This window comes from Candidatus Cloacimonadota bacterium (assembly GCA_019429305.1).
Classification (GTDB): Bacteria; Cloacimonadota; Cloacimonadia; order Cloacimonadales; family JAJBBL01; genus JAHYIR01.
Window position 1 is genome coordinate 1 of sequence record JAHYIR010000017.1, and the last position, 41,549, is coordinate 41,549.

Annotated in this window: 34 protein-coding genes and 1 tRNA gene; 20 read left to right on the plus strand and 15 right to left on the minus strand. The window is 37.5% G+C overall.

Annotation, left to right across the window (positions count from 1 at the left end):
• The 9 genes from K0B81_07065 to K0B81_07105 form a co-directional block, all read right to left on the minus strand.
• Positions 1–1,191: hypothetical protein (locus K0B81_07065; GenBank protein MBW6516356.1), on the minus strand; the 1,191-nt coding region annotated here is incomplete at its 3' end.
• 115 nt (positions 1,192–1,306) lie between these two features.
• Positions 1,307–2,017 (minus strand): hypothetical protein, encoded by a 711-nt coding sequence (locus K0B81_07070; GenBank protein MBW6516357.1) that lies wholly within the window; start codon positions 2,015–2,017, stop codon positions 1,307–1,309.
• Between the two features lie 48 nt (positions 2,018–2,065).
• Positions 2,066–2,917: a glycine--tRNA ligase subunit alpha gene (locus tag K0B81_07075; GenBank protein ID MBW6516358.1), complete on the minus strand. Its 852-nt coding sequence runs from the start codon at positions 2,915–2,917 to the stop codon at positions 2,066–2,068.
• Between the two features lie 13 nt (positions 2,918–2,930).
• Complete coding sequence (locus tag K0B81_07080; protein ID MBW6516359.1) at positions 2,931–3,593, minus strand: CoA transferase subunit B; 663 nt, start codon at positions 3,591–3,593, stop codon at positions 2,931–2,933.
• Between the two features lie 70 nt (positions 3,594–3,663).
• On the minus strand, positions 3,664–4,320 hold the full coding sequence (locus K0B81_07085; protein MBW6516360.1) for a 3-oxoacid CoA-transferase subunit A: 657 nt from the start codon (positions 4,318–4,320) through the stop codon (positions 3,664–3,666).
• A gap of 231 nt (positions 4,321–4,551) precedes the next feature.
• Positions 4,552–5,400, minus strand: a complete 849-nt coding sequence (locus tag K0B81_07090; protein ID MBW6516361.1) for an IS3 family transposase — start codon at positions 5,398–5,400, stop codon at positions 4,552–4,554.
• Positions 5,375–5,767: a transposase gene (locus K0B81_07095; GenBank protein ID MBW6516362.1), complete on the minus strand. Its 393-nt coding sequence runs from the start codon at positions 5,765–5,767 to the stop codon at positions 5,375–5,377. Before K0B81_07095 ends, K0B81_07090 begins: the two co-directional genes overlap by 26 nt.
• 84 nt (positions 5,768–5,851) lie before the next feature.
• Positions 5,852–6,625 (minus strand): cobalamin-dependent protein, encoded by a 774-nt coding sequence (locus tag K0B81_07100; GenBank protein ID MBW6516363.1) that lies wholly within the window; start codon positions 6,623–6,625, stop codon positions 5,852–5,854.
• 56 nt (positions 6,626–6,681) lie between these two features.
• Positions 6,682–8,259 carry a lysine 5,6-aminomutase subunit alpha gene (locus K0B81_07105; protein MBW6516364.1) on the minus strand — a complete coding sequence of 526 codons (1,578 nt, stop codon included), beginning with the start codon at positions 8,257–8,259 and terminating at the stop codon, positions 6,682–6,684.
• 280 nt (positions 8,260–8,539) lie between these two features.
• Between K0B81_07105 and K0B81_07110 the strand changes: the two genes are divergently transcribed.
• The 6 genes from K0B81_07110 (at position 8,540) to K0B81_07135 (ending at position 17,549) form a co-directional block, all read left to right on the plus strand.
• Positions 8,540–10,258, plus strand: a complete 1,719-nt coding sequence (locus tag K0B81_07110) for a hypothetical protein (protein MBW6516365.1) — start codon at positions 8,540–8,542, stop codon at positions 10,256–10,258.
• A gap of 84 nt (positions 10,259–10,342) precedes the next feature.
• Positions 10,343–11,707 carry a glycosyltransferase gene (locus K0B81_07115; protein ID MBW6516366.1) on the plus strand — a complete coding sequence of 455 codons (1,365 nt, stop codon included), beginning with the start codon at positions 10,343–10,345 and terminating at the stop codon, positions 11,705–11,707.
• Between the two features lie 27 nt (positions 11,708–11,734).
• Complete coding sequence (locus K0B81_07120; GenBank protein MBW6516367.1) at positions 11,735–12,913, plus strand: glycosyltransferase family 4 protein; 1,179 nt, start codon at positions 11,735–11,737, stop codon at positions 12,911–12,913.
• A 27-nt stretch (positions 12,914–12,940) separates the two neighbouring features.
• Positions 12,941–14,017: an undecaprenyl/decaprenyl-phosphate alpha-N-acetylglucosaminyl 1-phosphate transferase gene (locus K0B81_07125; protein MBW6516368.1), complete on the plus strand. Its 1,077-nt coding sequence runs from the start codon at positions 12,941–12,943 to the stop codon at positions 14,015–14,017.
• Entirely contained in the window at positions 14,014–16,449 is a 2,436-nt protein-coding gene (locus K0B81_07130) for a hypothetical protein (protein ID MBW6516369.1), read from the plus strand. The genes K0B81_07125 and K0B81_07130 overlap by 4 nt, the downstream gene beginning before the upstream one ends.
• A 53-nt stretch (positions 16,450–16,502) precedes the next feature.
• Positions 16,503–17,549: a 3-dehydroquinate synthase gene (locus K0B81_07135; protein ID MBW6516370.1), complete on the plus strand. Its 1,047-nt coding sequence runs from the start codon at positions 16,503–16,505 to the stop codon at positions 17,547–17,549.
• 16 nt (positions 17,550–17,565) lie between these two features.
• On the opposite strand, the gene K0B81_07140 is transcribed toward K0B81_07135, so the two are convergent.
• The 3 genes from K0B81_07140 to K0B81_07150 form a co-directional block, all read right to left on the minus strand.
• Positions 17,566–19,563, minus strand: a complete 1,998-nt coding sequence (locus K0B81_07140) for a response regulator (protein ID MBW6516371.1) — start codon at positions 19,561–19,563, stop codon at positions 17,566–17,568.
• 94 nt (positions 19,564–19,657) lie between these two features.
• Positions 19,658–20,464, minus strand: coding sequence for a methyltransferase domain-containing protein (locus K0B81_07145; GenBank protein MBW6516372.1), 807 nt, complete (start codon positions 20,462–20,464; stop codon positions 19,658–19,660).
• A gap of 212 nt (positions 20,465–20,676) precedes the next feature.
• Positions 20,677–20,754, minus strand: a tRNA-Pro gene (locus tag K0B81_07150).
• Between the two features lie 108 nt (positions 20,755–20,862).
• On the opposite strand from K0B81_07150, the gene K0B81_07155 reads away from it, so the two are divergent.
• The 14 genes from K0B81_07155 (at position 20,863) to K0B81_07220 (ending at position 37,906) form a co-directional block, all read left to right on the plus strand.
• Complete coding sequence (locus K0B81_07155) at positions 20,863–22,746, plus strand: ATP-binding cassette domain-containing protein (protein MBW6516373.1); 1,884 nt, start codon at positions 20,863–20,865, stop codon at positions 22,744–22,746.
• Between the two features lie 2 nt (positions 22,747–22,748).
• Entirely contained in the window at positions 22,749–23,762 is a 1,014-nt protein-coding gene (locus K0B81_07160) for a 2-hydroxyacyl-CoA dehydratase (protein ID MBW6516374.1), read from the plus strand.
• A 513-nt stretch (positions 23,763–24,275) separates the two neighbouring features.
• Positions 24,276–26,063 (plus strand): aspartate--tRNA ligase, encoded by a 1,788-nt coding sequence (aspS, locus tag K0B81_07165; GenBank protein ID MBW6516375.1) that lies wholly within the window; start codon positions 24,276–24,278, stop codon positions 26,061–26,063.
• Positions 26,064–26,088: 25 nt separating this feature from the next.
• A complete protein-coding gene (locus tag K0B81_07170) occupies positions 26,089–26,694 on the plus strand; it encodes a phosphoribosylglycinamide formyltransferase (protein ID MBW6516376.1) in 606 nt (201 codons plus the stop codon).
• A 13-nt stretch (positions 26,695–26,707) separates the two neighbouring features.
• Positions 26,708–28,063, plus strand: coding sequence for a tRNA (N(6)-L-threonylcarbamoyladenosine(37)-C(2))-methylthiotransferase MtaB (mtaB, locus tag K0B81_07175; GenBank protein MBW6516377.1), 1,356 nt, complete (start codon positions 26,708–26,710; stop codon positions 28,061–28,063).
• A complete protein-coding gene (locus K0B81_07180; GenBank protein ID MBW6516378.1) occupies positions 28,050–28,775 on the plus strand; it encodes an ATP-binding cassette domain-containing protein in 726 nt (241 codons plus the stop codon). Before mtaB ends, K0B81_07180 begins: the two co-directional genes overlap by 14 nt.
• 36 nt (positions 28,776–28,811) lie before the next feature.
• Positions 28,812–29,537: an NAD-dependent deacylase gene (locus tag K0B81_07185; GenBank protein ID MBW6516379.1), complete on the plus strand. Its 726-nt coding sequence runs from the start codon at positions 28,812–28,814 to the stop codon at positions 29,535–29,537.
• A gap of 4 nt (positions 29,538–29,541) precedes the next feature.
• Positions 29,542–30,195, plus strand: a complete 654-nt coding sequence (locus K0B81_07190; GenBank protein ID MBW6516380.1) for an endonuclease III — start codon at positions 29,542–29,544, stop codon at positions 30,193–30,195.
• Positions 30,196–30,316: 121 nt separating this feature from the next.
• Positions 30,317–31,495, plus strand: coding sequence for a hypothetical protein (locus tag K0B81_07195; protein ID MBW6516381.1), 1,179 nt, complete (start codon positions 30,317–30,319; stop codon positions 31,493–31,495).
• 36 nt (positions 31,496–31,531) lie between these two features.
• Positions 31,532–33,067 carry an oligosaccharide flippase family protein gene (locus K0B81_07200; protein ID MBW6516382.1) on the plus strand — a complete coding sequence of 512 codons (1,536 nt, stop codon included), beginning with the start codon at positions 31,532–31,534 and terminating at the stop codon, positions 33,065–33,067.
• Positions 33,068–33,102: 35 nt separating this feature from the next.
• Positions 33,103–34,479 (plus strand): O-antigen ligase family protein, encoded by a 1,377-nt coding sequence (locus K0B81_07205; protein MBW6516383.1) that lies wholly within the window; start codon positions 33,103–33,105, stop codon positions 34,477–34,479.
• A 62-nt stretch (positions 34,480–34,541) separates the two neighbouring features.
• Positions 34,542–35,648: a glycosyltransferase family 4 protein gene (locus K0B81_07210; protein MBW6516384.1), complete on the plus strand. Its 1,107-nt coding sequence runs from the start codon at positions 34,542–34,544 to the stop codon at positions 35,646–35,648.
• Positions 35,649–35,779: 131 nt separating this feature from the next.
• The gene (locus K0B81_07215) at positions 35,780–36,973 is read left to right on the plus strand and encodes a glycosyltransferase family 4 protein (GenBank protein ID MBW6516385.1); all 1,194 of its coding nucleotides are present in this window, start codon (positions 35,780–35,782) and stop codon (positions 36,971–36,973) included.
• Positions 36,974–36,979: 6 nt separating this feature from the next.
• Positions 36,980–37,906, plus strand: coding sequence for a glycosyltransferase family 2 protein (locus K0B81_07220; protein MBW6516386.1), 927 nt, complete (start codon positions 36,980–36,982; stop codon positions 37,904–37,906).
• A gap of 74 nt (positions 37,907–37,980) precedes the next feature.
• On the opposite strand, the gene truA is transcribed toward K0B81_07220, so the two are convergent.
• The 3 genes from truA to K0B81_07235 all read right to left on the minus strand — a co-directional run.
• On the minus strand, positions 37,981–38,739 hold the full coding sequence (gene truA, locus K0B81_07225; protein ID MBW6516387.1) for a tRNA pseudouridine(38-40) synthase TruA: 759 nt from the start codon (positions 38,737–38,739) through the stop codon (positions 37,981–37,983).
• Positions 38,740–38,764: 25 nt separating this feature from the next.
• On the minus strand, positions 38,765–39,433 hold the full coding sequence (locus K0B81_07230) for a hypothetical protein (protein ID MBW6516388.1): 669 nt from the start codon (positions 39,431–39,433) through the stop codon (positions 38,765–38,767).
• Positions 39,411–41,549 (minus strand): tetratricopeptide repeat protein (locus tag K0B81_07235; protein ID MBW6516389.1); only part of this gene is annotated, 2,139 nt, incomplete at its 5' end. The genes K0B81_07230 and K0B81_07235, both read right to left, overlap by 23 nt.

The window sequence follows — 41,549 nt, forward strand, 5'->3', positions numbered from 1 at the left end:
ACTCAATCCCTCGCTCCCTCGCCCCTCAGCCCTTTGCTCTTCGCTCTCAGCCCTATGCTCTTCGCTCTCAGCTCTTTGCTCTTCACTCTTCGCCCTCTGCTCTCCGCCCTCAGCTCTCTGCTCAACCCCATATCCAAATCTCAGGTTTCTGATCTCAATATTACCTTTCAATTCAGTAATGTTAGTATCTACATCTCCATCAACTATCTCTTCCGGAGTATCTAATATTTTGTTAATTCTTTTCAGGGAAGCAGTTCCTCTTTGATATAGTTCCACGATCCAACCGATAGCTATCATAGGCCAAACGAGCATACTCAAATAAGCATGAAAAGCGATAAATTCTCCGATCGAGATCTCATTTCTGATAGCTGCTCTACCGCCAAAAACCAGCACAATGATCATACTGATACTAATAACAAAGCCCAGAAATGGGTGAAAAAGACCGGATAATTTAGCCATTTTGACATTGTTTTGCTGATATTCATAGGAGAACTCATTCATTTTATTAAGTTCGGTTCTCTCCTGCCCAAAAACCTTCACTACCCTGATCCCTGAGATGCTTTCCTGAACCATCCCTGAAAGAGCAGAAAATGAACTCTGGACTTTTGTGAATTGCCGGTGCATTTTTCTTCCGAAATAGGAGATTGCCAAAGATAAGATCGGGAGTGGTAAAATAGCATAGATAGTTAATCTCAGATTTATGGTTACCATAAAAACGATCGATGCCAGAGTTAGAATGATAATATCTGCAGCAGCCACAAAACCGATACCAAATAACATTCTGATGGCATTCATATCATTTGTGGAATGAGCCATCAGATCACCTATTTTTGCTTTGTTGAAGAAATTTTGGGCTAACTTTATCAAGTGTTCATAAAAATTTTGTCTCAATCCCCGTTCTATGATCCAGGAAGTTCCGATTATCAAGATCCGCCAATAATAACGCATCAGTGCGATCACACCGGACATCAGAAATATCAGCAACATATAGCCGGCTAAATGTCTTTGTGTGAATCCCTCCTTCCCTAAACTGTCAATAGCAACCTGCATCACTTTAGGGATGAGCAGTTGTACCGCATCCACAATAATAAGAACAATAACACCCAGTATGAGAAACTTAAGATTCTGTTTTAAATAGGGAACTATTCTGGAAAATAACTTTTTTTGTTCACCCTTGTTTGTCTCTTTCAATTCAATTTATCCTTTTCTTTTAGTTATCGCCCTTTTTCACAATCTCTCCCAATGGACTTGCTAATCCTTCCACTGGCTTTTCCCGTAACACGTAACCCATAACACGTAACACCTTTTATCCTTTTATCTTCAACTGCTCAATAAAATCTGATAACACCTGTAATTGTTTGGTAAATGTATCGAAAAATCCAGTAAAATCTTCCTTCTTAATAGCTGTCCTTCCTAAAGTAAAATCAACTGCCGTCAGCAAGGAATCTATTGGAAAATCTGTTACTTCATCTGCTTTATCGATCAGCTCTTTATGATTAAGGGGTATGGGAACATCAAGTAAAAAAAGTAAGCCCTTCAATATAGGTTCAATAGAGTGAACAGAAACTTTGATCAAATTCCTCATGACTTTGGGTTTACCGTAATTGTCTAAAATTGCCATTTTGATCAGGAGAATCTTGCTTTTCAATTCCCGTTCCATCTCCAAACGAATATAGCTCTTTTCAAACTGTAACCCTTCAAGTACTTCTTTCTTCACGATCACATTTTGGTAATCGGTCTTTATATTGAGAAATTCAAGGGGAAAGCTGTCCAAAGAATTTGCTATATAGTCTTCACTCACCACCAAAGGCGGTTCCATACCCATCTTGGTCAACTCTTTTACCACTGAATGTGCTTTAACGATATTTTTAATTGAATCATCTTTTAAGACAACGATCAGATTACCTCTATCAGATATCTCACTGTTATATGTTGCGATCTGAAGTATCTCTTCACTCCAGCATATTGCTAACTTTGTCGCCATCCTTTCCCAATATGTTTTGCACTTATCTTGCATATTTACTCCTTTTACTTTGCTTTCTCACCTTGTCACCCTGCCACCTTGTCACCTTTCCACCTCATACTTCCCTATATACGATAGTGCACAATCTTTAGCCATTCTCCTGATGCGATTTATATAGGCAGCTCTTTGCATTACACTGATCACACCATGGGCATCAAGGAGATTGAAGATGTGAGAACTTTTCATGATACAATCATAGGCAGGATATGGTAATTTTTTGGAAATTAATTCCTGTGCTTGTCTTTCATAGTCGTCAAAGGCATTGAAATAAGATTTTTCAGGCAGATCTACGAAATTGAATTGAGAAAATTCAACTTCTTTATTGAAGAAGATCTCTCCATAGGTCGTCTTATCGTTCCATTTAATATCTTTTATGTCATCAACATTCTGAAGATACAGGGCTATTCTCTCCAACCCATACGCTAACTCTACATTGGTAGGGAAGACATCCAATCCTCCGATCTGTTGAAAGTAAGTGAACTGAGTTATTTCCATACCATCCAGCCATACTTCCCATCCTAGCCCCCAAGCTCCGAGAGTTGGAGATTCCCAATCATCCTCAATGAAGCGGATATCGTGTTTGATCAACTCAACTCCGATCGCTTCTAAGCTTTCCAGATAGAGTTCTTTGATATTATCCGGAGAAGGTTTAATTAGAGTTTGAAATTGGTAATAATGTTGATAGCGATTAGGATTCTGACCATATCTACCGTCTTTTGGACGACGGCAAGGTTGCACATAAGCAACACTAAGAGGGTTTTTACTCAATGATCCGAAAAAAGTTATCGGATGAAAGGTCGCAGCACCCATCTCCATATCATAAGGTTGTAGAATATTGCATCCCTTTTCAGCCCAATATTTCTGCAAGTTAAAGATCATTTCTTGTAAGATCATATCTCTGTTCCTATCAAAGCCCAAATACACCTACATGATCTGGTATGATCAAATCTGCTTCCGTAACCTTTAATACATCATCAACTGTCATCCCATGAGATATCTCTCTCAGGAGTAACCCTTGAGCAGTAACCTCAATAACCGCTTTATCAGTCACTATTAAATTAACTTTGTTTTTAGCTGTTAGTGGAAGTGTGCATTTTTTAAGTATTTTCGGGTTCCCATTCTTGTCGCAATGCTCCATGGCGATCACGACTTTTCGTGATCCTGTTACCAGATCCATTGCACCACCCATTCCGGGAACAAGTTTACCAGGGATCATCCAATTAGCTAAATTCCCTTCTTGATCTACCTGTAGAGCCCCTAAAACAGTCATATCAATATGACCACCTCTAATGATGGCAAAACTCAGGCAGGTATCGAAATATGACGCACCCTTCATAGCGGTAATATACCCCCCACCGGCATTGATCAGATCTTTGTCTTCTTCTCCTTCATTAGGCGCAGGTCCTACCCCCATGATACCATTTTCACTTTGAAAGAAAACATTAATACCGGGTGGAATATGATTAGCAACTTCAGTTGGTAAACCAATTCCTAAATTAACAAAATCACCATCCTTCAGTTCTTGGGCAATTCTCTTTCCAATAAGTGCTTTTTTCAGATCTTTATCCATATATTTCTTGCATTTATCTTGCATATTTACTCCTGATTTTTTTTCTCACAACTCACAACTCACAACTTTTTCACCCCTCCTTATGTAAAACTAAATAATCCACAAAAACACCCGGAGTTACAACATCTTCAGGAGAAATTTCTCCAACTTCCAATATTTCATCAACTTCAGCTATAGTGATCTTCCCTGCCGTAGCCATTATTGGATTACTGTTCCGGGCTGTTTTACTATAGATGAGATTACCATATCTATCTGCTTTAGCTGCTCTTATAAAAGCAAAATTTGCTGATATTGGTTTTTCTAAGAGGTACTGTTTGTCATCAACAACAATTATTTGTTTACCTTCAGCCACAACAGTTCCCAAACCGGTTGGAGTCAGTACACCACCAAGTCCGGCACCGGCAGCCCTTATCTGCTCTAATAAAGTTCCCTGTGGGATTAGATCTACCTTTATTTCGCCATTGTTCATCTGTGCCTGAGTTGCTTTGTTAGTTCCAATGTGAGAACTCTTGATCTTCGCAACTTGTTTGTTGGCTATCAGAATACCAACTCCCCTGTCTTCATAATCGGTTGCAATAACGATTATCTCCAGATCTTTTGTACCTATTTCTTTCAAGGCATCTATAAGATTTTCTGTACAACCGACAGCAAGAAAACCACCAAATAAAATACTGCTGCCCGGTTTAACCAAAGCTGCCGCTTCCTTAACTGATACTATTTCCGGCATTAATTATTACCTCCTGATATTTTTTTCTCACAACTCACAACTCACAACTTTTTCACCCCCTCGCACCCTCTTCTTGCTACCCTCCCGATGGACTTGCTACTCTTACATTGGCTTTTCCCGTAACACGTAACCCATAACACGTAACACTTTTCCCCTTGCTATCCCTTCCTTAGGTTTTGTGGTGTACTGAAATAGTGGACTGTTTATTTGTACTTTTTTTTCATTAAATTATCAAGCAGCATTATACACCTCTTGTGGAGTTTTATAGTTTAATGCAGCATGGATGCGCCTATTATTATAATCATCTATGGCATTGTCAATCAATTCTCTTGCTCGTGCTTTACTCTGTACAATCCCTTTTAACTTATATTCATGTTTCAATGTGTTAAAGAATCGTTCCATTTTAGCGTTGTCATAACAGTGATCTCTGCCAGTATAACTTAACTGAAAACCATTATTTTCAAGGGTCGATCTATATATGTTAGAGCAATACTGAGAACCACGATCCGAATGATGTATGATACCATTTGTGGAAGAGACAGATTTAATTACCTTGCTAAGGCAGCATAATAAACTTTTAGCAGTAATATCTGTGCTCACTATATGAGAGATAATCTTACGTGAGTAGGCATCCATGATTGTCGATAAATAAACCATGCCATCAAGAGTTAATATATATGTAATGTCACTGAACCAAACCTGATGAACTGAAGTGATTTCAATATCCTTGACCAGATTTCTTGGTTGATATGGTATCCAGCCAGGTATAGTAGTCTTTACTCTCCTATATCGTAGTGGTAGCATCATATTATGTCTCTGTAAAACCCTCCAAAGCTTGTCCCGACTTATCTGGTAGCCGTCTCTCTTCAGTTCTTGGAAGATTTTCCTAACTCCATAAAACGAATGTTCCATACGTATCTTCCGCACACGAGATAGTACGTCATCTTCAAAGGCTAACTGAAGTGATCTCATTTTCAATTTCTTGTAATAACCGGACTTGCTCATACCAAAAAAACTGCAGATAGTGCTCATCGATGCTTTTGTTTTATTCTCTCTAAGACTCGTCTTTGCTCTGGGGATAGATGTGAAAGTGCAGTTTTTTTTCTTCTTCGGTCAGTCTGGACTCTACTGTTTCAATATAACATTTCTGACATATGTTCTGGACAGTAAGTGCTGCCAAAGCCTGCTCAAGTTCACGGATTTTTTCGTCCTTGGCTTTGATAATATCCTTTTCATTCTTCATTTCAACCCTCACGACCTTTCTTATTAAATGGTTCTTACCATATTTCTTGAGCCAGCCATAAATGGTGGCGCCACCATTTATCTCATAGATCTGTGATGCTTGTCGGATTGTCAACTTACCTTTTTCGATCTCATCTACTACCTTTAACTTAAAAGTTTCACTGTAACGAAATAGAGTAGGTCTTTTACTAAACTGAGATTGCATATTATTCCTCCATTTTAGTCCACCTATTTCAGTACAGTACATTTTTCTCTGTTCACTGCTCACTGATTACTGATCACTTTTTTTTTACTTTTCAGAATAATATTTAGCAATAAAAAAGGCCACATCACTGGCATAAGTGCCACTTCCAAAACCAGCATCGTAACCTAACTCTATTGCCAGATCATGATTTATCCTTGGACCACCACAAATAAAGAGCATCTTATTTCTTAGCCCCTCTGCTTCCGTTAACTCAATTAACTTAGTTAGGTTTTTAACATGTATGTTCTTTTGGGTAACCACTTGTGATACTAATACCGCATCGGCATTGACTTCCATTGCTTTTTTTAGCAGATCTTCCACTGATACTTGAGCTCCCAAATTTATTGCCCTAAAATTACGATACCTTTCTAAGCCATAATGACCACTATACCCCTTCATATTCATTATGGCATCGATCCCAACTGTATGGGCATCAGACTCAATACAAGCACCCACTACTCTGAGCTCTCTACCTATATTTTGATCAATATATTCATCTATTTGCTCCATACCCAGAGAAACAATATCTACAGACCTGACCTTGATCTTATTAAGATCTACTACTGCATTACAGGTGGCATAGGCAATAAAATGTGTAAAACCGGTAGTGAGATCTTTGATATGACACACTTCGATCTCATCTAAACCCATTTGCTTAAGGATAAGCTTAGCCGCTTCTTTACCTTTATCATTTGCAGGTGCTGGCAGAACAAATGATATCTGAACACGACCATCGTTAAGTGTATCACCGTAAGGTTTTACAATATTTTTAGAAACTTCACTTGTCTCATGCTTACTATCGTAATTATCACTCACCATATCACCTTTTAATTTTACATTGTACATTCTACATTATACATTCTACATTATATATTCTACATTATATATTCTACATTACTCCCAAAGAGCTCGGATTTCATCTTGTCCATAAAAGGATTAACATATTCTGTATCCTTAAAAAAGACACCCTCTAAGCCTCTTCCGGTATGCTCACTTCTTTTTATCTCGGCAAAAGCACCTTCAGATAATGCCTGCATCAAACCAATCTCCTTAACATGTGACAGAAATTCGCTTGCCTCATCTAAAACCCTGTTAGCTCGTTGATTGATAAAACCATTTTCTTGCAAGATAAATTCATCAGGAAAACTTTTTACGGCTTTAAAAATATACTGGGCATTTTCTATAGCTAAGCCCCTATCCGCCAGATGAGGAGTATGAATTGCTTCTGTCATCATACCTAAAAGTTGAACACCTTGCCCGGTTATTTGGGCAACCATATTAAACATACCATTCATTAAATAGGTTTTAAAAATATTCCCGGAAGCAAATCTGGTGGGTGGCATATACTTAACCGGAGAATCGGGGAAAAGAGTTTTAGTTAAGAATGCATGTGCAATCTCGTAAAGAACTGAATTCTCAATCTCAGGATCTATTTCAAAAGCATGTCCTAATCCCATCTTTTCAGGTCTAAGTCCCGACATTAGAGCAAATTGTTCATTTATCAATTGAGATGCTGTTACAGTATATGCAGATTCAATTGCATCAGATGTAGTCAGATAGTTATCTTCTCCGGTCTGGATCTCTATCCCGGCATAGGCATTGATCATTCTTGAGAAATATTGATCTAAGAATGTGCGTTTCATATTTATATCACGGAAAAGAATTCCATACATTGCGTCATTTAGCATAATATCAAGACGTTCTAAAGCTCCCATTGCGGCAATTTCAGGCATACAGAGACCCGATGCATAATTAGTAAGTGATATATATTTCTCTACTTCTTCACCTACTTCGTCAAGTGCCTGTCTCATGATCCGAAAGTTTTCCTGAGTAGCATAAGTTCCACCAAATCCGGTGGTTGTTGCTCCAAAAGGAACATAATCCAACAAAGACTGAGCTGTTGAACGAATTACAGCAATGATGTCTGCACCCTGCCTTACTGCTGCTTGTGCTTGCACTACATCTTCATAGATATTTCCAGTGGCTACTATCACATAGATCGCCGGTTGGTTTCTTGGTCCATATTTAATATATGCATCTTCCCGTATACATCGTTGATCCCTGATCTTTTTCAATGTTAGGGAACTAACTTTTTCCAATTCTTCCAAGATCTTATCTGTTGGTTGAGCAGGCAAAGATGTCAGATCCAATTCTCCAGCTGCTACTTTTTCGGCAATCGCCTTAGCACTTGTTCCCTCAACTAACATACCGTTAGTAAGCCAGTAAGCAACTCCACGCGATAGAACATCTCTTACTCGTAAATGCTCTACCAGAAGATTAGGTAAAGGTTCTCCAGTTGGTAGAGCACCATCAACTCCCATCAATCTGGCTACAGTGCGTTCAATAGTTACTGAGCTGTTCTTTTCAATAAGCTCCTGGAAGGATATTGCTATATCCCTTGCATATCCTCTTGCTTTATCTACTCTTTTTTTGTCGATACTTAATCTGATCAATAAGTACCCCCATATAACATACTTTTTCTTCTTTTTACCAGTTAAAACTAAATATTTATTTCAAGTTATCAGTCAAGAGTAAATAAAAGTAGCTCGAGTAGTTCAACAGCTTAACTACAACAAGAATAAAAAAGCATATTCACAAAACGAGCCTGACTTTTCTTTTTTTTGTTAAAACAAGTATAGTGCAGGAAAGTAGTTAGCTGCTAAATCAGAACAATTGACAAAGAAAAGGGGGTTTCTTAAACTGACAAAAAAGACTAAGGGATGAATAGATCATATGATCGCAATAATGATAGACCGCAAACTAGAGAGATTTGACGACATTGTTAGATATACATTTTGTTTTATCTTTGATACCCTTGGTATGCAATATAGGTTTATCAACAAGATTGGTGAATTAAAAAGAGACGAGATCATATTTTTTTATGGTCTGTTAGAACCGACAAACGAAGAAAAAATGATTTTCACCTATAATAAAATCGTTTTCTTTATCAAGGCAGAAACAGACCTATTAACAACAGGAAGAATTGACAAAGAGGGATTGTTAGACCGACTACAAGAAATCAAACTACAGAAAGTTATACCGGTGCTGAGTGAAAAAGAATTTCAATATCCTTTAATCACTTATAAAGTGAACGAAATTTATTGGGGTCAGTTCAATTTTGATATCATCGGTAATGTCTTTTTTCATCTCTCAGGTTATGAGGAAACTTTTTCTACACAACGAGATATACATGGAAATATACCTGATACTGAATTACCTTTAATTGGATACAAAAACTTCCCTTATGTTAACGCTCTGCTTTGGATGATCGAAAGTTTTTTACGGGAAGCAATTATAACTCAACCGGTTACCTTTTTAGTGAAAAAAGAATTTTGGCCAAACGGTGAAGAATATGCCTATGCTATTTCGCATAACATTGATTACCTTCAGAAATGGAGCCTGCAGCGGCTATTCACCTCTTTTTTTACCGACATTAAGCTGCTTTTTATATTAAAATGGGGCACTTTCTTCCGTAACTTAAAAGAGAAGTTAAACTACTTGATTACTAACTATGAAGTCTACTGGAATTTCGATGAGATCCGTGAAATATTAAAAGAACAGGCGATAAAAGCGACCTACTTTTTTGGAGTGAGTAATAAAAAACAAAGTCACTATGATATTGACTATTCCTTAAAAGACCCTGATCTCATAACAGAGATAAATCAAATACAACAAGATGGAGGGGAAATTGCACTTTTAGCATCTTACGCCTCACATCAAAGCAAAGAAATTAGTAAACAGATTACCAGACTCTCCAACACAATCGGACATAAGGTTCAAGGTATCAGACATAACCATTTTCAATATGATAATCTGGTTACTCCATTACTCCATAGTGACCTTGAAATTCTCTATGACTCGAGCAAAACATTAAATGAACAGACTGGATATAGAAATGGTATTGCCTTCCCATACAGAACATATCATCCTGATAAACCGATCAATCATTGGGAAATCCCTCTTACTTTCACCGATAACATCCTCCGGCTGAGTAAGTACGCCATTCTATCAAAAGAGAGGGCTCAAACGCTTATCAAGAATTTAGTGACAGGTATCCAAAAGACTAATGGTTTGCTTACTTTAAATTTTTCCATCTCGAAAATCAATGACATCAAATACAGTTCTCAGCTTCTTGATTTCACTTTACGGCTGCTTTCTCAGTCACCTAGCTTCTCAGGTACTTTTAGCGAAATAGCAGAATGGTGGGAAGCCAGAGCAAAGGTAGAGGTTGAAGTTGGAGAAGAAGAGATTCATTTTTTCTGTCCAAAGCAACTTCCTAGTATAACAATAACTCTATGGGGTAACAGAACAATCAAGAAAATCAGCGGTGCAAAGGGGAAGATTAAGGGAAGATCAGTAACGTTGAAAGATGTTAAAGCTGGAGATAGCTTTACCCTAATCGCCCCTAAAGATGATCAGATATATTTGGAGATCGATGAAGAAAGTTGCTGATAACTTTCTTGATTGAAATAGTTTTGTATGCTAAGTATACTTATTCGACCCGTTAGACAAATCTACAATAATTAACCACAAAAGATGAGAATTTTGCTGATTGCCTACTATTATCCACCTTTGGGTGGACCTGCTTCTATCCGGCTTGGCAAAATGGTAAAATATCTAAGACGATTTGGCTGGGAAATTGATGTTATTAGTGTTAAAGACATAATCTATCATTCTCTTGATTATGATTTAGAACAAGAATGTCAATCTGATCAAATTATCAGAACCAAATCCTGGGAAATTCTCTCTCTTCTTTTTCTAATCAATAAATTCTTTTGTTCCTTTAAGAGATTGATACCATTACATAACAGACAAAGAAAAGAGCTTAAACAAAGCTGGTCTCTCTATTTCTCCTTCTCTGACACTATCCGAAATTTCATAAAAAACCTGCTAATCCCTGATGAAAAAATTGGTTGGTTCCCCTTTGCATATAATAAAGCTAAAAACCTACTCCTAACCAAGAGATATGATCTTATAATGACAAGTATTGGACCATTCACAGCTGCTTTGATTGCTAATAAATTGAGTAATAAGTATAAAATACCTCTTGTTATTGACTATCGAGATCATTGGACACTTCATCCCTACAATAGATATATTTCATCTCTTCATCGTCAAATATCACGTAAATGGGAAGAGAAAATTATCAGGCAAGCATCTCTGATAACTACTATTGGTAATGTTATGAAATCAGAACTGTTAAACAGCTTTCCCATTATAGAAGAGAAAAATATTGTTACTGTTCGTAATGGCTTTGATGAAGAGGATTTTAATTTCGGAGACCTCTCATTCAATGATGTGAGAATTGAAAGTTTTTTCACCTCCTCACAAGATGATCTATATTTTACATATACTGGAAGTTTCTACCCTCCAATAACACCAAAGTATTTTCTGGAAGCTATGTCTGCCCTGAAAAAGAGAGGTGCATTACCAAACAATCTTAAAATTCGATTTATCGGTAATTATCATCAAGACATCTATTCTTTGTTATCAAATGAAGAGTTATCATCTCATATTTCAATCATTCCCAGTATACCACATCGTGAGACAATAAAAGCGATGGTAAAGAGCGATGTTTTAATACTGATGCTCTCTAACAAAGAAGGGAAAGGGATATTAACCTCAAAAGTATTTGAATACTTACGAAGTGGAAAACCTATTTTGGCTATGATACCAGAGAATTCTGAAATAGCTAAAATAATTTTGAGAGACTCAAGACACTTCTTATGTCATCCAGAAGATGTTGAGCAGATTTCTCAAGCTATTTTAAAGGTATGTAAAGATGTTTCTCATAAGAGATCAACTTTTAGTAACGATAAGACAATAATTGAGTTTTCCAGAGAGAAACAGTATGAGAAATTAAGTCGAATTTTGTCAGAGCAAATTGCATCTCCAATTTGATTTAATTCTAATTAATTGAGAACTAAAATGAAAATTAGATTACTCCATATCCAGCTATTACCCTTACTCTCAGGAGTACAGAAAATGATGTTAATGCTTCTGGATTCTCTCGATAAGGAAAAGTATGAGATATATGTGATCTGTAAACCGGGAGGACCATTAACTGCTAGATTATTGGACTCAGGGTATCATTATCTGCCAGTTAAATCACTGAGAAGAAATATTTCCCTTTGGGACCCAATAGCTCTTTTTCACATATATCTCCTCTGTCGCAAATATAGTTTTGATGTAGTGCATACCCATTCTTCTAAAACCGGATTTATTGGGAGAATTGCAGCCCGTTCAGCAGGTGTACCAAAGATCATTCATACAGTTCATGGATTCCCCTTTCATACTCATCAGCTTCCGGTAGCAAGATATTTCTATCTTTTGATGGAGATTTTTGTTAGCTTTTTCTGTAATTATCTGGTAATAGTAAACAATTATGAGCGAGTTTGGGCTTTGAAGAGCAAACTTTTCTCCCGCAAGAAAGTTCTGACAATTCACAATGGCATTGATCATTATTCTGAGATTCAACCACGGAAATATGGTATAAAAGGTGTAAAGAAACCATCAAAAACCAATCCCGAATTAGTTGATTACTTTGTTTACGGTACAGTTGCTAGGTTTACTCGAGCCAAGAATATTGTAAATCTTACCAGAGTAGCAATTTCTGTTTGTAGAGACAATCCACAGATCAAATTCGTCTTTATAGGTGATGGTGAACTTTGGGATAAGTGTTTTGATCTTGTAGCTTCTGCGGGTTTACATCGCCAAATACTAATGCCCGGCTGGCAGAATAATATTGATTATTGGTTAAAGAATATAGATGTATTTGTACTCTATTCCAATTGGGAAGGATTATCAATATCCATCTTAGAAGCAATGAGTTTGGGTATTCCTGTTATCGCTTCTGATATCAAGGGTAACAATGAACTCATCGATAATAGTAACGGCATTTTAGTTCAACTTGACGATCATGTGCGTTTACGTAAAACTTTACTAGAAGTACCTCAACGCATAGATGATCTGAATCTATGGAGTCGAAATACTTTGACCAAATGTCAGTCAGAATTTGGATTGGATCGTTTCGTTAACTCATATGAAAAACTATATTTAAGTAAGATAGGATATAATATTCATGATATTTCTGATCTTGTTTCATAAGCAACTCATAGAAGTAGATTGTATCTTGTGGCAGATATTATAGGTAGTCATAATATGGAATTAACTCTCAACTCCTCAATCGGCTATTTTGTCATATTATTCACTATATCTTTATTACTTGTTCCAATAAATATTAAACTAAGCAATAAATATAAGTTGTTAGATCAACCCACAGAACATAGTATTCACAAGACAGTCAGACCCTTGTGCGGTGGTTTTTCAATCGCACTACCTATAATAGCGATATTATTTTATCATCATCTAATCATTCGTCCCGGAACCGATTTTCCTAATCTTCTTATGCTGATCATTGGTTCGATTGCTATTCTTATTGCCGGCTTTTTTGATGACAAATATCATCTTTCTGCTTGGTGGAAACTTCTATTTCAAATTATTATTGCTATCTTCATGTTCTGGAGTGGTTTCAGAATAACACTTTTGACTAACCCCTGGAATGATGCTCTATCTTTAGGGTTACTATCATTCCCTGCAACCGTTTTATGGTTTCTACTCCTGATTAATTCATTTAATCTGATTGATGGCATTGATGGTTTAGCTTCTGGAATTAGCGTGATAGTGTCTGCAGTATTGATCTTGATTGGCTACAATTTCCATAATCCACTTCTCTTTTATCTATCACTTTTTCTGTTTGCGACTAATCTGGCATTTCTCTTTTATAATTTCCCTCCGGCAAAGATATTCTTGGGTGATACAGGAAGTCAATTCATCGGCTTCTATATCGCTGCTATAAGTATTGCCGGTAATGCGCAATATAAAGGAATTACTGCCATGACTTTACTTATTCCGATCCTTATATTATTCATCCCTTTAGCTGATACATTCTTGGCTATCCTGAGAAGAATCAAGTATAAAAAAGGCATTTTTACAAGAGATCAACACCACCTACACCATAAAATGCTTAGATTGGGACTGGCACCGAGAACCATCAACTATATATGTTATTTTGTAACACTTCTTTTTGGATTGATAGCTATCGGGTTCTCTTTCACCGATAAAAATCTGCTCTTTACTATCCTGATTTTTTTAGCAATAGTCTTTTTTGTAGTACTTTATTTAATAGTAAAAAAGGAGCTCTTGAAATGAAAAGAATACTTATACTTTTCATGGCATTTTCTCTGGGTTCAAATATCTGGACTATGAGAAACTGGAAGTTTTACACCAATACTACACATATCTATGATATGGTCGAAATAGATGATAAGTTTTACATAGGTACTTGGGGTGGATTAGAAATCTACGACCCTGTAACTAAAGAGTTCATTAGGGCTTATACAACAGTTGATGGATTACATGATATTGATATCAAATCCATCGTCAAATCGGAAAAAACTGGTACAATTCTCTTAGGAACCATAAAATCAGGTATTAATAGATTGCGGGATGGGAATTTTTTGCTACCATTAAATGATGTTCTTGGTTTACCAGATAACAACATTAACGCAATTATCCATAGTGATTCTCTGATCTATGTAGCTACTAATCAAGGTCTTACGGTATTAAGAGAAGATGATGACTTCCCTTATCCATTACCGATCTATCACGTAGCCACTCATAATGGTTTATCTTCTAATCGAGTAAGCTCAATTGTTTTGACTGATAATGGATATTTTCTTTGTGGAACAGATAATGGTTTAAACTATGTGCATAAATCGAATATAACAGATTTGACCGCATGGCAACATTTTTATACTGGAAATTCACCGTTACCGGATAACATAATAAACTCTATCTCAAATAGCGACAGTGTGTTTGCTATAGCAACCAGAAATGGCTTAATTAGAATCAATGATATAAATGATCAAAATGAATGGACTATATTCGATACTAATACACATCCTGACGACATCGTAAGTGGTGAGATTTTAACTGCATATATTGACAGTGATCATAATATCTGGTTTACTTATGGCATCTGGGATGAAAACATTCTGTATATTGAAAATCCCCCTTTTGATCCGGATTTTCCTCTACTAAATCCGGAGCTATACCCAATTATCAAGATATCTCCAGATGATGAGTTTACCATATGCCAAATCAATCAAGCAGGTATGAGCACTTCTGCTATAAAAGGTTTTAAAGAAATTAGAAATAGATTGTATGCTTTTACTTGGGGTTATGGTTTCTTTTATTTAGAGAACGATACATGGCATCAACAAGAGTCTAATTGCCTTGTTGCCGGTAATGTTACCGACATGGCAGTAGATAATAACAATAAACTATGGGTGACTAATGGCTATATTGGAGGGAACATCAACAGAAAGGGAACTCGTGGTGTTTCTGGCTTTGATGGATACCATTGGACTAACTTTAGAGCTGAAACAAGTCCTTTAACTTTAAATAGAAAGTTTCGAGTGGGTATTGATATGAGAAACCGCAAATGGTTTGGTGGTTGGGGTGGTGGTATCTCTATATATGATGAAAATGATGCTGAATGGCATTACCTAACTCGTTCCAATGGTTTAGAGGTCAATGAGATTGGTGATATTATTAGCGATAAAGCCGGTAATGTATGGGTTTCCAATTATTCTGGTGGTATGTATATCTATGATATTGATGCTATTGAAACTTCTGGGACTATTGCTCCCCTTACTTCATTTCAGCTATATTCACCTGATATACATGTATCAGATGTAATAAAAATTCATCATACCTCTGATAAAACCTTTTTCGGTAGCCGTTATTCTGGTATACGATACTGGGATGATAGCTCTTTCCCACAGAATCATCAACCGGGTGATGCATGGCGAATGCCACCTTTTTCACAATTATCCAATACCTATATCTATGATATAGATTCCCGAGAGACCTTTTTCGGCGAAGAGGTCTGGATAGCAGCCGAGAGTGGTTTATTCATGTATGATACCAACCTAAACCGTTGGTATCGCTATACGACGACAATAAAAAGAGAAGTCTGGGTGGGAACTTGGCAACGTGATATTCTCTATTTCGAAGACGAAGTGCGTCTTTTTGGAGCAGCACCAACATTCCCCACCGCTTTGTTGGTTGATCCCTTTAATAGAGTCTGGATAGGAACAGATGCTAATGGTCTGACTCTCTATGATCTCAATATAAATCGTTTTACTGTTTATAATCAAGATAATGCTCCTCTACTCTCCAACAAAATCACAGCTCTCGCCTATGAACCATACTCAGGAAATCTCTTTATCGGAACAGATGAAGGACTTGTTTCGGTCGAGATTGGTAGAATCTATAAAGATACTGATATTAAGTTATCATCTACAATAGCATATCCTAACCCCTTCAGACCAGATATGGGAGAAACTTTGATCATTGCTAACCAAAACAATGATATCATGCCTGAAGGGAAAAACCAGTGCCGTATTTATGACATGAACGGTGATTTGATCATAATTCTTGAGGAAGATCGCTTTTTTAAGTTTTCGTGGGATGGCAGAAACAGTGCCGGTAAACGCTGCAGTAGCGGGATTTATTTTTATGTCGTATCCTCTTCATCCGGAGATACGTCAAGAGGAACTATTGCCCTTATCAGATAGGGTTATTGTTTCAGGTTATTTGATTATTTATTAACTGATTTTTTTTAGGATCGATGGAAAAATTCGCTATAAATTTTGAGCAACAAACCAGAACTACTGATATCATCTTCCTTACCCCTGATGAGCTAATTACTCTCTATAAAAAAGAAAACTATAACAAGGTCTTTGTTATTGATAAAAATGTTTTTGCATTAAATGAACAATTACTGCAATTGATTACTGTAAATCAGCCATATTATCTCTTTTCTGCGACGGAGAGTAATAAAAGTATCGCTACACTGCAGAAGTTGATCGATTTTTTTATTGAAAAAAAAGTAGCTCGCAATACTGAGATCATTGCCATAGGTGGCGGCATAACCCTCGATACCGTCGGTTTTGCTGTATCTATTTATAAGCGTGGATGTCGCTTAAACTTTGTCCCTACTACATTTGTTGCCATGATTGATGCTGCTATTGGTGGGAAAACCGGTGTCAATTACGCAAAGTACAAAAACTTGATAGGTGGCTTTTATCCTGCTGGGAAAGTGCTGATTAATAAGACTTTCCTGCAAACTCTTTCCCAAACCGATCTAATGAATGGTTGGGCTGAATGCATTAAAACATCATTGTTAACAGAAAGCAATCTCTACAATAAGATTCTTGAAAATGACTTTGATATAACTGATGATCTAATCAAGGAATCTATTGAAATAAAAGCAGATTACTGTCGTCAGGATCTTACAGATTCAGGAGTGAGAAAATTTCTTAATTTAGGTCACACCTATGCGCATATCATAGAATCTGTCTCCGATTATGAAATCCCTCATGGTATAGCTGTAGCACTTGGAATACGGGCTATTGCCTTATATTCAATGCAGAACGGTTACATCGAGCGAGAGATTTATAACAAGATTATTAAACCTTTTGATTTATTAGATTTTCCTCCAAGATTGGATAAAAAATATCATTATAAACTACAAGAAGAGGGGGCAAAACTCTTAGAGATGGACAAGAAATTCAGTCAAAGAGGTGAAATAGTTATCTTCACAGGATTTCAGCAAACAGAAATCATTACTTATCACAATGCTAATGAGTTTTTAAATTATTTAATGAGTCTGTAGACTATAGATAAAAAGTTTACTTATCCAGCAACTCTCTCACTTTCTTAATTATTATATCCATTTTGTAAGGTTTCTGAAGGATAGATAGATTTTCATCTTTCATCTCATCAGTTGTTTTTGATAATTCGATAAAACCGCTCGCCAGTATATATTTCTGTTTGGGTTTGATATCTCTGATTCTTTTCATAACAACCTCGCCATCTAACCCAGGCAAACCCTTATCAGAAAACACCAGAGCAATTTTATCCCTATTTTCCTTGAATAGCTGCAAACCGGATGGTCCATTTACTGCAGTGATTGTTCTATATCCCTCCATTTCGAAGAGTTCTTTCAGACATTCTAAAAGATCTGTCTCATCTTCAATCAAGAGAATGATCTCATCTCCCCTCTTCAGCATTTTATCTTCTTTAATGGCTTCTTCTTCGATCAAAACTTCATCAACTAGTGGTAGATAAATGTGGAATACGGTGCCAATCCCATAACTGCTCTCAGCAAATATGTGTCCTTGATGTGAATCAATAATACCTCGCACCACCGGTAGCCCGAGACCTGTTCCCTTTTCTGTACCTTTGGTAGTGAAAAAGGGCTCAAATATCCTACCCAATGTTTTCTTATCAATACCGGTACCATTATCAGCTATATCAATACCTACATACTGCGAAAATCTTATATCGTCAAACTTGGATTTGAGAGAATTACCTTTCACCATCTTAGCCGATATGGTAATCTTCCCGCCTTCAGGCATAGCATCCCGAGCATTCAAACAGATATTTAGCAATGCCTGATTGATCTGAACTTTATCAGCACTGATTTTAGGTAGGTTCGGTTCCATTTCTAACACTACCGATATCTTGCGGAGGAATATCTCTCGGAGTAAACTAACCAGTTCAATGATTACCTGGGTCACTGTCACTCTTTCAAAGTGAGGTTTGGAGCGTTGAGCAAAGATTTGCATCTGTTTAACAAGATTTTCTGCCCTTGTTATACAATCATCAATTTTGGATACTACACTAACTATTTTCTGTGGATTGTCTTTATTCTTCTTTAAACTACCAGCATGACGAGTAATGATCGACATTATTTTTTCGAAATCGTTTGCTATGCCTCCGGTTAATGATCCTAAGCTCTCCAGTTTCTGATTCTGAATCAACTCGTTAATCAAACGACGACGTTCAGTAATATCCTCAAAAACACATATTCTCCCCAAGTAGCCAAGCTCTTCACTTTTGATACTTTGACAATATCCCCGCAGGATTTTTCCATCCTGTAACTCTATTTCATCTACGACATTAGTTTTAATGTCATCTACGGGAGAAATGAAATTATTAATAAAAACCGACTTATTATTAACTATAGTCATGCAGATTTCCATTAATTCTTTGTATCTAAACATTCCCTGTCTGATTTTATCTTTCAAGCCCTCTATGTTCCAGATCTCACAAAAATAGTCACTTAGATAGATAATATCCTGTGTTCTGTCATCTATAACTATAAAAGCAACCGGAGAGCTTATCGCCAGTTGATTTAACAATAATTCCTGCCACCTAAGTTGTTCTTCTGCTGCGTGCAGACGAGATTCAATTTTGCTCAGCTCATTACTACTACTTTTCTCTTGAGCAGCAATTTCGTTTGGATTGTATTTATCTGATCTCACTCTCTGCTGTTCAGTATTATCATCAATATCGGTAATCGTAATATTGTAAATTTGCTCTTCGTCTGAATCTACATCCAAACTGATAAGCCAACGATTCTTGCGAACTCGTTTATCGAGGAGACGTATCCTATGAATTGTATTTATGGATTGATCACTCTTATCTATTTCAGCAATTCTCTTTAGAACATCTTCCTGATCATCATGGTGGATCAGAGAAAAGAGATTCAATTCATAAGGAAATTCATCATCAAAATCAAGATAATCTACCAAAGTTTTAGTTAGGTAGATTGCTTCACCATTAGATAAACATTTAGCCATCATTACTGGATTATCGGAATCAATCTGAATGTTTTTTCTCATTCTTTCTCCCAATATTTATCAATATAACTCATGGAATCTGACTCAGATATAACCATTATGTCATTGGATTACAAGAGAATATTTGACCGCTATGTTAATCAAGATTTATTTTTTGTGTTTTGCTAGCGATGAATAATGGATAGGTCTCTTCACTGATATTTTCTATATTTCCCAATGCTGATTCCGGTGGTCTATATTCGATTATTTCAACTACAAAGCCGGCTTCATGGAGTAGTTTTCTTACTAATTCAATACTATACAATCCACATAAATGTCTGTCGGTTAAAATCTCCAATTTTCCTTTTTGTCGATAAAGATAGATAAAGGTTGCTTCATATTCAGAATCTGTAACATCCGGATCAAATCTATTCTCAATGACTGTTAAGAATTCATCTTCAGTATGATTGGAATACATTATGGTATCGTTCTGCTTAAATCTCTCCACTATGCTTTCTAAGATAAACATAAAGATCCCACCTTCTCGCAGATGATCAAAAGCGTTATTAAATAGTCTCTTTAAATCAACCTCAGTCACAAGATAATCCACAGAATCAATCGCTACTACAGCATCAAATTTTTTGTCTAACTGAACTGTTCTCATATCTCCTTGAATATATTCAACCTCCGGATTCAGTACCTTTGCCCATTGCAACATGGTTGGACTGATATCTACTCCTGTTACTTCATAATGTTGTTTAAATATGAAGTCGTTATGCCCGCGACCACACCCCAGATGTAAGAGAATGCTGACCGGTATTTCACTCTTCTTTTCCAAAATATCGCAAAAGATCTCGGTCTCTTCTAAATAATCGTCTAAAGGGCTTACGAGATGCCATAGATGAGCGAGATCATTGTACAAACGTCTCACATTTCTGGGATCATTATCTGTTTGCTTTATCATAAATCTAATCAAACTCCTTAGCTAGACCAGATAAATTACAACTTTTTCTTTGTAAACACTTTTGTCATTGTAACTTCATTGTCTTGCTTATCATAGGAACTAGTTTGCCTTATTATTGTGTTGAAGTATCATAAATAGCTGCAGATCATATCTTTGACAAGAGAAATTGTTGATGATAGTAATAACTAATCCTTGAGTTCTAAATAAAAAAATGGTCGGGATGACTGGATTTGAACCAGCGACCACACGACCCCCAGTCGTGTACGCTACCCGGACTGCGCTACATCCCGACGTACTTTCCAGACTTTATTAGCAAAGCAATTTGACAAGTTTTTTTTAATGTTTTTTGTTGTTCTACTGCTTTGATAAAAACTGAAAGTTGTAGAAGAGAGGAAGATTTGAGCGTAGTTACATTAGAAGGTGTTGGTCATTATTATGGTGATCTTTGTATCTTCCGGAATATCTCAGTCACGATAGACCGTGATAAAAGGATTGGTCTGATCGGTAGAAACGGTTCCGGAAAAACGACCCTGCTGGATATTATCAGTGGCAAATTGTCACCCAAGGAGGGAACCGTTAACAGGATGCGTAACTCCTCTATCTCATATCTTAGTCAGTCCATGCAGATCAACAGTGATTCTCCGTTATTAGAGTTTGTCCTCTCATCTTACAAACATCTTAATGTTGTAACTCTGAAGTTAAGAGAATTAGAGGCAGAGATCAGCAAAAATCCCTCAGACAGTAATTTAAAGCTTCTAAACAAGTATCAGGAAGAGTATTTGGCACTTGATGGTTTTAATCTAGAATTTCGTGCCAAAATTATATTACAAAGATTAGCTTTCCCGGAAGATACTTGGCATCGTGGAGTGAATAGTTTCAGTGGTGGTGAGAAGACTCGTATCCAGTTGGCAGCTATCTTGTTACAGCCGTCAGATTTACTATTATTGGATGAGCCAACCAATCACCTTGATTTGAAAATGCGTGAATGGTTGATCAAATATCTGACGAGTTTATCAATTCCTTATATTATAGTATCTCACGATCGTTACTTTCTCGATAAAACTACCACAACAACACTATCCATTGAAAATAAAAGTATAGTCGGTTATGGTGGTTGTTACTCTCTTTATGAAAAAGAATACCTCGAACGTCAGGAACAGCTTTATAAACAGTACCAAGCCCAACAAGACTGGATTTCCAATACAGAGGATTTTATCAAACGTAATATTGCCGGACAGAAAACAAAACAGGCAAAATCTCGGCTAAAAGCTCTGGAAAGAGTAAAAAAAATTGAACTACCAAAGCAGAATAAGAATATCAGGCTCTCATTTGAAACCAAGAACAGATCAGGCAATATTGTTTATGCTTTTGAAGATGTCGCATTTGGTTTTCCTGATAAAACACTCGCTAAGAATATTAATGGTCATATTCTCTATCAAGACCGGATTGCCATACTGGGTGATAATGGTTGTGGCAAAACGACATTCCTACAGCTCTTGTTAGGAGAGAAGAAACCTTTAACTGGTCATCTACAGCGTGGTGCTTCTCTTTCCATAGGGTATTATGACCAGCTGCACCTTTCCCTGAACGATGGTCTGACAGTTAGAGAGACCATAGTGAATGAACATGTAGAATGGACTAACCATCAAACAATATCCTATTTAGCCAAATTCGGTTTTGTTGGTGATGATCTGGAAAAGATGGTGCAACTGCTTAGCGGTGGAGAAAAAGCCAGATTATATCTCTCATTACTAATAGCTCGACATCCGAACGTTTTGATAATGGATGAGCCAACCAACCATCTTGATATCTTTCTTATAGAATCGTTGGAACAGGCACTGGAAGAATATGAAGGAACACTTATTTTCGTCTCTCATGATAGGTTCTTTATTGAAAACATCGCCAACCGCTTCTGGGTATTTCAGAATAAGGAGATAGTCGAAACACTGAACTGGGAAGAACTGCTTTTGACTCAGGAAGATAAACCTGTTAAACAGAAAAAACAACCTACCGTTCAGAAAGAAAAAGACAAAAAGATCAATCCCATCTTATTGGATATCAAGCTGAAAAAAATTGATGAACTCCGCACTTCGATAGAAGATAAGCGCAAAGAATTAAGTGGTCTGGAGATGCTTTACTTAAAAAAGGAAATCCTCAAAAATGCTGAAAAGATCAGAACCATTAATCAGCAGATAGATCATCTGCGAGAAGATATCAAAACACTACAGAATGAAATGTCTGTATTAGAAGATGATTATCTAAACTCGGTTTATCAGGATTAGCCATGCAAGTCGGTTTCACAACTTCATTCCCTGTCGAAATAATTTTCGCAGCTGGTCATACTCCTGTGGACTTGAACAATATATTCATCAACAATGAGCCGCAGAAAAGAGTACAAGAGGCTGAGTTCAAAGGTTTCCCCCGCAACATCTGCTCTTGGATCAAGGGGATATATGATACTGTTCTTGTTAGCGATATTAAAACAGTTATCGGTGTCGTTCAGGGTGATTGTTCCAACACCCATTCTTTGATGTCTCTTTTACAGGATAAAGGAGTCGAGGTAATCCCTTTCTCCTTCCCTTATAATAAGGACAGAAAGATGCTGGAGAGAGAGATCAAGAAATTAGAGGTCAGGTTTCAAGTCACAGATCACCAGGTTCAGGAAGTAAAAGAAAGACTAGATGAAATTAGAAAAGATCTTTTAGAACTCGATAGACTAACTTATCAAGAACGAAAGGTAACCGGTGCAGAGAATCACCTTTGGTTGGTAAGTTCTTCAGATTTTAATGGTGATCCAGTAAAGTTTTCCAAAGGTCTCCGTCTTTTCCTCCAAGAAGCCAATGATAGAGAGCCCCGAAAATTGTCCTCAAACTCCATTGATAAGAGACAGAGAGAGATCAGGTTGGCTTATATTGGTGTACCACCTATCTTTACAGATCTCTATCAATATCTACCGGAACAAAGAGCTGATATCATTTTCAATGAGGTGCAAAGACAGTTCTCCATGCCCTATTTGAAAGAAGATATCGTAGAGCAGTATCTTACCTTTACTTATCCTTACACCGTTTTTGACCGTTTGGAAGATATTAAAAGAGAAATTGATAACCGCCAGATAGATGGCATAATCAGTTATTCTCAAGCGTTCTGTCATAGACAAATAGATAATATTTTATTGAAAAAATATTTGAAGTTACCATTTCTGACCATAGAAGGGGACCAACCTACCTGTTTAGATGAACGAACAAAATTAAGGTTAGAAAGCTTTTTGGATGTAATCCGCTTCAACATGAAGAATTGACTAATACAATATAACACAAGAAGTTAGTAGTCAGAAATATCAGTTGGAACAATAGCTTTAGCCGGTCACAGAGAAAAATATAATATGTAGACTGACGTTTACGCTACAATCTATTGTTTAAATGCCTTAGAAATTCCATAGATAAATTTTCTTGAATCAATAGGGAGCCCACGAGTCGGCTAGGGCCGACTCGTAGGATCACCTAAGGTATCTGATTTCTTAATGTATTCTCTTATTGTATCTAATCAGTAAATATTTTTGACATGAATACACGAAGTGATTATTATTAAATAGTAGTGAACATGCTCACATTTTATTGGCACTTTTTCTTTCTTTCCTAGTGTAGAAGTAATTCAATTTAAACGATTAATGTATGTAACTTCTTATCTCTCCCTCACAATAGATCATTGTTACAGGAACTAAGGATTTTAAACTTAATAGAAATAGTTTGACTGGACAGTTCTCAAATTTTTTCTGAGATGTTATATATCAATCATTTTTAGAGGCGATTAAATGAGTTATATCAGTGAAAAAATGAAAAGAAGTCATTATGCCGGAGATTTATCACCGGAATTAATCGGTCAGGAAGTTATCCTGATGGGTTGGGTACATCGTCGTAGAGATTTAGGAAATCTAATCTTTATCGATCTGCGTGATGTGACCGGATTAATCCAGTTAGTATTCCATCCACAAGAAAAAGAGGCGCATCATAAAGCACATCAGCTACGCAATGAATATGTGATCGGGATCAAAGGGATCATCAGAAAACGATCTGAGGAAAACATCAACCCTAAGATCCCTAATGGGATGCTGGAGATTGAAGTCACAGACCTACTAATCTACAATGAATCGGCTCCTCTACCGTTACAAATCAACGAAAACATTCTACCTGATGAAGATCATCGCCTGGAATTTCGTTATCTTGATTTAAGACGTGAGAAGCTTCGTGATAAAATTCTCATGCGCCATAAGATCATCTTTTTGATGAGAAAGTTCCTTAACGATAGGAAATTCTATGAAATTGAAACTCCGATCTTAATGAGAAGTACTCCGGAAGGTGCTCGTGACTATTTAGTGCCGAGCAGGGAATATCCCGGTAAATTCTTTGCCCTGCCACAATCTCCACAGATATACAAGCAATTGCTCATGATAAGCGGTTTTGACAGATATTTTCAGATCGCCCGTTGTTTTAGAGACGAAGACTTAAGAGCTGATAGACAACCGGAATTCACGCAACTCGATTTAGAGATGAGCTTTGTTGAAGAAAACGATCTCTTTGCTATCATGGAAGAGATGTTCCAAACACTATTCCGTGAGTTGTTACAGCTGGAAATCTCAGTACCATTTCCCAGATTATCTTATCAAGAAGCTATGAATCGTTACGGTTGTGATAAACCGGATACAAGGTTTGGAATGGAATTGATTAACTTAACAGATATCTTCAGAAAAAGCGAATTTATGGTCTTTAAAGGAGCATTAGCTCTGAAGAATGGTAATATAAGGGGACTCCTCGTTAAAGGTGGGGCAGAATTTTCCCGCAAGCAGATAGATGAATTGACAGAACTGGCTAAACAACTTGATGGTAAGGGATTAGCGTATTGTAAGGTTAAAGAGGGTAAGCTTGAAAGTGGCATAGCAAAATTCATCACTGAGGAAGAGGCAACTACTTTAATAGCAAAAACTGAAGCGGAAAATGAAGACCTGCTGCTTTTTGCAGCTGACAGGGATGATATTGTCTTCAAGGTAATGGCTAGTGTTAGAAATCATCTGGGGAAAACACTACAACTTTACGATCAGAAGAGTTTCTCCTTTGTTTGGATCACCGATTTTCCACTCTTTCTTTATAATGAAGATATACAATGTTGGGAAACAGCACATCACATGTTCACTCTTCCCAAGGAAGAGCATCTTTCCTGTTTTGAAAAGGAAGAAGACTGGGGTAAGATCGAAGGTCATCTTTATGACTTGGTTTGTAACGGAGTAGAACTATCATCCGGCAGTATCAGATGTCATCGCTACGATATCCAAAAGAAAATCTTCCATGTTCTAGGCTTCTCCGAAGAGGAAATCCAGCAACGGTTCGGTTTCTTCATCGAAGCATTGAAATATGGGACTCCACCTCATGGTGGTATTGCACCGGGAATTGATCGCTTAGTGATGTTAATGACCGGTGCAGAATCGATCCGTGATGTCATCGCCTTCCCGAAAACCTTAAAAGCAGCCGATCTAATGAGTGATGCGCCATCAGAAGTATCTCAAGCCCAACTGGATGAGCTACATCTCATCCTGAAAAAAGAATAATCAATACTTAATATTTAACTTCATGATGTCAGAAATTGCTCAAAAGACTAAAAATATTGCTGTCCTGACTTCCGGTAAGAGTCGTGGCTCAAACTTCTGTGCCATTCATAACTGGTTTCAAGAACACAAGATACCGGTGAGAATCAGTTTCGTTACGGTTAATAATCCCCATGCACCTATTATAGAGAAATGTAATGAGTTCAATATAAATCATATCTATCTATCGACAAAAGATATGGTTAAGTTTGAACATGAATTATTGACCTTAACAAGTAAGCACAATATTGAACTGATAGTTTTAGCCGGTTTTCTTAAAAAACTATCCGTAAGCTTTATTCGTGATTTCGGGAAACCAATACTCAATATTCATCCCGCTTTATTGCCAAAATATGGTGGTCAGGGAATGTATGGGCTTAGAGTACATCAGGCAGTTTTTGCGGCACGGGAAAAGGAATCTGGAGTAACTGTGCATCTGGTCAATGAAGATTATGATGCCGGAGAAACAGTAGTTCAACAAAAGATCTATATTGGGGACTGTCATACTCCGGAAGAAATAGCAGCTAGGGTACTCAGACTGGAACATCAGATTTATGCCCCGACTATCTGGAAGATATTGTCTAAAGGGAGATAACTTCTGGAGCAAGATGAAAAGGGTAGCAGTTATCACTTTTGGCTGTAAAGTAAATCAATATGAATCTGCCTGTATCTTAAATGATTTTTGTATTGAAGGTTATGAGACAGTTCCCTTTTCCCAGGAAGCTGATGTCTATATCATCAATACCTGCACGGTTACTGGCAGAACCGATTATAAATCCCGTAATGCTATCCGTCATGCTCTAGAACAGAAGAAAAGAAATCCCAAGATAAAGATCATTGTTACCGGTTGTTATGCTCAATTAAACCGAGATAGGATCAATGAAATGGGTGAAATTGATCTGATTATTGATAACAACCAGAAAGATATGATCTATAATTTTTTAGAAGAAAAAAACGATCAATTTGTTGCTGATCCTTTACTATTTGATGACTTTACCGAGCAAAAGACTAACAAGCTCTTTGAGAGAGCCAGAGCATTTGTTAAGATACAGGATGGTTGTGATTACTATTGTGCATATTGTATAGTTCCCTTTGCCAGAGGTAAACCGAGAAGTAGAAGTCCGGAAAATGTTCTTAAGCAAATAAGACATTTAGCTGATAATGGTTATAAGGAATTTGTACTGACCGGTATCAACTTGGGACTATATGGAAGAGATCTACCAGAAGGTGATCAGACATTGACTTCGTCGAGCTCGGAAGTAGCCACGGGGAAGTATTTTCTTCGGTTGACTTCAATTCTCAAAGAGATAGAAAAGATCAACAAAGTTCAAAGGATTAGATTGAGTTCTATTGAACCACAACTCATAACCCGATCTCTGCTTGAATATATTAGGAAGAGCACCAAACTCTGTCCTCATCTACATATTCCCTTGCAAAGTGGTTCTGACATACTATTAAAGAAAATGAACAGACCATATTCCACTAAAGAGTTCCATGAACTTATTAATGAAATTAAGTCATTAATACCTGATGTCGCTCTCGGTAGTGATGTTATCTTAGGGTTACCGGGAGAAACAGAGTCACTCTTTCAAGAAACACTCTCTTTTGTTGAGAAACTTCCTTTGGTTTATCTTCATATCTTTCCCTATTCTCGCAGACCGGGAACAAAAGCAGCTGAGATGACTCATATTCCGACATCTTTGGTAGTAAAAAAAAGATGTCAGGAATTGGCTGCTCTCATGAAACAGAAACGACAACGGTATATAAAAGATCTATTAAGACATAAGACAATACTTGGTGGTGTTTTAGAACATAAGAAAGAAAATTATTGGACAGCACTCTCGGATCATTATATCAGGATTTATTATCAGAATGAGAAGGCAAGAAAGAGTGATTTAATCTTCGCTCAAGCATTTCGAGAGCTATATGACGGCATAGAGGTAGTAGATAATGATCGAGTTTAAGAATGTATCAGTTGTTTTTGACGGTGTTAAGGTCATCAAAGATTTTAGCTTAACTATTCCAGAGGGAAGGATTACTGTAATAGCCGGTAGAAGCGGCAGTGGTAAGACAGTTTTGATGAAAACTGCTGAAGGATTAATCGAACCGGCGTCAGGAACTGTTTTAGTTGATGGAGTAGATATTTTTAGCATCAAAGAGAACGAATTAAATGAAGTAAGAAAGAAGATGGCATTACTCTTTCAAAGTGCTGCTCTTTTTGATTCCTTAAATGTTTTTCAAAATATTGCCTTTCCTTTAGTTGAGCATTCCAGATATTCTCAAGAACAGGTCGCTGCCCTGGTCAATGAAAAACTCGCTCTCGTCGGCTTGGAAAATGTTCATAGTAAAATGCCGGCTGAACTGAGTGGTGGAATGAAGAAGAGAGCTGCTTTGGCAAGAGCAATCATTCTCGATCCAAAATATATCATCTATGATGAACCAACAACAGGTCTTGACCCCTTGATAGCAGAAGATATCATCAACCTGATCTTAGAATTGCATCAGAAATTTCAACATACTGCTATAATTATCACTCACGATGTAAACTGTATCGATAAGACTGCAGACAACATGGTTGTAATTGATGATGGAGTCATCAAGTTTGCGGGAGATTATAACAAGCTGAAAGAGACCAAAGATCCCTACTGTAAGCAGTTTGTGAAAACTATATTGTAACATGGACTTTAGTCTGTGGAAATGAAGGAGAAATGATTGTCGGTTGTTACCAAGTACCGTTTTAGCAGTAACAATAGAGTAGCTATTCTAACAGGTGCCGGTATAAGTGCTGAGTCAGGTATCAAAACTTTTCGTGATGCAGATGGTCTTTGGGAGAATCATCGTGTTGAGGATGTAGCAACACCAGAAGCATTTATCAGAGATCCCGAACTTGTCTGGAAGTTTTATCGAGCCCGCCATGAACAGGCATTAACTGTGACACCAAATGCCGGTCACCACGCTTTGAAAGATCTAGAAGATTTTCTGGGTGACAATTTCTTGCTCATAACCCAGAATATTGATGGGCTGCATACCGTGGCAGGTTCTCAGAGAGTAGTAGAAATGCACGGTTCGATCCATCGTACCTTCTGTGTTGATTGTGGAATAAGCGTTTCATCTCTAGAGGCACTCAAGCAAGAAAGTATTCCCAAGTGTCGGGGATGTAATTCCATGCTTCGCCCTGATGTTGTCTGGTTTGGTGAAGTTCCTTATCATCTAGAAACAATAATCCGCTGGTTACGTGATCTCGATTTCTTCATTACAGTCGGAACAAGTGGTGTGGTTTATCCTGCTGCTCAATTTCTGATGACTGCCAAATATGCAGGGACAACAACCATTGGCATCAATCTTGATCCGCCGGAAAACTTGCGCTTTATTGATGAATTTCATCAAGGATTATCCAGTAAGCTACTCCCGGAACTTGTCAAGCAGTGGATAGGTTGACTCGATGAAGAAGAAAAAATTTGATATCAACCTTGCCTTCCGGAGACTAGAACCGGTCGTAAGAAACCTTGATGCCCCTGTCGTAGAATTCGTTGCCATCCAGAACAATGACCCGTTTCGTATATTGATCGCTACCATTCTTAGTGCCAGAACAACTGATCAGATAACTACCAGAGTCATTGAAAAACTCTTCAAGAGAGTCACTGATTTTGTATCACTACAGAAGCTTTCTTTAAAAGAGATAGAGGAATTGATTTATCCTGCCGGTTTCTATCGTCAGAAAGCGAAACAGCTTCAGAAATTACCAGTGATCATCAAGGAGCAGTTCAATGGTCAAATACCCTCAGAAATAGATGATCTGATCAAACTACCCGGAGTAGGCAGGAAAACTGCAAATCTGGTCAGAGCCGTTGCCTTTGGTAAACCAGCCATCTGTGTAGATACTCACGTGCATCGTATTACCAATCGTTGGGGTTATGTTAAAACCAAGACACCATTAGAAACGGAAATGACACTAAGAAAAAAACTGCCCAAAAAATATTGGTTAAAAACAAACTCATATTTGGTCGCATTTGGGCAAAAGATTTGCCGTCCGATAGGCACGAAATGCAATGATTGCCCCTTATACGACATCTGCCCCAGTTTTAGAATGAAATAGGTAGCTGTCCTTTTCCGTTCTCTCCTTTATAGAATGGACTTAAGTCACTGCTCACTAATTGCTTTTTTGTTTGACAGCAAGAGCAAGACAAAAATCATGAAAAAAAATCTGCGGATGTGATATGGAGAAACAAAACATTGATATATTTGATATTCTTTTGGTCCTTGCTAAAAGAAAAAAGTTCATACTAATCACTACATTCCTGGTAACGGTGATTTTCATCATATATAGCTTACTGGCAAATCAATACTGGAAATCTTCGGTTAAATTCCTGCCAATATCCCGGGAGAGTACTACCATGCCTTTTGCACAATCACTTTTCGGTGGCTTTGGTGCAGGTCTGCTCGGTCAGGACATGGTTGGAAGTGCTGAGAATTACATTAACATCATATATAGCAGGGGATTTTCGGAAAGGATCATAGAAAAATTCAACTTGATGGATTACTTCAAGATCAAGCATAAGGATCCGTTGATCGAAATAGATCTGGCTATCCTGAAATTACACAAGACGATGTTATCAACCGAAACAGATATCATAACAGGCATGTTGACACTGACCATTGAAAGCAGGGACCGGCAACTATCAACCGATATCGCCAATACATATTATGAAATGCTGGAAGAATACTATCTGACAACCAAGATGTCCAAGGGTCGTGAAAGAAGAATGTTCCTGGAAAAACGAATAAATGATTTTGAAGAAAATTTCCAAGAGTTAACGGGCAGATTAGAGGGTTTTCAACGGGATCACATGGTTATTGACCTGCAAACTCAATCCGAAGCCATAATAGCTTTGTATTCAACTACTGTAGCAGAGAAGCTGACAACCGGGATTGAATTGGATTTTGCACTTCAGTTCATGTCTCAGGAAAATCCTGTTGTTGATTCCTTGATCACAAAATTGTCCATCCTTGATCAACAGATAGAGAATTTGGAGAATAGCGAACCGGGTATTGTCCCTAAGTATATCATCAACATAGATGATCTACCCTATCTTTCCAATCAATATTTACAATTTACTTTAAGCTTGGAAATCCAGAAAAAAGTGATAGAGTTTCTTTATCCCCAGTATGAACAGGCAAGATTAGATGAGATCAATGATGTATCCTCCTTCGAGTTAATCGATGAAGCTGTTCCTGCCGGACTACGTAGCAAACCAAGAAGAGCGGTGATCGTTGTTATTGCTTTCTTAGCATCTCTTCTCCTATCATCACTTTTAGTTTACACTCATGATATCTTGATGAATACACCCCGCAAAGAAAAGGTAGATTCTTTCTTGAAAGAACTTGGCAAAAGATAAAGTGTTGGGTTGTAGGGGTTAGGTGTTAGGGGAGTCATGAGTAAATTCATAACCTCCAGCATTTGGAATTTCACGGCAAATTTTTTAGTCAGATTGATGAGTATTGTTACCTTCCCTTTTCTGGTCAGGTTCTTTCTGCGAGAAGACATCTCGATCTTCAAATCTTTTCAGGCCTTTATTCTCATATTGCTGACAATTATCCCGATTGGAACTAATATATTATATCTCTCTACCCCAAAGGAGGATCGGGAGAGCCGCTGGAATCATTTCTTTTTTGTTTCACTGATAGTAGCTTGTTTGCTTTCGATCATTCTCTTTTTCAGTGAGACGATAACTTCTTTTTTCATAGGTGATAATTTAGCAGGTTCACTGAGGATCTTATTGATAATTATTCCGTTGGTCGAAGGTTTGAAAGGGATCGTGATCACGAAACTTAGCTCTATTCTTGACTTCAAGGGGATATCTATTGCCTTGATCATTAAACAGCTCATACTCTACAGTGGTATAATCGGTTTTGCTCTTCTCAATCCTTCTCTGGATATTTTATTATTTCTGGTGTTTTTCTCAGAAGCGTTAGAACTGTTGATGCTCCTGCGCCATGCCAATAGAATGAAAATAAACATGATGCCCTACCGACCAAGAGACCATTTGATACAATCCGCGAAGGGCGAAGACTTAGGGGCTAAGGGCGAAGAGGGTGACATATATACACGGTTTAATTTTGATAAAATAGCAAAAAAATTCATGTTCTTTAGCGGCATGGAGCAGATTATCTTAACTTTTGCCTTGCAATTCCCTACAATCCTTGTAGTGATCGTACTTGGCAAGACTCTGGCACCGGAGTTTCAACTCCCTTTTACTGCCGTAACAGTCCCAGTCAGCTTAGTGATGAACTCCATTGCTAAGGTATCTTTTCCTCACTATTCAAATTTGCGTGAGAATGATAAAATTATCAGTTCACTATTTTCAGTATTGTTTCCCGTTACCTTTATCCTTTTCCCGGTACTGCTTGGCATCCATTTTTTTGCCAGAGAGATCACCGGTATATTCTTTGATAGAAGTTGGCAATATGCCGGTTTTGCTCTACAAGTCTTTCCAGTCTTGATGATCAGCTATATTCTCGGAGTACCTTCAACATTCATATCGAATATCAAGCAAAAACCCTATATCAACCTGACATATTCAATCTTCTTGCTTCTATCAAGGATCCTCTCCATTTACTTTGGATTTAAACTGGGAGGATTCAAGGGAACGATAATTTTCTTTGTTGCCGGTGATATTGTCATTCGCATGATCAGATTAAAAGTTGACATGATTCTGTTATCCCTGCCGTTAAAAAGATTTTTCAGTAGTATTAGTTATAACATCTTCTCAATGCTAATACTTTTTGTTTTAATGTGGCTTGGTTTTTATCTCACACAGCAAAAAACAGTAAGTTTTATTATTGCCCTACTTATATCTGTAAGCTTGAATTACTATTGGGAACAGGTAAAAGTCAAAACTCTTATAATAAAACTGCGTGATGCAGTGTTGCCGAACCGTTTTCCAGTAAACCATACTCATGGAAAATAGGGTCAACTAAGTGGTTATTGAACATGAACAGATCAATGATTGAAAAGGAATCGCTTACTTCTAATAGTCACTCCCTGAGATTATTTACATCCTTATTGGCTTTCTTAGCGATATTGTTGATATCAACGGCTTTTGCCCTCTTTACAATGGCAAGCTGGACAGTCTTTTTCTACTTTGTTATCGGCTACCTGCTGGTCACGGAAAGCAAGGTCGGATTAGTTGCCTTTGCGCTTAGTTATCATATTATTTTTACCAGCTTTAATGCAGTAACCGGCACCTATCTACCTCAGCTATTTTATGGAGTTTTCGTAATTGTCTTATTATTAATCTTTTATGCTAATGTCATTGGTTTCCAGATCCGTCTGCCGTCACTAAAAATGGATAAGTATGTCTTGATAATGATCTTGTATTTAGCAATCTCGGTCTTTTTCATCACCCCAGACAGAGATTTCGGTAGCGAAAAGTTAAGAAATTTCATAACCAATGTTATCCTGTTTTATATTCCTATTTTATTAGTAAAGTTAGGGAGCGATTTCAATGCTGTAGTTAAGGGGATCGTTATTTTCGGTGCCTTTTTCACAGGATTTTGTCTGTTAAGTCTATTTGGTTTAGAAACATTCTTCGGTGGTGATATACACGGAAGATTTTCCACACTGGGATTGAATTCCATCTGGGTCGCCCGTCATCTCACTTTCAGTATTCTGGCTAATCTTTACTTCATAAAGATCTATCTCGAACAACCGGAAAAGAATATCGGCAAGATATCTATTCTCATCTTCTTGGTGCTTTTACAGGGTTTTCTGACCTTTTTAACCGGCTCGAGAGGTCCGCTTTTATCAATAATAGTGGCGATTGCATTCATTGTCCTGATCTCAATCCGTCTCCGCTTTTTTTATATCATAGTCATAGCACTCGTCTCGATCATTCTTGTACTCGCTTTTATACAGTTCATGCCGTCTCACATAGCTGACAGATTGCTCTCCAGAGATCCTAAAAGCCAAATCACTGTTCAATTAAGACTTGCAGCAAACTTACAGGCATTAGAACTGTTTTGGCAGAATAAAATTGCCGGAGCTGGTTTAGGGAGTTTTCGGGGAGTATCATTCTTGCGTTTCCCCCATAATGTCTTTACCGAAACCCTGGCTGAATTAGGGCTGATAGGTTTCTCGATCTTCATGTTGATCTTGCTTGCCGGAGTGAATTACCTGATCAAGATGAGCAAGAAGATCGATAGATCCATTTTATACTTGATAATTGCTTTTTTTATCACTGCTGTCGTGAATATAAATTTCGGAGAGCTCATTGGTGGTACTTATTATCTCTACTTTTCATTAGGTTTGATCTATTGTGCGAGGGTATTATCTCTTGATCAAGAAGAGAAAAAAGAGTTGTCCACGAATGAACAGAGATGATAAAGAATTAACACACAAAAAAGGGTGGAAAGGTGGAATGGTGATAGGGGTTAGGTTTTAGAATGAAGATCGCAATCAACTGCTGTTATTATGGCAAAACATCCGGAGGTATAAAGGAATATATCTACAATCTGGTAATTAATCTTTTAAGGGAAGATAAGAAGAACAGCTATTTATTCTATGTTTCGATCGATGATCTTGATTATTGGATCGAAACCATGCCGGCAGAAGCAACATACAAGATCTTTCCCTTTAAGCGTAGACAGAAGATAAAGCGTGCTTTGTTGCAGCCTAACTTCTGGAAAAAAGAATATGAAATAGAAAAATTCGCTATATTTCATTCACCCTTCTTTCATGTTCCGTATATAGAGGGATGTAAAAAGATCATAACTGTCCACGATCTAAGATTCCGTAGATATCCTGGTAGTTATACCTTTTTTAGACGCATATATGTCAGACATGCTTTTCAAAGATCGCTCAAGATGGTTGATAAGATCATAACAGTATCAGAATTCACCAAAAAAGAGATCTTATCCTTCTACTCTTTTGATCCAAACCATATCATACCGATACACGAAGCAGTTGATCAAACAAGATTCAAGATCAGTTTTGATGATGAGCTATTACTCGAAAAGACCGGCTTAAAAAATAATTACCTGTTGACTGTAGGTCATTTGGAGCCACGCAAGAATTACCCTCTTCTGATCAAAGCAATAGAGGAATTGAACAGAGATTCTGCTCATCAAATGACCTTGGTTATAGTCGGTAAGAAAAATTATAAGTATCAACCAACCCTAAGGGCGATTGATAAGGCGAAAAATGTCAAATATCTGGACTTTGTTGATCATGAAACCTTATTGAGCTTGTATAAAAATGCCCTTCTCTTTATCTTCCCTTCTATATATGAAGGGTTTGGGTTTCCTCCATTGGAAGCAGCTCAGTTCGGTGTTCCTTCTGTAGTAAGCAATGTATCGAGTATTCCTGAGATCTGTGGAGATGGGGCTCTCTATTTCGATCCTTTCTCAAAAGAAGATCTGATCCGTGCCATTAAAGAAGCAATCGAAAAAAGAACAGAACTACAAAAGAAGGCAATCGCAAATCTGGAGAGGTTTTCATGGAAATTGACAGCTAAAAAGACCAGCGAGTTATATAAAGAGTTGACTTCATAACCACAGATGGACACAGATGAAAAAAGTGATCAGTAATCAGTGAGCAGTGATCAGGAAAAACCAATGGGAAAAATAGCAAGCCCATTGGGAGTGAACGGTATGTTAAAAATAAAGCCTATATTGCAGGAAAAATGCCTAAGATAAAGATCCTGCGGATCATAACAAGATTGAACATCGGGGGACCGGCAATACATACGGTCCTTTTAACAGCATACCTTAACAATGAGCAGTTTGAATCTCATCTGGTAGCGGGAAAGATCGAAGATAATGAAGCAGATATGTCATACTTTGCAGCCCAACATGACGTTACCCCTATTTATGTTAAAAAAATGAGCCGTGAACTGAGATTCTTACAGGATTGGCACGCTTTTATCGACATCTTCCGGATAATCAAGAAAATAAAACCGGATATAGTTCATACCCATACTGCAAAAGCGGGCATGTTGGGGAGATCAGCTGCTATCCTGCTGAGAGTACCAATAATAATCCATACCTTTCATGGGAACGTGTTCCGAGAATATTTCGGTAAGCTGAAAACCTGTTTATTTATCTTCATTGAAAGAGCCCTGGCTCACTTTACCACTAAGATAATCGCTATCAGCCAGCAACAGAAGAATGAGCTCATTGCTTATAAAATTGCTAGTGAGAAAAAAATAGCGGTGATCAATCTCGGTTTTCAGTTAGATAGTGTTATTCCATCGACAAGAGATCGTAATAAATTCAGAAGTAGATACAACATCCCTGCTGACGGAGTACTTATCGGTATTGTTGGAAGATTAGTGCCCGTTAAGAATCATCAGCTCTTTTTAGAGATCGCTCACGAATTGCTGCAAAAGAGAGACATCTATTTTGCCATTATAGGTGACGGAGAACTCAGAGAGAGTCTTGAAGAGGAGATCAAGAAGAGGAATATTGCTCATAGAGTTTTAATTACCGGATTTATTGAAGATCTTAAGCCGGTCTATTCAGATCTTGATCTGGTTTTGTTGACCTCAAACAATGAAGGTACACCGGTTGCTGTCATAGAAGCCATGGCTTGTCAAAAGATAGTGATGTCAACAAAAGTCGGCGGGGTTGAAGATCTGATCATTCATGGAGTCAATGGATTCATCTTCCCACCTAAAGAAAAAGAGGGATTTGTAAAAGAGATCGCTAACTGGCTCCATCATCCTGAACAATATCAAAATATAGGATCAGAAGCTTATCGATCAGTCATAGAAAAGTTTTCTTTAGAGACACTAATAAACAATATCAAAGCTCTCTATGAAGAACTAAGGGCTAAGAGCGAAGAGCTAAGGGCGAAGGGCGAAGGGCGAAGAGGATGACAGATAATGGATAATCTCCCCCTTATTTCTTGTATTACTCCAACTTTTAATCGCTCAAGTTTGATCAGAGAAGCAATAGAGAGTAATCTTGCTCAAATATATCCGAACTGGGAAATGCTGATCATAGACGATCAATCAACTGATGATACTTGGCAGGTAATCAATGATTATGCGGAAAAAGACGCTCGTATCCGCTGCTTCAAGAACCCTCTGAAGGGGGCAAACAATGCCCGGAATCTTGGTATCGAACAGGCAAAAGGGAAGTACCTGGTCTTCCTGGATGATGACGATGTAAACCTGCCGCACAGGTTCAAGAGTCAGGTTGAGTGCCTGCAAAAAAGCGGTTCCAGGTTTATCCTCACAGGTTTTGAGATCAGAGACCGCTCAAATAAACTATATAAAAAGACCAACAGGAAAATATTACAGGGGATAGCGGCACACTTTTTAGTTCGTTGGATGATAGAAAAGACCCTTATACAAGAAGCAGGCTGCTTTGATCCTGAGATGATGTCAATGCAAGAGATCGAACTGAGTTACCGGATCGCCACTCTATATACTTTTGATCAGCAAGACGATGTTGTTGTTAAGGTCTATAATACACACGATTCTATCAGCAAGGGGATCAGCGGCATAAAGGGCAAACTCAAGCTCATTGACAAAGCCGGACATCTCATGCCTGCAGAAGAAAAAGCTTCCTGGTACTACGCTATAGCTCTGAATTCACTGAGAATAAATAGAATAGATGATGCTTTGCATTATTTTGGCAAAGCAACCGACTTGTCTAAGCAGCTAAAAAAACATGAGAGAGTTTTCAGAGCAGTTGCAATTCTCTCAGTTAAACTGAAAGCAGGTCTTTGGAGTTCAAGATTACTTGCCAGAACCTTTAAACAGAAATTCTCCGAAATAGTGAACCACAGAGTAATTCAGTGTTAGAAAAAATGCTTCGTCAGATATTTAAAGCTAACTATCTTACTCCCCCCTCACGACTGACAACTCACAACTTTTTTTCACTCTCTCGCAAACTCTCCCTCAGGATATAGAACATCTACCAGATACAAACCCTGTGGTGGTGCAGTATAAACGAGATGCAAATATTTTCTGTTCCCAGCCAGAAGCTGTTGAACAATATAGTAAATATCATCTTCATCTGATAATCTGACCAGAGTCCCGATTATCCTTCTCACCATATTGTGCAAAAACCTATCGGCAGCTATTTCAAAGATGAAATCCTCTTCTGTTTCAGAAAAAGTGCAATGATCAACCACTGAAATAAATGTGTTAATATCTTCACTTTTCCGGCAGAAAAACTCAAAATCGGTCCTTCCCAAGAATAGGGGAAGACATTTGTCAATTCTCACTTTTTCGATCTTGTATTTAGGAAAATAGCTCTTATAGAGGCGATTAAATGGTGTAAGTTCTTTTGCTATGATGAATTTGTATTTTCTGCCAATTGCCTGATAACGGGCATTGAAATCATCAACTACCCTATAAACTTTGATGATCTGCATATCTTTAGGCAGTTTAGTGATCAGGGCTAATTTGATCTGTTCAGGGGTCATCCGGATCGGAAAATCAAAATGAGCATACTGATTCAGAGCATGTACTCCCGTATCAGTTCTGGAAGAACCGATAGTTGTGATCGTTTCTTTAGCTATTTCACTCAGTGCTCTCTCCAGTTCACCCTGTACTGTTCTCTGATGCGGTTGTTTCTGCCATCCCTGAAAAGCAGAACCATCATAAGCTAATCTTACTACAAATCTCGACACAGCATCTCCATCTTTATTTTCTTGCTCATACAGCTAAAATAAAGATATATGCAGTCAGTAAAAAAGTCAAATAGACATTTGCCCAATGATAGAATTCACTCTCTGCGGTTGACTTAGAGCTTAGTAATCTGTGAGTTTTTGATTCTATGTGATCTGTTTGGGAATATGCATTATTGAAAGCATCGATGACGACTTTGATGACATCATCAATCTTGTTGATCTTATTCTTACAATCTCTGATCTCAGTATAAAACATCTTAACAAAAAATCCTGTTGCCAGAGCAAAGACAAACATCTGATTGATCAAACTCAATCTTCTAAGCTGTTCTGTTTCTTGCAAAAAACCTTTTAAGCGGGTTGTCTTCAACAGAAAAATTGAGAATAACAACAGCAAGGTTATCCTTCCCAGAAAGATCAATTGTTCCTGCCAGGAGATCTTGAAAATCAAACCTAAGATCAGATAAGAGATAAAGAAAGGTAGGATGTTCAGCAGTATCTTCAGATACCGGCTAATGATCCCTAAGTCCAGAAACAACCAAAGTATAGTTACTATAAAAACTGCCGGTAAGTATTGCCATTTAACTAAAAGGGTGCCGACGATACCTATCAGAACAACAAGGAACTTAAAAAAGATATTCTGTTGATAGTAGATCTGAGGAGAGATCCGGTAACTAATCAAGTATTCTATTCTCAATTTTGTCGTCAGGTCCGGAAGATCTTGTACCTGCACCATTCTCTTCGATAAACTTTTCTTCTCTGATATCTTCTGTGATTGCTTCTTCCTTGCTGATCGTTTCATCCGGCTCTTCATCAATGACTACTTCTTGATGCAAAGCAGGTAAACTGTCTATAACAACAAAATGATTGTCTTGATAGAACTGATCAATAAACCGACTGTATTCACTGTCACTCTGCTCCTCTATAATTCGATCGAAATATATTTTGGCATTGAGAGAGTCACTAAGGTGAAAATAATAAGTGTACCCCAGAGTAAAAAGTGTCTTGTAATAAATATTTTCCAATCTCTCGGAGAAGGTTATCGTTTCATCAGCTTCAATGTTAGAGAGTTCTTCAGATATTGAGTTCAGCAAATTCAGAGTTTCGGTAGGGTTGTCATTAATCTGCGTTATGGCATCTTCATATTCTTCTTCTTTGTCCAGTTCATAAGGTGTGGCAAATCTGATCTCTTCTCCAGCCAGCATCGATTCAACAGCGTAAGTGTATCTGTTATAAGGATTTTTTTGCTGCATTTCTGCATAGATCTCTTCAGCTTTAGCTGGGCTGTTTTTCTTATTCAACCAAACCCATGAAGAAGCAAACATCGAATAAGGTACAAATTCAGTACGATAAAGATGAAGATCATCTTCCAGTTTTGAGATTTCTGCTTCTATCGGATAAATATCTGGTGTTTCAATTTCATTTGTTCTATCCTGATCTTCATCCTGCTCATCAGGAATAACTTCATCCCGAACTGTTTCTCTATTAAGAAATTCTGCTTCCAGATCACTAATATCAAGACCTGCTTCCAGCATTTTAATGATCATTTCTTCGTCAGCTTCACTTAGATCAAAGCCATGATCATAAATCTTCTCTTCATGCAAATCATCAACATCTTTTTGATCCAGATCTTTTTGCTCATCACTTTCAACGATTCCGTCTTGTTCTATATTAGGAATCTCTCTACTTAAATCAGAGACAGGTATAGCCCTTAAACTATCCAGCCGCGCACTAAGCCGTACTTCTTGCTTACCAATATCTTTGTAGACACTCAATGTCGAGTCCGGCATGTTCATGACATAGAGATAGTACTCAGCCAACTTAAATTGTTCATTAATCAGATCAATAGTACTGATCTGTCTGTCTTGCCTGCTAAATTGAATAATTTGACTAACAACAGCACTTCTGGCTACCCCTCTTTCCACAAAAGGAGAAGTACGAAATTCAGTCTGAATACGGTTGTAATATTCAATTGCTTTCTCATAATTTAACAGATCAAGAAAATACATTTCCGCTAAATAATAACTAGCTTCTGCTGCTACAACAGTTCTACTATTATTCTGGATAACTGACGATAGAAGAGATTCAGCTTCATTGTATTCTTTTTGACCGATCAGACATCTAGCTTTCAAGATATGAAGTTTGGGAAATTCAGCAGGTTCATATTCTTGCCTGATCAATCTCTCCAGTATGGTTAATGCCTGATCGTAATCTTGCAGATGAAAGCGATTCAAGGCAATGTAATATCTGGAGTTAAATTTTGTTCTTCTAGATGCTCTAGTATTGAGCAGGATCTCAAAAATCTCTTGAGATTTTTCATATTCCTCATTCTCTAAATAAGCTTTCCCCAGAGTGAAGAAAGCCATTTCGAACTGATGTGATTTGGGATAGTTATCAATGATCATTTGTAGATGGTTTTGAGCTCGTAAAAAATCCCTTTCTTCTAAATAATAGCTGCTTTTCAACAATAGAATTTCCGGATGATAGACGTGATAATTTTCATTATCAAGGAGTTCTTGTAAGCGTCTATGTGCCTCTCTTTGGTCTCTCATCTCATAGTCAATTTTTGCTATATAAATGTTTGATTCCGGAACGTATTTGCTATTCGGAAAGAACCTTAATAGATCTTGAAATCTTTCTTTTGCCTGCAGTGGATTCACCTTTTTGTAATATACTGATCTTGCCAGAAGAAAGAGAGCGTCATCAGCCCAGCGACTATTGGGATATTCAGTTAAAATGTAGGTACATCTTTCAATTACTTTATCATAGTCCTGTATGGCTCTTGGTGCTGGTCTGCCTGTATCCCTAAGAGG

Excerpts from the sequence above, each read along its gene's own strand:
- K0B81_07140 (MBW6516371.1), bottom strand. The coding sequence starts at position 19,563 with ATGAGAAAAAACATTCAGATTGATTCCGATAATCCAGTAATGATGGCT.
- K0B81_07110 (MBW6516365.1), top strand. The coding sequence starts at position 8,540 with ATGATCGCAATAATGATAGACCGCAAACTAGAGAGATTTGACGACATT.
- K0B81_07085 (MBW6516360.1), bottom strand. The coding sequence starts at position 4,320 with ATGCCGGAAATAGTATCAGTTAAGGAAGCGGCAGCTTTGGTTAAACCG.
- K0B81_07195 (MBW6516381.1), top strand. The coding sequence starts at position 30,317 with ATGGAGAAACAAAACATTGATATATTTGATATTCTTTTGGTCCTTGCT.
- K0B81_07130 (MBW6516369.1), top strand. The coding sequence starts at position 14,014 with ATGAAAAGAATACTTATACTTTTCATGGCATTTTCTCTGGGTTCAAAT.
- K0B81_07180 (MBW6516378.1), top strand. The coding sequence starts at position 28,050 with ATGATCGAGTTTAAGAATGTATCAGTTGTTTTTGACGGTGTTAAGGTC.
- K0B81_07220 (MBW6516386.1), top strand. The coding sequence starts at position 36,980 with ATGGATAATCTCCCCCTTATTTCTTGTATTACTCCAACTTTTAATCGC.
- K0B81_07215 (MBW6516385.1), top strand. The coding sequence starts at position 35,780 with ATGCCTAAGATAAAGATCCTGCGGATCATAACAAGATTGAACATCGGG.
- K0B81_07205 (MBW6516383.1), top strand. The coding sequence starts at position 33,103 with ATGATTGAAAAGGAATCGCTTACTTCTAATAGTCACTCCCTGAGATTA.
- K0B81_07100 (MBW6516363.1), bottom strand. The coding sequence starts at position 6,625 with ATGGTGAGTGATAATTACGATAGTAAGCATGAGACAAGTGAAGTTTCT.
- K0B81_07160 (MBW6516374.1), top strand. The coding sequence starts at position 22,749 with ATGCAAGTCGGTTTCACAACTTCATTCCCTGTCGAAATAATTTTCGCA.
- aspS (MBW6516375.1), top strand. The coding sequence starts at position 24,276 with ATGAGTTATATCAGTGAAAAAATGAAAAGAAGTCATTATGCCGGAGAT.
- K0B81_07210 (MBW6516384.1), top strand. The coding sequence starts at position 34,542 with ATGAAGATCGCAATCAACTGCTGTTATTATGGCAAAACATCCGGAGGT.
- K0B81_07170 (MBW6516376.1), top strand. The coding sequence starts at position 26,089 with ATGTCAGAAATTGCTCAAAAGACTAAAAATATTGCTGTCCTGACTTCC.
- mtaB (MBW6516377.1), top strand. The coding sequence starts at position 26,708 with ATGAAAAGGGTAGCAGTTATCACTTTTGGCTGTAAAGTAAATCAATAT.
- K0B81_07135 (MBW6516370.1), top strand. The coding sequence starts at position 16,503 with ATGGAAAAATTCGCTATAAATTTTGAGCAACAAACCAGAACTACTGAT.
- K0B81_07095 (MBW6516362.1), bottom strand. The coding sequence starts at position 5,767 with ATGCAATCTCAGTTTAGTAAAAGACCTACTCTATTTCGTTACAGTGAA.
- K0B81_07120 (MBW6516367.1), top strand. The coding sequence starts at position 11,735 with ATGAAAATTAGATTACTCCATATCCAGCTATTACCCTTACTCTCAGGA.
- K0B81_07070 (MBW6516357.1), bottom strand. The coding sequence starts at position 2,017 with ATGCAAGATAAGTGCAAAACATATTGGGAAAGGATGGCGACAAAGTTA.
- K0B81_07080 (MBW6516359.1), bottom strand. The coding sequence starts at position 3,593 with ATGGATAAAGATCTGAAAAAAGCACTTATTGGAAAGAGAATTGCCCAA.
- K0B81_07075 (MBW6516358.1), bottom strand. The coding sequence starts at position 2,917 with ATGATCTTACAAGAAATGATCTTTAACTTGCAGAAATATTGGGCTGAA.
- K0B81_07115 (MBW6516366.1), top strand. The coding sequence starts at position 10,343 with ATGAGAATTTTGCTGATTGCCTACTATTATCCACCTTTGGGTGGACCT.
- K0B81_07190 (MBW6516380.1), top strand. The coding sequence starts at position 29,542 with ATGAAGAAGAAAAAATTTGATATCAACCTTGCCTTCCGGAGACTAGAA.
- K0B81_07200 (MBW6516382.1), top strand. The coding sequence starts at position 31,532 with ATGAGTAAATTCATAACCTCCAGCATTTGGAATTTCACGGCAAATTTT.
- K0B81_07145 (MBW6516372.1), bottom strand. The coding sequence starts at position 20,464 with ATGATAAAGCAAACAGATAATGATCCCAGAAATGTGAGACGTTTGTAC.